At 43.1% G+C, this 57,671-nt stretch carries 40 protein-coding genes, 1 other RNA gene and 2 pseudogenes (2 of these 43 cut by a window edge); 17 read left to right on the plus strand and 26 right to left on the minus strand.

What is annotated here, in order from left to right:
- Positions 1 to 327, minus strand: partial view of an Rrf2 family transcriptional regulator gene (locus U1P77_RS02725; RefSeq protein ID WP_201554033.1) — the 5' portion only. Its footprint begins 174 nt before the window's first position; 327 of the gene's 501 nt are visible here — the first part of the coding sequence; its start codon is at positions 325 to 327; the stop codon falls past the left edge of the window.
- A 632-nt stretch (positions 328 to 959) separates the two neighbouring features.
- Positions 960 to 1,604: a hypothetical protein gene (locus U1P77_RS02730; RefSeq protein WP_321155880.1), complete on the minus strand. Its 645-nt coding sequence runs from the start codon at positions 1,602 to 1,604 to the stop codon at positions 960 to 962.
- Between the two features lie 499 nt (positions 1,605 to 2,103).
- On the opposite strand from U1P77_RS02730, the gene U1P77_RS02735 reads away from it, so the two are divergent.
- Together U1P77_RS02735 and U1P77_RS02740 are read left to right on the plus strand one after the other, a co-directional pair.
- Positions 2,104 to 2,376 (plus strand): HU family DNA-binding protein, encoded by a 273-nt coding sequence (locus tag U1P77_RS02735; protein WP_321155881.1) that lies wholly within the window; start codon positions 2,104 to 2,106, stop codon positions 2,374 to 2,376.
- 330 nt (positions 2,377 to 2,706) lie between these two features.
- Positions 2,707 to 4,581: a SurA N-terminal domain-containing protein gene (locus U1P77_RS02740; RefSeq protein ID WP_321155882.1), complete on the plus strand. Its 1,875-nt coding sequence runs from the start codon at positions 2,707 to 2,709 to the stop codon at positions 4,579 to 4,581.
- Positions 4,582 to 4,880: 299 nt separating this feature from the next.
- On the opposite strand, the gene purH is transcribed toward U1P77_RS02740, so the two are convergent.
- From purH to mrcB, 6 genes are all read right to left on the minus strand, one after another.
- Complete coding sequence (purH, locus tag U1P77_RS02745; protein WP_321155883.1) at positions 4,881 to 6,461, minus strand: bifunctional phosphoribosylaminoimidazolecarboxamide formyltransferase/IMP cyclohydrolase; 1,581 nt, start codon at positions 6,459 to 6,461, stop codon at positions 4,881 to 4,883.
- A 279-nt stretch (positions 6,462 to 6,740) separates the two neighbouring features.
- Positions 6,741 to 7,175, minus strand: a complete 435-nt coding sequence (fis, locus tag U1P77_RS02750) for a DNA-binding transcriptional regulator Fis (protein WP_321155884.1) — start codon at positions 7,173 to 7,175, stop codon at positions 6,741 to 6,743.
- Between the two features lie 156 nt (positions 7,176 to 7,331).
- Positions 7,332 to 8,561 carry a zinc-ribbon and DUF3426 domain-containing protein gene (locus tag U1P77_RS02755; protein WP_321155885.1) on the minus strand — a complete coding sequence of 410 codons (1,230 nt, stop codon included), beginning with the start codon at positions 8,559 to 8,561 and terminating at the stop codon, positions 7,332 to 7,334.
- Positions 8,562 to 8,744: 183 nt separating this feature from the next.
- Complete coding sequence (prmA, locus tag U1P77_RS02760) at positions 8,745 to 9,671, minus strand: 50S ribosomal protein L11 methyltransferase (protein WP_321155886.1); 927 nt, start codon at positions 9,669 to 9,671, stop codon at positions 8,745 to 8,747.
- A 119-nt stretch (positions 9,672 to 9,790) separates the two neighbouring features.
- A complete protein-coding gene (locus tag U1P77_RS02765) occupies positions 9,791 to 10,621 on the minus strand; it encodes a tetratricopeptide repeat protein (RefSeq protein ID WP_321155887.1) in 831 nt (276 codons plus the stop codon).
- Positions 10,622 to 10,655: 34 nt separating this feature from the next.
- On the minus strand, positions 10,656 to 13,148 hold the full coding sequence (gene mrcB, locus U1P77_RS02770; RefSeq protein WP_321155888.1) for a penicillin-binding protein 1B: 2,493 nt from the start codon (positions 13,146 to 13,148) through the stop codon (positions 10,656 to 10,658).
- A 495-nt stretch (positions 13,149 to 13,643) separates the two neighbouring features.
- Here mrcB and U1P77_RS02775 point away from each other — a divergent pair, with 495 nt between their 5' ends.
- On the plus strand, positions 13,644 to 16,478 hold the full coding sequence (locus U1P77_RS02775; protein WP_321155889.1) for a heavy metal translocating P-type ATPase: 2,835 nt from the start codon (positions 13,644 to 13,646) through the stop codon (positions 16,476 to 16,478).
- A 152-nt stretch (positions 16,479 to 16,630) separates the two neighbouring features.
- Here U1P77_RS02775 and U1P77_RS02780 read toward each other — a convergent pair whose 3' ends face one another.
- Positions 16,631 to 17,353, minus strand: coding sequence for a Bax inhibitor-1/YccA family protein (locus U1P77_RS02780; RefSeq protein ID WP_201554013.1), 723 nt, complete (start codon positions 17,351 to 17,353; stop codon positions 16,631 to 16,633).
- A gap of 334 nt (positions 17,354 to 17,687) precedes the next feature.
- Here U1P77_RS02780 and U1P77_RS02785 point away from each other — a divergent pair, with 334 nt between their 5' ends.
- Together U1P77_RS02785 and U1P77_RS02790 are read left to right on the plus strand one after the other, a co-directional pair.
- Positions 17,688 to 18,692, plus strand: coding sequence for an NAD(+) kinase (locus U1P77_RS02785; protein WP_321155890.1), 1,005 nt, complete (start codon positions 17,688 to 17,690; stop codon positions 18,690 to 18,692).
- Positions 18,693 to 18,733: 41 nt separating this feature from the next.
- Positions 18,734 to 19,045, plus strand: a complete 312-nt coding sequence (locus U1P77_RS02790; protein ID WP_201554009.1) for a YeaC family protein — start codon at positions 18,734 to 18,736, stop codon at positions 19,043 to 19,045.
- 158 nt (positions 19,046 to 19,203) lie between these two features.
- Here U1P77_RS02790 and U1P77_RS02795 read toward each other — a convergent pair whose 3' ends face one another.
- From U1P77_RS02795 to U1P77_RS02815, 5 genes and pseudogenes are all read right to left on the minus strand, one after another.
- Complete coding sequence (locus U1P77_RS02795) at positions 19,204 to 19,578, minus strand: HopJ type III effector protein (RefSeq protein ID WP_321155891.1); 375 nt, start codon at positions 19,576 to 19,578, stop codon at positions 19,204 to 19,206.
- A gap of 164 nt (positions 19,579 to 19,742) precedes the next feature.
- Positions 19,743 to 19,910 (minus strand): annotated as a pseudogene (csrA, locus tag U1P77_RS02800) (carbon storage regulator CsrA); the annotation flags it as partial.
- A gap of 369 nt (positions 19,911 to 20,279) precedes the next feature.
- Positions 20,280 to 21,566 carry an aspartate kinase gene (locus U1P77_RS02805; RefSeq protein WP_321155892.1) on the minus strand — a complete coding sequence of 429 codons (1,287 nt, stop codon included), beginning with the start codon at positions 21,564 to 21,566 and terminating at the stop codon, positions 20,280 to 20,282.
- A gap of 296 nt (positions 21,567 to 21,862) precedes the next feature.
- Entirely contained in the window at positions 21,863 to 24,535 is a 2,673-nt protein-coding gene (gene alaS / locus U1P77_RS02810) for an alanine--tRNA ligase (protein ID WP_321155893.1), read from the minus strand.
- Between the two features lie 240 nt (positions 24,536 to 24,775).
- Positions 24,776 to 26,455, minus strand: coding sequence for a TIGR00341 family protein (locus U1P77_RS02815; protein ID WP_321155894.1), 1,680 nt, complete (start codon positions 26,453 to 26,455; stop codon positions 24,776 to 24,778).
- A 392-nt stretch (positions 26,456 to 26,847) separates the two neighbouring features.
- On the opposite strand from U1P77_RS02815, the gene U1P77_RS02820 reads away from it, so the two are divergent.
- The gene (locus tag U1P77_RS02820; protein ID WP_201554000.1) at positions 26,848 to 27,066 is read left to right on the plus strand and encodes a hypothetical protein; all 219 of its coding nucleotides are present in this window, start codon (positions 26,848 to 26,850) and stop codon (positions 27,064 to 27,066) included.
- A gap of 168 nt (positions 27,067 to 27,234) precedes the next feature.
- Here U1P77_RS02820 and U1P77_RS02825 read toward each other — a convergent pair whose 3' ends face one another.
- Positions 27,235 to 28,683 carry a L,D-transpeptidase family protein gene (locus U1P77_RS02825; protein ID WP_321155895.1) on the minus strand — a complete coding sequence of 483 codons (1,449 nt, stop codon included), beginning with the start codon at positions 28,681 to 28,683 and terminating at the stop codon, positions 27,235 to 27,237.
- A 520-nt stretch (positions 28,684 to 29,203) separates the two neighbouring features.
- Here U1P77_RS02825 and prmB point away from each other — a divergent pair.
- Both prmB and aroC read left to right on the plus strand, forming a co-directional pair.
- Complete coding sequence (prmB, locus tag U1P77_RS02830) at positions 29,204 to 30,394, plus strand: 50S ribosomal protein L3 N(5)-glutamine methyltransferase (protein ID WP_321155896.1); 1,191 nt, start codon at positions 29,204 to 29,206, stop codon at positions 30,392 to 30,394.
- Positions 30,395 to 30,520: 126 nt separating this feature from the next.
- Positions 30,521 to 31,624, plus strand: a complete 1,104-nt coding sequence (aroC, locus tag U1P77_RS02835; protein WP_321155897.1) for a chorismate synthase — start codon at positions 30,521 to 30,523, stop codon at positions 31,622 to 31,624.
- A 129-nt stretch (positions 31,625 to 31,753) separates the two neighbouring features.
- On the opposite strand, the gene U1P77_RS02840 is transcribed toward aroC, so the two are convergent.
- The 3 genes from U1P77_RS02840 to U1P77_RS02850 all read right to left on the minus strand — a co-directional run bounded on the left by U1P77_RS02840 (position 31,754) and on the right by U1P77_RS02850 (position 34,761).
- Positions 31,754 to 31,939 (minus strand): hypothetical protein, encoded by a 186-nt coding sequence (locus U1P77_RS02840; protein WP_321155898.1) that lies wholly within the window; start codon positions 31,937 to 31,939, stop codon positions 31,754 to 31,756.
- 180 nt (positions 31,940 to 32,119) lie between these two features.
- Positions 32,120 to 33,874: a two-component system sensor histidine kinase CreC gene (gene creC / locus U1P77_RS02845; RefSeq protein WP_321155899.1), complete on the minus strand. Its 1,755-nt coding sequence runs from the start codon at positions 33,872 to 33,874 to the stop codon at positions 32,120 to 32,122.
- Between the two features lie 53 nt (positions 33,875 to 33,927).
- Positions 33,928 to 34,761, minus strand: a complete 834-nt coding sequence (locus tag U1P77_RS02850; protein WP_321155900.1) for a response regulator — start codon at positions 34,759 to 34,761, stop codon at positions 33,928 to 33,930.
- Positions 34,762 to 35,139: 378 nt separating this feature from the next.
- Here U1P77_RS02850 and U1P77_RS02855 point away from each other — a divergent pair, with 378 nt between their 5' ends.
- Both U1P77_RS02855 and ssrA read left to right on the plus strand, forming a co-directional pair.
- Complete coding sequence (locus tag U1P77_RS02855) at positions 35,140 to 35,811, plus strand: alpha/beta hydrolase (RefSeq protein WP_321155901.1); 672 nt, start codon at positions 35,140 to 35,142, stop codon at positions 35,809 to 35,811.
- A gap of 126 nt (positions 35,812 to 35,937) precedes the next feature.
- Positions 35,938 to 36,296, plus strand: a transfer-messenger RNA (tmRNA) gene (ssrA, locus tag U1P77_RS02860).
- A gap of 186 nt (positions 36,297 to 36,482) precedes the next feature.
- Here the strand turns inward: ssrA and U1P77_RS02865 are convergent.
- From U1P77_RS02865 to ppsA, 6 genes are all read right to left on the minus strand, one after another.
- Positions 36,483 to 37,823, minus strand: coding sequence for a questin oxidase family protein (locus U1P77_RS02865; RefSeq protein WP_321155902.1), 1,341 nt, complete (start codon positions 37,821 to 37,823; stop codon positions 36,483 to 36,485).
- A gap of 352 nt (positions 37,824 to 38,175) precedes the next feature.
- The gene (rplI, locus tag U1P77_RS02870) at positions 38,176 to 38,685 is read right to left on the minus strand and encodes a 50S ribosomal protein L9 (RefSeq protein WP_321155903.1); all 510 of its coding nucleotides are present in this window, start codon (positions 38,683 to 38,685) and stop codon (positions 38,176 to 38,178) included.
- A 25-nt stretch (positions 38,686 to 38,710) separates the two neighbouring features.
- Entirely contained in the window at positions 38,711 to 38,938 is a 228-nt protein-coding gene (gene rpsR / locus U1P77_RS02875) for a 30S ribosomal protein S18 (RefSeq protein ID WP_201553980.1), read from the minus strand.
- 16 nt (positions 38,939 to 38,954) lie between these two features.
- The gene (gene rpsF, locus U1P77_RS02880; protein ID WP_201553979.1) at positions 38,955 to 39,374 is read right to left on the minus strand and encodes a 30S ribosomal protein S6; all 420 of its coding nucleotides are present in this window, start codon (positions 39,372 to 39,374) and stop codon (positions 38,955 to 38,957) included.
- A 306-nt stretch (positions 39,375 to 39,680) separates the two neighbouring features.
- Entirely contained in the window at positions 39,681 to 40,682 is a 1,002-nt protein-coding gene (locus U1P77_RS02885) for an RDD family protein (protein WP_321155904.1), read from the minus strand.
- Positions 40,683 to 40,843: 161 nt separating this feature from the next.
- On the minus strand, positions 40,844 to 43,228 hold the full coding sequence (ppsA, locus tag U1P77_RS02890) for a phosphoenolpyruvate synthase (protein WP_321155905.1): 2,385 nt from the start codon (positions 43,226 to 43,228) through the stop codon (positions 40,844 to 40,846).
- Positions 43,229 to 44,026: 798 nt separating this feature from the next.
- On the opposite strand from ppsA, the gene U1P77_RS02895 reads away from it, so the two are divergent.
- The 5 genes from U1P77_RS02895 (at position 44,027) to U1P77_RS02915 (ending at position 51,379) form a co-directional block, all read left to right on the plus strand.
- Entirely contained in the window at positions 44,027 to 44,923 is an 897-nt protein-coding gene (locus tag U1P77_RS02895) for a posphoenolpyruvate synthetase regulatory kinase/phosphorylase PpsR (protein WP_321155906.1), read from the plus strand.
- Positions 44,924 to 45,277: 354 nt separating this feature from the next.
- Positions 45,278 to 46,756 carry a Si-specific NAD(P)(+) transhydrogenase gene (gene sthA / locus U1P77_RS02900; protein WP_414479063.1) on the plus strand — a complete coding sequence of 493 codons (1,479 nt, stop codon included), beginning with the start codon at positions 45,278 to 45,280 and terminating at the stop codon, positions 46,754 to 46,756.
- A gap of 377 nt (positions 46,757 to 47,133) precedes the next feature.
- The gene (gene glpK, locus U1P77_RS02905; RefSeq protein ID WP_321155908.1) at positions 47,134 to 48,738 is read left to right on the plus strand and encodes a glycerol kinase GlpK; all 1,605 of its coding nucleotides are present in this window, start codon (positions 47,134 to 47,136) and stop codon (positions 48,736 to 48,738) included.
- A gap of 454 nt (positions 48,739 to 49,192) precedes the next feature.
- Complete coding sequence (locus tag U1P77_RS02910) at positions 49,193 to 49,705, plus strand: hypothetical protein (RefSeq protein ID WP_321156592.1); 513 nt, start codon at positions 49,193 to 49,195, stop codon at positions 49,703 to 49,705.
- 981 nt (positions 49,706 to 50,686) lie between these two features.
- Positions 50,687 to 51,379 (plus strand): TetR/AcrR family transcriptional regulator, encoded by a 693-nt coding sequence (locus U1P77_RS02915; RefSeq protein ID WP_321155909.1) that lies wholly within the window; start codon positions 50,687 to 50,689, stop codon positions 51,377 to 51,379.
- A 234-nt stretch (positions 51,380 to 51,613) separates the two neighbouring features.
- On the opposite strand, the gene U1P77_RS02920 is transcribed toward U1P77_RS02915, so the two are convergent.
- Positions 51,614 to 52,447 carry a hypothetical protein gene (locus U1P77_RS02920; protein ID WP_321155910.1) on the minus strand — a complete coding sequence of 278 codons (834 nt, stop codon included), beginning with the start codon at positions 52,445 to 52,447 and terminating at the stop codon, positions 51,614 to 51,616.
- A gap of 111 nt (positions 52,448 to 52,558) precedes the next feature.
- Complete coding sequence (locus tag U1P77_RS02925) at positions 52,559 to 56,356, minus strand: outer membrane protein (RefSeq protein ID WP_321156714.1); 3,798 nt, start codon at positions 56,354 to 56,356, stop codon at positions 52,559 to 52,561.
- On the opposite strand from U1P77_RS02925, the pseudogene U1P77_RS02930 reads away from it, so the two are divergent.
- A pseudogene (locus U1P77_RS02930) lies at positions 56,318 to 56,695 on the plus strand (IS607 family transposase); the annotation flags it as partial. The gene U1P77_RS02925 and the pseudogene U1P77_RS02930 sit on opposite strands and share 39 nt — an antisense overlap.
- On the plus strand, positions 56,692 to 57,671 hold the 5' portion of the coding sequence (locus U1P77_RS02935) for an RNA-guided endonuclease InsQ/TnpB family protein (protein ID WP_321155911.1). 175 nt of this gene lie beyond the right edge of the window; only the first 980 of its 1,155 coding nucleotides appear in the window; the start codon lies at positions 56,692 to 56,694; its stop codon lies off the right edge, out of view. The pseudogene U1P77_RS02930 and the gene U1P77_RS02935, both read left to right, overlap by 4 nt.

The following is a 57,671-nucleotide window of genomic DNA, read 5'->3' on the forward strand; positions in this document are numbered from 1 at the left end:
GTGGGTCAAACACATTGTACCACCTTGGCAATCGCCGCGTCCTTCACATTGCATCGCGTCAACCGACTCATCAACCGCCGATATAATGCTCATGACATCAATCTCATCTAATGGCTTGGCTAAGTGGTAGCCACCTGCGGCGCCGCGGATACTGGTTACTAAACCACGTTTACGCAGCTTAGAAAACAACTGTTCAAGATAAGAGATTGAGATAGATTGTCGGTTAGCGATATCAGATAAAGACACGGCACCTTCTTGTTGGCTGGTTTGTATTGCCAAATCTAACAATGCGGTGACTGCATATCTGCCTCGGGTCGTTAAACGCATAAAATATCTCCAAACTGATAGGTAATGAGCTAAGGTTAATAACGAGCTTAGATTTGATATCACATAGGCATTATTAATAAAAATTAATAGGAAACTCATAAAATGATACGCCACTAAGACAAACGTCGTCGCTATTAAACAACAGATGGTTAACCCGATGTGTGCTGCGATAAAGTTATTATACTCAATCCTGACTGATTTAGTCAAGATTGAAATGTGGTTAAATGGTTAATCTAATCTAACACCACTATTAGTAAAAACAATCAGTGTTTCAAGGTGAGATGAGAGAGGGGATAAGCCGATGAATGCTTGTAAAAACAGACACAGAGGATAGATACTGTCAAACCAAATATCGCTCAATAATAATGTTAAGTGACTGCATAAGTAACTATATAAGTGACTAAGTATTAATTGCTTATTCGTTAAGTACGCATGTCCTAAGGATATCTGTCTTAAGTGCCGTTATGGCTATGGATGTTAAGTACCGATAAGATTGCGGCTCATACAAGTAGGGTAGGTATTTGTGCTTAACGTTGTGATCGAGCATTTTGATGGATTGCTAAATGGTCTAAAAAATAACATGAAGTACTTACCCTAGTTAATCTATAAACAGCCGCTTAATTGATAAAAGCTTAATTCACAAATAGTGCAATAAGTGATCCAATTGCAATGATGGCTGCGACCACAGCCGTAATCATTAGTGCTTTTTGCTTGCTATGCAATTCTTTTACCGTGGTTTCAAGCTCACGGTTCTTTATAGATAGGGTGCTAATTTGGGTTTGTTGTTCTTTGATACGCAGTTTATAGTCGCTCTTTTTCTCTTCCATCTCAGCATCAGTAGGCTTAGGCTTACTTTTATTGCCTTTAACCTTTTTGATGACGCTTTGAATAAAGCTACCTAGCCCCAGTTGCATAATGAACTGTTTGACCAGCTGTACTTGAGTTATCTCGCCACGCATTTGTAGCTTATCGGTGGTTTCACTATCATGGGTAGTAATAGCGTTTAGAACTTGAATACTATAAGCGTTAATAATGACATCTGGCTCACTACGCTCAGCGGGCAAGTTGGCATCTAATAACACGCCTTTATAAGTAAAAGTAGCAAAGACTTGCACGTGCGGTAGATATAATCGGAGACCAACTACAGTGCCTTGTTTGGCTAGCGGGTAAGCTGCTTTACGTAGCTCAGGATCTAAACGTAGCAACAGTGTCAAAGCTGACTCGATGAACACCAGAGTGATATTAAGAAAAGAGTGAGACAATGTAGAACGCTTCATGTAGGTAATCCATTTTTATTTGGCAAGTTAAAAGGAGGAATAAGAGTCAAAGTTAATGCAAGACGTGCAGTTGTAGTGTGCTTATAATAACTGCTTTATAATAAAAAGTAACGCTAGTCTCTGTCAGTTAGCAAATTGTTGCGCTGTAAGTAAATACAGTATCATTAATAAACGTCAACCTTTAGTACTTAAAGTTTTTAGCATAAACAACAAATATGATGTTCAACGAATTCAGCCTATATCAACTGGATTAACAGATTTAGGGGATTTAAGAGAAATTAAAGGTATTTTGCGTAACGTTAAGTGTCAAATACGTAGTATAGAGGCCGAAAATATGTAAAATCGCTTGCGCTCCTTATGCTGCCTTGCTATAAAGACGTTAACAATGTGTGACCTGCTAATACGTAAGTAAAATGGTTCTTATTGCTTAAATAGCACGAGAGCGATACAATGCCTGACGTTAGCTTTTATTATACCCCTTAAACTTGAAGGAAATTTTATGAATAAGTCAGAATTAATTGATAGCATTGCAGATAAAAGTGGCCTAAATAAGACCCAAGCTGGTGATGCCCTAAATGCGGTTATGGAAAGTATCGGCCAAGCTTTAGAAGCTGGTGAAAGCATCTCATTAGTTGGTTTTGGTACGTTTAGCGTAAAAGACCGTAAAGCCCGTATTGGTCGTAATCCTAAAACAGGTGAAGAGCTTAATATCCCAGCAAGCAAAGTACCTAGCTTTAAAGCCGGTAAAAACCTAAAAGAGCGCTTGAACTAAGCCTATACTAAAATAATAAATTGCTGCTGTGCAGCTTATAACTATAGTTGCACACCAATTGATAAAAAAGCACCTTATATGAGGTGCTTTTTTTATAGATATAATTATGACTCATATAGCGTGAATATTTTGAGTCTACACTAAAAATCACGTATCATAGGCCGCGCGGTAACTCTGTTATTTAAAATAGGTTGCTTAAACGAGCTTTACTTTGCGTTTATAAAATACAGATGTCCTTCACTTTGCCATTGCCTGCTCAGATAGCATAAATATTATTAATAGTATTACAATGGTTTTTCATCAATATAGGTTAATAAAGCAGAGATAATTATGGATAAATTGCGCGATTTTTTAAAAAGCTGGCCTGGTCGCATTTTATTGATTTTATGCCTATCGCCGCTTGCTCTATTGGGTATTGAAAGCTACTTCCAAAGCGGCGTTGATCCCAATCAAATCGCTCAAGTAGGTGAGGCAAGTGTGGGGTCATCAGAGTATCAAAGTGCAGTGAACAGCAGGCGTACTGAAATTTTGGATCAGCTTGATGACGCCAGTTTGCTAAATGAAGATGTGCTCCATAAACAAGTGTTAAAAGGTCTGATTGATCGCACTTTATTAGAACAGCAGGCTGGCAAGCTTGGCATGACTGTATCTGATGACACTATTAATCGTTTGTTACGCCAAGAAGATATTTTTAAAGATGCCAATGGTGACTTTTCTAATGAGCAGTTTTCAAACTTTTTGCGTCAGCGCGGTATGAATAAGGATCAGCTGTTTACAGAATTTCGCAATCAATTGAGTCTTGACCAGCTCAATGCCAGCATCGTTGGTACAGCTATTTATCCGATGAAAGCAGTCAGTCAATTGATTGATTTGCAACTAGAGGCGCGCAATATTTGGTTGCATCGCTTCAATTGGCAGGACTATCAGCAGCAGGTTAAATTGACCAAAGCTGACGTGCAATCGTATTATAATGCCAATAAAGACACGCTTAAAAGTGTAGCTATGGTAGATTTGGCTTATATTCAGCTCAGCCCTGCGACCATGCAAATTGATAACGTCAAGACAGAAGAGTTGCAGCAGCAGTATGAAGGCTACAAGCAAGGGCTGGCAGTGGTCGATGAGCGTAAAATCAGTCAAATCTTATTGACTGGTGATGATGCCAAAGCGCGTGCACAAAAAATTAAAGCACGCCTTGATAAAGGTGAGTCATTCACAGTGCTTGCCAAACAAGAGTCTGATGACCCATCAGGGGCTGATGGCGGTGCCATTGGTCGCTTTAACCCATCAGTATTTGGTAATGACGCCACGGCCGTTGAAACCGCCCTGCAAGGCTTAAGTGTCGGTGACGTTACTGCGCCGATTAAGACCAGCTTTGGCTATCAGGTATTTACGGTAACCGAAGACAATGGCAGTAAAGTACCAAGCCTAGACAGTATGCGTGAGGAACTGACAGCTAAAGCTAAAGAATATAAACGTCAGGCCGTTTATGGAGATAAAGTTACCGCCATTAATGACTTGGCAGCGGATGGTTTTAGTATCGAAGATATCTCTCAGCAAGAAAACGTGGCGCTAAAACGTGTTAAAGATTATCGCAAAGAGAACAATACTTCAGTATTGGCGCAACCGGCGGTCATCAAGCAAGCTTTTGATGAATTTATAATTCAAGATCAGGCAGTGACGACAGGTATCGAAGTAGGCGCGGGCACGGCATGGGTACAGCCCAGCAACTATCGTCCGACAAAAACACTTACATTGGCAGCGGCAACGCCAATCATCACCCAGACATTGCGTCAGCAAAAAGCCAGTTCCTTGGCTCTAAAAGAGGCTAAAAAATTAGCGGCTGGTATCAAAACTGCTACTGATATTAGTAAGCAAGCGGTAAGCTTCCAAGCATTGGGTGAGGTGAATCGTCAGACAACGCGATTGACAGAGAAAGAGCGTGGTTTGGCATTTAGTCAGCAAGCTCCTGCTAATGGCGTAGTGGCGCTAGCGAGTGAGACTGAAATAGGCGCGACGGTAATAATTGGCGATCGTATCAAAACCGAACAACAATCACCGCTATCTGATATCGAAAGAGCCCAAACAGCCGCGATTGTTCGTGATAATTTAGGACAAGATCAGCTGCAAGACTATTTAGACTATTTGCGCTTGTTATATAAAGTTGAAGTGAATGAAGCCAATATGGCGACTGCACAGGGACGTTAATAACTTTATTAACAATCATAAGTAGCTAAACAAGAAATAGTAAACATAAAGAAGCCCCGGTATATATACCGGGGCTTTTTTAATGAACGATGGTTATAGTCAGTTCACAATAAAAAAGAGTCGTGTATAGCAAGCAACGTGTTACTGGTATAAATTTTTCTTGCGTGCGGTTCGCAAGCGGGACAGAGGCTGCAAAACGTTTGTTACAGTAGCATCCCAGTAGCACTGTATGGTTTTTAAATTGAATCGACTATATCTCTTAAAAAATATCGTTATCTTAACGGCTTGTTAATAGCAGATTAGTGACGGAAATGGCGCATACCTGTGAAGACCATAGCGATACCATGTTCGTTAGCCGCCGCGATAGTTTCGTCATCACGCATAGAGCCGCCAGGCTGAATGATAGCGGAGATGCCTACTTCTGCGGCATTATCAATACCATCACGGAACGGGAAGAAAGCATCTGAGGCCATAACGGCACCTTCAGTGATTAATCCAGCATGCTCGGCTTTAATTGCAGCAATACGTGCTGAGTTTACGCGACTCATCTGACCGGCACCAACGCCAATAGTACGCTGATTTTTACCATAGACAATAGCGTTGGATTTGACATATTTAGCCACTATCCAAGTAAATAAAAGGTCAGCGATTTGTGCTTCTGTTGGCTGAATATCGGTCACAATTTTCAACTCACTGGCACTAATAATACCTGAGTCTTGCTCTTGTACCAATAGACCGCCATTAACACGCTTATAATCAAGCTGGGCGACGTGCTCTTCAGAGGTGGTTAGTTCACCGCAAACCAGCACACGTACATTTTTCTTACTGGCAGTGGCTTGAAGGACACCGTCCTCTAAACTTGGTGCGATGATAACTTCTACAAACTGATTGTCAATAATCGTTTTTGCTGCTGCAACCGTTAATTGACGGTTAAAAGCGATAATGCCACCAAAAGAAGATTCAGGGTCGGTGCTAAAAGCAGTACGATAAGCGGCGACTTGATCGTTATCAATGGCAACACCGCAAGGATTAGCATGCTTTACAATGACACAAGCAGGAGCGGTAAAGGCTTTCACGCATTCAAGCGCCGCATCAGTATCGGCAATATTATTATACGATAGCGCTTTACCTTGTAGTTGCTGGGCAGTAGCAATAGATACTTGCTTGCTTTGTAGCGGCTGATTTTCTATATAAAACGCTGCTTTTTGATGCGGATTTTCACCGTAGCGCAGGTCTTGTACTTTCTCAAACTGTAAGTTAAAAGTACGAGAAAAAGCTTCTGGCTGTTGGGTTTCATTAACGCGGCTGCCTAAGAAATTAGCAATCATACCGTCGTATTGGGCCGTATGCTCAAATGCTTTAACGGCCAAGTCATAACGCAAAGCAGCGGTCAGCTCAGTATTGTCACCCAAAGCTTCGATGACCCGCTCATAATCACTCGGATTAGTAACAATACCAACGTGGGCATGGTTTTTAGCAGCAGAACGTACCATAGTAGGGCCGCCAATATCGATATTTTCGATAGCATCATTCATGGTTACATCGGCACGAGCGATAGTTTCGGCAAAGGGATACAGATTAACCACCACCAGATCAATACGATCAATGCCATGGGCGCTCATGATGGCGTCATCGGTACCGCGGCGTCCTAAAATGCCGCCATGAATCTTAGGATGTAGGGTTTTGACCCGGCCATCCATCATCTCTGGAAAGCCCGTGTAATCTGATACCTCGGTCACCGCTACATTGTGCTCTGTGAGCAATCGATAGGTACCACCGGTAGACAGTAGGCCAAAACCTGCTTTAATAAGACCTTGGGCGAACTCAACGATATTAGACTTATCGGAGACCGACAGTAGTGCAAGTGGGGTTGTACTCATAAAAACAGTTCCATAAAAAAAGCCTGACGCAAACGTCTGGCAGGATAGTAATGACCATTATTGCATAGATTATCACGATTTATGACGTCTAGATTATGAATTACCATGCATAAAGAGGGTTGGTTTTGATAGGTAAGCGTTAATTATATCAACATTTTCAGTGAATGATTACGCGATAAATCGTAAGTCGTTAACATTAGCAGCGAAAGTATCGTGGCTATAAAGAAACGCTAGTCAAATTGATGTGAAATGTAGATCGCTCTATAGCTTGAAAGCTTGCTACATTAAATCGTAGGTTTTAAGTTTTTTGCGTAGGGTACCGCGATTGAGACCCAATATTTGCGCGCATTTGGTTTGATTGCCTCGCGTTTGTTCAAGGACGACGGACAATAGTGGTTGTTCTATTTCCTTTAGAATAAGCTCATATAAGTCGGTTGGTATCTCATCACCTAACGTTGCAAAATACTGACGTACTACACGTTCAACATGCACGCGTAAAGGTTCATGCGTGTTGTTCTCATTACTATTTAAGTGACTATCTAAGTGGTCGTGTAATTGATTAGTCGAGTAGTTATTTGATCCGCTGCTCATTGGTTGTTCTAAATCACTGGCTGAATGATGACAATCGTCTCGATGACTATGATCAGTAGAGTCACTAGAGTGTTCAGAGCTTTGGGCAAAACGGTTGGCAGGGTATTGCGCGTGAGGTGCCATAAGGTGATGTCCTTGAAAGTAAAGGGAGTAAAATAAAAAATAAAATTATTGTATATCCAATCAATGATATATCAAAAATAGGGCGCTAAATCGATAGTATAGGGATTAATGAACTAGTGTTAAAAGCTATTAAAATACGCCTTGTTAACACTTATATTAATAAATAGGATCAATAGTAACGTGATCAATTTGGTTGTCTGCAATGGCTATGGTAAACATTAATTGCTTGCTACTTTCGGCTGCTAGCTGATATTGCGGGCTTAGCAGATAGTCATCGGGCATCGCAATAAATTCTCTAATGAGAGCATTAGAACTGTGAACACTGATTTTGAGATTGGGTAGTAGCTGTGCCTGCGAGCTTTGATTGCTTAGTGTCGCTCGTACATCGCTGAACGCGCTTGTAGTACTGACCTGGCTGGCTCTATGATTAAGGTCGGTAATCCTCAGTGTTGTCAGATCTGCACTGGGCAAGCTACAGGCAGCGATGGAGCATAAGGTTTGTAGCCGCTCAGCGTAAGCGGGGTTCTTAATCAAGGTATCTAAGTTAAAAATAACATACTGGGCAAAAAGTAATAGTACGAGTACCACGCATCCCGTAGTCCATAATAATGCTGTAATTGAGATTTGGATTTGGGTTTGCGTAGATTGCATGCGTGCTTGGATTTTGCTGGTACGCTCTTGATTGACTTTATCTTCGTCGTTGACGGGCACCCCCATCTTAATCAGTAGTTGCGGCAGATCAGTATCCGCTTGAGGAACGTCTTCATGGTCATTTTGCTCTTTGATGAGCTGCTCTAACCATGTATTGTCAGAAGTATCTTTAATACTGGCATGGATATCATTCACCTCTGCTGAGCTTAGAGCTGGTTTTTCTGACATTTTAGGACTGGTTTTTTGTGGTTTATTTGACGTTGGAAGGGAGTCTGTTACGGTGCTAGTTTGAGCCAGCCATAGGTCCATACCATCTGATGAGTCATCGACTAAAGTATCGCCTGCAGTTTCATCGATATCCATATCATCATGAATAAGAATATCATCATCTAAATCAGTCTCTGCTTTTTTAGCAGGTTTTGAAATGTAAATGTTGCTATCGTCACTGTTGTGACTGTTATTAGTTGTACTAACTTTATCAGCTTGAGTGTCAGGATTTGATGTTGTGCTGGCAGGCTGTCGTTCATTATTTTTTGGATTTTGTTTAGTAACACTTATTTTTCTATTCTTATCCGTTTGCTGATGATTAGCCGAGACCACCAGATAATTGTTGATCAGAAAAACCTGTTGGCAATGACCACAGCGCCCTTTAGCATTCGTTCGGTTTAAGTGGGCACGCGGTACATCGAAAAAATTATGGCAATGCGGGCACTGAGTTCTTATTGGTGAGGTCATATGGTCGAATCCGAAAAGCGATAGTCATCAATACCGCGTAGCCACTCACCAAAAGCTGCCTATTGTTTTTAATACAACTGTTTAGATCTGTTATACATTGTAAACCTATAGGCAACTACAGAGCAGCGTTAAATGTGCAAACCTTAACTACTGCTCTATCGTAACAGATGTAATTAAATGTTGCTAGCCTGTAAATGTGCCTGATAAGCGCTGCCAATGTTGGTCTTCTTGTGCCGTATAAGCATGCTTAGCATCCAAAGCGAAGTAAGGGCTATAAGCGTCGCTGACCTGTTCAGTTTGTGATTCAATCAATCCTGCCAGCACAATACGACCTTTTGCAGCGATTAACGTTGCAAAATAAGGAGCGAGACCAATAAGCGGCTTGGCTAAAATATTGGCTACAATAACATCGACGGGCACCACCTCATTTTGGGCACAGTAGCTGCCAAATGCTTCCGGTAAGAAAGCTTGCAAACGATCCTCGACATGATTACGCGCGGCATTTTGATTGGTAGCCAATACTGCTTGCGGGTCAATATCTACCGCATAGACATGGCGAGCCCCTAATAACAGGGCGCCAATACCTAAGATACCTGAGCCACAACCGTAGTCAATCACTACCTTATTACTTAAGTCTTGTTCGGTCAGCCAGTCAAGACATAGACGGGTAGTGGCATGGTAACCTGTACCAAACGCTAGCCCTGGATCCATAATAATATTGGTAGCATCAGTATTTGGTGGTTTGAGCCAGTTTGGCACAATCCAGAGATTATTGGCGCACTCAATAGGACGATAGTGCGTCATCCACTCGCGCTCCCAATCCTTGTCATCAACGGCAGTCAGCCAGATGCGACTGGCTTGCACTTGGGCGGCTATTTCGTGGCCTAACTGCTCAACCACTTGCGGGCTACCTACCTCAGTGGTGGCATCAAAAAGCCCAGTCAGAATGACCTCATCCCACAGTGGTGACTCTCCTGGCAAGGGCTCAAATAAAGGTTGATCGCCCGCATCGTCTAACGCAATGGACAGTGCGCCTGCCTCCAATAATAATGCCTCTGCCAAATCAACGTTTGCCTTTTCACATTGTAAATGCAGTTGTTGCCATGCCATAACGATAACCTTAGATTAAAATAAAAAGTAAATAGGTGGGAATGATAAAAATAATAAAAAGGTGTTGTGCTGAAACTCTAAACCTTATTGCTTAGGTTGAATATCTAATACCTGAATATCTAGCGTAATGCCTGCTGAGCTTCATGAATGACCCGCGAACTGTTTTGTAGTTGTCCTGAGCGCAGGATAAGCTGCCACAATGCACGGCGACGACTGGCATTTTTTGAGACCGTTAAACCCCTTCGAGCCATTGCTTCTGCCTTGCGAGGTTGGTTCTTTTTGAGTGCCACTTGTGTCAAGTAAAAATAGACAGCTGATGATCTGGGAGCAAGGCGTTGAGCATGGGTAAAGCTACTCTCAGCAGCGGTCAAGTTCCCCACTTTTAGCTGGCCAATACCAGATTGCATCAAATTTTGAAATGCCGGTAAATTACTGTTATTAGAAGGGGCTTGTCGACTTTGCTGTTTTGAATTTTGCCGTGCGCGCTCTAATAGCTCATTATGTGACGGCGATTCTGGCTGCACTGCTGGAGGGAATGTTGGCTGTGCTATTGGCGGTGGCGTGATTATATAGTCATCATTAGAGGGCGTTATGAGGACCGTACTGGGTATTGTAATAGGTGGCGCTGATACTGGTGTTTGTTCAGTTGATGGATTTGGCACAGCGGACGGTTCGGGCCGAACATAAGGCTCAATAGGGTAGCCGTCTTCGTAATCGTTACCATCGATCGCAGGCGCTTGGGTCACCGCTGTGGTAGTGGCTGTTGGCGAGGTTTGAGTAGACGTCGCTGTGGTCGTAGTTGGCACAGTCTGACAGGCGCTTAAGCTTAGCATACCGATAATAACGCTGGTGACAAGCACCATTTTAGAGAGCTTGATCTGCTTAGCAGACCGTACGCTCGTAATTCTCTTGTGCTTAGATGAGACAGTTTTTTGCATAGATGACAGCATGTTAAAGCCCTTTCTTAAATTTCAAAAAATAACCTTAGAACCATTCGAGCGCACGGTCATACCAAGTGTCGGCACGTTTTTGCGCATTGCTATTGTCTTGTATCTCGTTACTATTTTGAGCATCAGTATTAATAGCTTGGCCATTTGGAATATCTAGCCCCTCGCGGCGGCGCTGTTGTTGTTGAGATCCTTGATCATTTTGCCACTGTTGTTGCTCGCGTGCGCGTTCCTGCTGGTATAAGCCAAGAGCACAACTGCTGGCCTCTTCTGGCAAGTATGCTGACATGACAGGCAGATAGCGTGCATCAGAACAACGCTCATTGGATAGTTTTCCGGAATTATTTTCAAGCCATAACCACTCAATACCTTCTGGTTCTGGCATGGATACTGGCGTCAGTTTTAGGCGCTTCATATAGTCGACCCATACTGGCAGTGCCCCTGTACCGCCGCTAAGTCCAATTGGCTTATTGTCATCACGGCCAACCCAAACCACACTGACATAGTTGCCACTATAGCCGGCAAACCAGGCGTCACGGTAATCGTTGGTCGTGCCGGTTTTGCCAGCGAGATTTAAATTACTGCCAAGCGATTTAGCCTGTTTGCCAGTACCGTTTTTGACTACTTCCTGCAATGCATAGTTGGTCAAATAGTTGGCCTCAGGTGGAATACTGCGCTGGGTATTTAATCCAGTCCGCTGCAAAATGCGCCCGCGATCATCAATCACCGTACGGATACTATGAATCGGGGTGCGAAAACCGCCAGTAGCAAACACTTGATAGACACCGAGCATATCCATTGGGCTAAGATTAACTGCGCCTAGTAATGCTGAAGGATACGGAGGAATTTTTTCTTTTATTCCCATACGCTGTAGTTGCTTGGCAAAAGTATCGATACCGAACTCCATTCCTAAGCGCACAGTAGCTTGGTTATAAGAGTGGGCCAGCGCCGTGGTCAAAGGTACATAACCATGATCGCGGCCAGCGTAGTTTGTGGGGTTCCATTTAGTACCGTCGCTTAAATTGACCGTAATGGGTGAATCATCGACCGGGCTTGCCAAGTTATAGCGACCACTTTCAAGCGCGGTCATATAGATAATTGGTTTTAACAATGAGCCCACTTGCCGCTTGGCATCGACTGCGCGGTTAAAGCCGGTAAATTCGCTACCACTACCTACCACGGCGACCAGCTCACCAGTTTCAGGATTGGCACTGACCAATGCTCCTTGTAAATCTTTGGTTTTACTACTACCACGGCGTAACTCACCAAGTTTTTTATCAACAGCTTTATCCGCGGCTAGTTGGGCAATAGGATTGAGCGTACTGATAATGATTAAACCTTCGTTCTTAAGATCATCTGAATAATAGACGTCATTCAGCTCACGCTTGACGATATCCAAAAAGTCAGGGAACTGACTTTTTCCTTCAACGGGTTTATCAACCACACCAAGCGGCTTCTCTATCGCAGCATCATAGTCTTCCTGAGACAGCGTACCCACTGATAACATATTACTGAGCACGACATTACGGCGCGCTTTGGAATCGTTGGGGTTGCGACGTGGATTATAGAAGCTAGGGCCTTTTGCCATACCAGCTAGCATAGCTTGTTGATCTAAGCGCAGCTCATTGAGCGGCTGATTAAAATAAAATTGTGATGCCAAGCCAAAACCATTAATAGAACGGTTGCCATTCTGACCTAAGTAAATCTCGTTCAAATAGGTTTGTAGTATTTCATCTTTGCTATAGTGCAGCTCTAGTAGCACTGCCATCATTGCTTCATTGGCTTTGCGTTTTAGCGTGCGATCAGAGTTTAAGTAGAAATTTTTAATCAGCTGTTGCGTGATGGTCGAGCCACCTTGCCTAGCACCACCGGTGAAGTTATTGATCACGGCCCGCGCAATACCACGTATTGAAACCCCTTTATGCTCATAAAAACCGCGATCTTCAGTCGCTATTAGCGCATCAATCAGCGGCTGTGGCACCTCATCTAGAGAAACGACCATTCGATCTTCATTACTATCGGGGTAAATACCACCGATATTAACGGGTTCAAGCCGAATGATACCGGTCTTGGCAGGTAAGGTGCTTTGGATCGATTCAATCTTATTACCGGCAATGGTCATCTTAATGACTTGTTCTTTATCAACATCATTGGCGCTATAAGTAAAGCCCCGTGTATGAATAAAATAGGTGTTACCTGATTTACGATAAGTGCCAGTGCTATCATAGGCCTTATTACTACGGTAATTGAGAAGCTCAAGCCAAGTCTTCATTGTATCTTTATCGACACTGGCACCTTGATATAGCTCAAGTGGCTGTGAATACACCTTAGCAGGGATATCCCAGCGTTTGCCTTCAAACTTGTGGGTAATAGTACGGTCAAGCTTGACCAAATACAGCGCCAATAACACCATACCTGCGATGATGATGATTAGTAAGATACTACTAAACACCAAGCCCCGCTGCTGTGAGGGCAGAGTGTTTACGGCAGACTTAGACGACTGTGATAGATTGGAATGGGATTTTTGCACTGATAACACACCGTTTTGAGATAAAAAACTGCCTCATAATGACGCAAATTGATAAGTTTTTCAATCTATCATCATCAACGCCCTCATTCATTCGCTATTTCCATTCGCTATTTCTTAGTATAGTTCTATGGAGGTGTATACTGGTTAGTGATATATGGTCAGGCGGTTTATCATCACATGGCTTGAGTGTTAAACCGTCGTTAAACAACCGCTAGGCTAAGTAATCACTAAACGAATGAGAGCTGAAGTCACTAGACTTTTAATTTAAAGCTATTAGGCTTTTAATGGAAAGCTCTTAACGTAAAGTTGTTAGGCTTTTAATGTGATGGATGAATGCCATATAAGACAGCAATCTATGCTAACTGTTTATGCGGATTGCCATAATGTTTTTTCTATGGATTGTCGGCTACTATCAAATTCATATCAGCTTGATTCAAGCTAAATTCAGTATCATCAAGGTCAAAGTAAGCCCGCTTAAAGGAACTCATATCTACCATGTCCAGCGCCTCGTCACCTACTGCCTCTCATTACGACGATCACTCCATAACCCAAGGACTGGTGCTGCCGACAGCAGGCCACTGCTTTCATTGCGGTGATCCCGTGCCGCGCCCACCATTTCATGCTGATATACTCGGCTCATCACGTGAGATGTGCTGTATGGGTTGTCAGCTAGCGTCGCAAAGTATCGTTGAAGCGGGACTTGAGCAGTATTATCTTGATCGCTCAGAGATCAACCGTACCGCAAGTTTGCCCACGCAAATGACTCGCCTTGAAGCTTATGATCATGATGAAATAAAATCACAATTTGTCTACGCGCAAGATGGGTTATCGGTTGCTGAGCTATCAGTGAATAACCTACGCTGTGCGGCTTGTACGTGGCTGATAGAGTCGCGGCTGTACGAGATTGATGGTATTGATAAATGTCAGGTCAATTTGACCAACCAGCGTATGCGTGTGATCTGGGATGAAACCAAGTTGCCAATTAGCCGTATCTTAGCGGTGATTAATGCGATTGGTTATGAAGCCAAGCCCTATCGCCAAGACACTCATGAAGCCATGCTGGCAAAGCACACTAACAAGATGCTATTGCGGTTAGGTATAGCCGCTCTAGGTGCGATGCAAGCGATGATGTATGCCGTAGCCCTGTATTTTGGTGAATACAGCGGCATGCTGATATTACAGCGTGATTTTCTGCGCTGGGTGTCTTTATTCGTCAGTATCCCAGTGTTCTTTTATGCAGGCGTACCATTTTTTACCTCCGCATGGTCGGCGATTCGCGCGCGACAAGTCAATATGGATGTGCCCGTCAGTGTCGCCCTGATTGTGACCTTTTTCGCCAGTCTTTACGCCACCATTACCGGACACGGGCAAACTTATTATGATTCGGTCAGTATGTTCATTTTCTTCTTGCTGGCAGGACGTTATATTGAGCATAATGCACGGCTAAAAGCGGCGACTATGGCCAATGACCTGGTGGTAGTAGAACCAATATTAGTACAAAAAATCGCTGAAGATAAAGCCGCTGCCGAGCTGATTCTTGAGCAGTTGGCGCAAATTAATAGCAATGTTGTGCCTGATGAGTCTGTTGATAGGCTTGATGGCATAGATAGCATGAATAATTCACCTCTTACTAATTTAAGTCTGCAAACTGATACGTCAGCTATCGCTCAGTCACGTACGTTGCCAGACTTTATGAAAAGTATAGATGCCAATGTGCATAAGGTCACGTTACGTATTGCTCAAGACTGGCAACAGTCGAGCCGTCAGGATCCAATTTCTACCACAAAAAAGAAAATGGTCACCACACAAAGCTTGCAAGTCGGTGACATCATCATGATTGATGCAGGTGCTGAAATCATCAGTGACGGTATTTTACTTAGTAAAACTGCCACCGTCTCCCAAAGCTTATTGACTGGCGAGGGAGATTTGATTGCAAAGCGTCAAGGCGACTATATCGTCGGCGGCGCACAGAATGACAGCCAACCATTTGAGATGCTGGTTACCGCATTACAAGCCGACAGCCAGATTGGCTTGATTGATCGGCTGATGAACCGAGCTATGAGTGAAAAGCCAAAATTAGCGCAGCAAGCAGATAAGCTGGCGCGCTGGTTCGTAGCGCGAATTCTGGTATTGTCAGCGTTGGTATTTATTGGCTGGTATATCGTTGATCCCAGCCAAGCGATTTGGGCAACAGTAGCCGTCTTAGTAGCTACTTGCCCCTGCGCCTTGTCTTTAGCAACACCAATTGCTCTAACGGTTTCTACCAATCGTCTGGCCAGCTATGGCTTTTTGACCACTCGTGGTCATACTTTACAAACCTTGGCCGAAATTACTCATGTCGCCTTTGATAAGACCGGTACGCTCACTTATGGTAAGCCCAATCTATTAAATATTGAGCTGCTAGCATCTACTAGTGCTGCAACGGAATCAACTGGCCAAAAAGACCCGCTATTATCAATAGCAGCCGCCCTTGAAGTAGGCAGTCGTCATCCGGTTGCTCATGCGCTGCTGACAGCGGCCTATCAGTTACATCTACCATCAACCCAAGCTTTGCAACATTATCCAGCAGGCGGGGTAGAGGCTACTATTGATGGCGTATTGTACCGAATAGGTCATGTTGACTTTGCTTTAGATAGAAGGGCTGATAGCGTCAAGGCTAATAACGATTTGAATCCAGACTTAGCGGCTCATCGCGCCAGCTCGGCAGTGGTTTTATCTTGTCGCCAACTGCCTTCACAATCTGATGCTGATAATGGCGCGCAGTCATCTTCATGGCAAGCGCTGGCGTGCTTCTATTTCAATGATAAGGTGCGAGATACCGCGCAGCCGATGCTTGATAAACTCAAAGCACTGGGTATTGAGTCAGTAATGTTGACTGGCGATCCTAGCCCACAAGCGCTCGTCGTTGCCGACTCTTTAGGCATACAGTCGGCATACAACGGCCTCTCTCCAACGGCTAAAGTCAATCATATTCAACAACTGCAAGCGAAAGGTGCGGTGGTACTTATGGTCGGTGATGGAATCAATGATGCGCCGGTATTGGCCGCTGCTGACGTTTCGACCTCAATCGCTGGCGCGGCTGATTTAGCTCAAGTCTCAAGCGATAGTATTATTCTAAATGGTCAAATCGAAGCTATCGCTGCCGCTAAGCGTATCGCTGATAAAACCGAACGTATTATCAAACAAAATTTCCATTGGGCACTGGGTTATAACGGGGTTGTGTTATTGCCAGCCATATTTGGTTACGTCCCGCCTTGGCTTGCGGCCATTGGTATGTCGCTTAGCTCGTTACTGGTAGTTTTAAATGCGTTACGTTTAAAACGTGCTTAGTTTAATTTGAACCAATAATTACTTACTCAAAAAAGTAACTCAAATTTTTAACCATAAAAAACCGCCTGTGGCTAAATATTATAGCCGCAGACGGTTTTTTATTTTCAATTATAAATAGCGTTCTAAAATAAGTTTTTAGAAGTGCTTTTAAATTAGTCTTGCAAGTAGCTTAGCAAACGCATAAATTCAATGTACATCCATACTAGCGTCGTAATGATACCGATACTGAACAACCATTCATAGTCTTCAGAGACACCCGCCGCTACGCCGCGGTCAATGTTATCGAAGTCTAATAACAGAGTAAAAGAGGCGATAACAATCACAAACAAGCTAAAGCCAATAGCAATAGCGCCACCCTCAAATAAAAACGGTAAGCTTGAGCCAAATGCTAAAGAAAGCACCCATTGAGCGACATAAACCAACATAATGGCAATGATAGCTGAGGTTACGATTGAGCGAAATTTCTCAGTGACCTTAATGAGACCAGAACGATACAGTCCGAGCATCACTGCTGCGGTTACGAAGGTCGCACACATAGCAGTGACTGGCACGCTTGGATACATTCTCATAAAGAATAGTGAGATACCACCTAAGAAAATACCTTCTAACAGTGCAAAAGGTATTGCTAAGGTTTTGGCCTTTTGGGGCTTAAAAGTGATATATAGTGCTAAACCGAACGCGGCGAACATACTACCAAAGGCAGTAGCGGTGATAAAACCTTGCGACAGTCCTGCCATAAGGGCATAAAAGAAAAAGCCCACACCAGTAATGGCAGACAGCCCAAGTAATAGAGTGGTCTTTTGTATCACGCCCTTGACGGTCATCGGCTCGCCGCCGATCGCAAGCTCTGCGCGACTGACAATAGGATTGGCCATACATATGTCCTCAATAAAAGATGTAAATGAAGTAATTATAGATGTCAGCTACTTTAGCAAAACCGCTCATATTGTCAACGGTGTTTACGTGACAGTAATCAAGGCTTAGCGCCGTTATTTAGTAGGTTATGGGCTCAAGTAAGCAGTAATCTCAAAATAGCAGCATGAACGCGTTACCAATTGGTGTAAAAAGCGCGCATGATGTCTCATATATGGGGTCGATTACCACAGTTAACAACGATAATGACTAAAACATGCTAGTTTAAGCGCTCATTTATCGCTATCATTGTCGCGTAATCATTGTTATTTATTCTAAGTTATGCCGAGTCGTTATATGGAAAACTCAGCGCAGTCAGAAAGATTGCCGCATTTACATCAATCAGAGCTGTTTCACGCCATTAAAAATCCTGCTTTTCGACGTATTGGCCTCATGGGACGCGCAGGAAAACGTAGTGTGACCCAAAGTCTAGTCCAAATTTCTCAAACCATTAATGAGATGGGACTGACCTTGATCATGGATGTGCAAACCTCTAATCTGCCAACATTAGACCTCACTGAAATAGAAAAGGTCAAAATCGTCAAGCGCAGTCTCATTGGTGAAATTTGTGATTTGGTCATCGTGGTGGGCGGGGATGGTTCGATATTACACGCCGCTGAAGCATTGGCTCGTTATCGCGTGCCAGTATTGGGCGTTAACCGTGGTCGTCTTGGATTTTTAGCTGATGTAAAACCTAATGAAGCAGCCTTTAAACTGCGCCAAGTACTGATGGGTGACTATCAGCTGGATCATCGGTTTTTGTTGACCATGGAGATTCGGGAAGGGCGCCAAATTATTCATGAAGATATGGCACTAAATGACGTGGTGTTACATGCTGGTAAATCGGTACATATGATTGATTTTCAGATGAAAATTGACGGACATGATGTCTATCGTCAGCATAGTGATGGCTTGATCGTGGCCACGCCTACGGGCTCAACTGCGTATGCGCTATCGGGTGGCGGCCCTATTCTCCATCCTAGTATGGATGCTATCTGTCTGGTGCCCATGCATCCGCACACCTTGTCGAGCAGGCCTATTGTTGTTAGTGGCAATAGCGAAATTTGTATCCGCATCCACGAAGACAATCGTACCCAACCTATGGTTAGCGCTGATGGTAAGCAAAGCGTGCCTCTAGAGCAAGAGCAGCGCTTGTATATTCGCAAGCATCCTGACAAGCTAACCTTGCTGCATCCCCCAGGTTTCGACTTTTATGAAGCCTGCCGCACCAAATTGCACTGGAATGTACATGCCGAAGAGTTCAGCCTTGACGTTGATGATGATATTATGGATGAAGAATAAGTGTATATATAATATAAAAATGGTAGCGGAGAGTAGGAAAAATGGACAAACAAACGATATTAGCAAGCTTAACACCTGAAATAGCCGACAAATTCCGTATGGCTATAGAGCTAGGAAAGTGGCCTGATGGTCAGAAATTGACGACTGAGCAGCGCGAAACTTGTATGCAAGCAGTAATGGTATGGGAACATGAACACCTAGCGCCAGCTGAGCGCACCGGCTACATGCATAAGCCCATTAAAAATGACGGCTCTATTGTTGGCGCTGAGTGTGATGTCGAACACGAGCATCATTATCCTAATATGCCAAATCCCAAAGGCGCAATTCAACCGGTAAAGTTTCGTGATAAATAAAGCAATTTAGTCGCAACTGTTTATTAGAGACTATTTATTAGCGGTTGTTTATCAATGTTTATCCAACAACAATTATGCCCTTTATAAATAATAAAAAAGCCACGCTATCATTAATAGCGTGGCTTTTTTTAGTCTAAATCATTAAACCTAAAACAATATTAAAGCGCTGTGGTATCAACGCTTGGACGAACAGTCAACGGATTGTGCTGCATCAAAAATCCTTGCCAACCCCAATGTAAAAAATTACGAATATTGGCATGATCCGTACCATTGGGCGTCGCTTGCACTTGTGCATAATGCTCACCGAAGAGCTTTAGCGTGTCCAGTTGACTTAGGCCATGATGCTTAGCAAAACCGAACACCTTGGCGCTACCTTCGTTCTCGCCTGCGGCATTGATTACCATACCATTGGTAAAAGGTGCGGGCGCATAACGATAGAAATCATCAATAAAGCTGATGACATCATTAAATCCAATGGCTTTTTTATTCAAACCATTAAGTAGAGCCGATACATCTGATTGGCGGATACTCATAAATAAATGACCTCAAAGCAGATTAAAAAGCAAAAAATACTTGATGATTAATTTATGCTTAGTGATTAAATGTTAGGGGTGACAGCTTAACGATTAAAGTAGTCTTCGTCATCGAATGAAGGCGCAAAGTTGCCTTGTTCAAGATGCTGCATTTGCGACTGTACAGCACGCTCATGTTGAATGCGCTGATAAATCTCTTCACGGTGTACGGCAATATCTTTTGGTGCATTAACACCGATACGTACTTGATTGCCCTTGACGCCTAAGACAGTCACACTAACCTCATCGCCAACCATTAACGTTTCGCCCACTCGACGTGTCAAAATTAACATGCGTCACACTCCTTATGTCGCATTAACAAATTATTGCTCATTAAGTTATATCTCAATTGCAGGATATCACCGCGCAACAAAACTATCATGCTATTTATAATAAAAAATCTTATTTAAAATTTTACCGTTAAAAAACAAAACAGCTAGGAAAATTGCCCAAAAGGCTGCGGGTCGTGGTGATAATAGGTAAATTCATTTAGCCCAAATGAAGAGTCTATTATAGGTGGCATAATAGATACTGTCACGGCTTTTCATAAAACTGCTGTATAAATACTGAAAGTAGCAGCCATGAAGCCAAAAAAAAATAGGGTCATAGAGGACCCTATTAGATCAAAACTGATTAAATAGTGCTGATTGCTATTTTATCTATTATTGCCCAGCCACTTTACTATCGCCATCTTCATGGTCAAGACCAAAAGCGGTATGTAGCGATTTGACCGCTTTTTCCAAATATTGCTCTTGGATAAGTACAGAGACTTTAATTTCACTGGTTGATATCATTTGAATATTGATATTGTTTTCAGCCAGTGTTTGGAACATGAGGCTAGCAACGCCGGCGTGTGAGCGCATGCCAACACCCACCAAGGAGACTTTGACCACATCATTATTGCCCAACACTTCCTTAGCACTAATCTCGTCTTTGACTTCGTCATTAAGCACTTTCATGGTTTTGTCCAGGTCAGTGCGATTGACGGTAAAGCTAAAGTCAGTGGTGCCATTAGTCGATAGATTTTGGACAATCATGTCAATTTCGATATTCGCGCGGCCTATAGGGCTCAGAATAGCAGAGGCGATACCGGGGTGGTCGGGCACACCGCGTACCACAATTTTTGCCTCATCGCGGTTAAAGGCGATACCTGAGATGATTGCCTGTTCCATGTTGTCTCCTTCGTCTATCGTAATTAAGGTGCCGACGTTTTGCTTAAAGTCATCGTCGTAGCTGCCATCGTTGTTTTCATCAAAGCTAGATAACACACGTAACGGCACGCCGTATTTGCCGGCAAACTCTACTGAGCGAATCTGTAGAATTTTAGAGCCTAGGCTTGCCATCTCTAACATTTCTTCAAATGTAATTTTTTCAAGCTTTTTGGCTTTTGAGGTGACACGCGGGTCGGTGGTATAAACGCCATCAACATCGGTATAGATTTGGCACTCATCTGCGCCTAATGCGGCTGCAATTGCCACACCGGTAGTATCAGAACCGCCGCGACCTAAGGTGGTGGCATTACCTTGGTCGTCGATTCCTTGGAAGCCTGCAACGATAACCACATTGCCAGCATCTAGCTGCTCACGGATATTTTTATCATCAATGCTTTCGATACGGGCTTTATTATGAGCACCATCGGTTTTAATCGCTACTTGACGACCAGTGAAGGAGTGCGCACCAACGCCAAGCTCTTTAATCGCCATTGCAAGAAGTGAAATAGACACTTGCTCACCAGTGGAGACCATTTGATCATATTCACGGGGATCAGGTTCGCTGCTAATTTGACGTGCTAAGTCGATGAGACGATTGGTTTCTCCACTCATAGCGGATACTACGACCACAATCCGATGACCGTTATCATGCCAGCGCTTGACCCTTTTCGCGACGTTTTTGATGCGGTCGATACTTCCCATTGACGTGCCGCCGTATTTTTGTACTATTAACGCCATAAAAATATTACCTATTATTCATCAATGACTATCTGTGAGTTATTAGCGTTAATCTATAATGAGTCTGTTTATCAAGAACGCTCTAGATTAAGGCTAATAACAATGAAGCCGGATTATAAAAACTGAATCGCTCTTTATTGACTGCTTTATTGACTGAGCGCTGTACTTTATACCATATCTGCGCCCAAAATTTAAGTCACAGTAAGGGTTAGATGCATGGCGATTGGTTATAGAGGGTATAACCAATCGCGTGATTTGTGCCCAATACACCACCACTATACTCAGTTAAAAGGTTGTTAGCTAAGTTGAGCTTCAAGCCAAGTAGGTAGGGCGCTGATAACTGCTGCCGTATTTTCGGATTTTGGTGCACCGCCTTGTGCATAGTCGGGCTTACCGCCCCCTTTGCCGCCAAGCTCATCTGCCAAATGACGAATGATGTCACCGGCTTTGACGCGATTAGTAACAGACTTGGCCACACTCGCTGCTAATGCCAGCTGCTCGTCTTTATCGCCAATGAGTACAATCACACTATCAGGAAGTTTGGATTTAATATCGTCCATTAGCGTGCGTATCGATTTACTATCGACACCAGATAAAATGCTGATAAGTACTGGCGTTCCCGCAATGGTTTGCACGTCATCAAGTAAATTAGCAGCTTGAGCGCTGGCTATTTTTTGTTGCAAACGCTCAAGCTGTTTTTCTAGCTCGCGCTGCTTGTCTGCCATCGTGCGGACACGCTGTGCCACTTCAGGGCGTTTAACCTTGAGCTGTCCGGCCAGTTCGCTCAATTGCTGCTCGCTTTGTTGAACGTATTTGACTGCATTCATACCCGTAACGGCTTCAACACGGCGTACGCCTGCGGCAATGCCCGATTCACTGGTTATTTTTAATAGCCCGATATCACCGGTACGTTGCACGTGGAGACCACCGCATAGCTCAATAGAGAAGGGCTGACGTTGACCATCGACAACAATGTCTGTACCCATAGTCAATACGCGAACGTCGCTGCCATATTTTTCACCAAATAGCGCTATAGCACCTTTGTTCATGGCCTCATCGATGGACATATTCTCAATACAAGCTGGCGCATTGGCTTGAATTTGCTCATTAACTAAGCGCTCAACGCTGGTAATTTCTGCATTGGTAACGGGCTTATCGTAAGAGAAGTCAAAACGTAATACTTCACTGGAGACCAATGAGCCTTTTTGGGTGACATCGCTACCCAACACTTGACGTAGAGCAGCGTGCAATAAATGCGTTGCCGAGTGGTTTTTGGCACTAGCAGCACGGATACTGGAGAGCACTTGAGCATCGGCTGTTTGTTGAGCGTTAATCTCGCCCATAGTGACCACGCCATAATGGATGATGGCTTGTCCTGATTTTTTAGTATCTTGCACTTCAAAAACACCAGATGCGCTGCGAATTTCGCCCAGCTCACCGACTTGTCCACCGCCTTCGGCGTAGAAGGGCGTGCGGTCAAGAACAATAACCCCTTCCATACCTTCATCTAAGCTATCGACTGCTTGACCATCTTGATAGAGGGCAACAATATTGACATTATCTTCTACTAGTTGCTCATAGCCAATAAAGGTCGTTGGGGTATCTACTTGGATGACGCTGCTATAGTCAACATCAAATTTGCCGGCATCACGGGCGCGTTCACGCTGCACTTGCATATGCTCATCAAATTCAGATTCGTCGATACTAATACCGCGCTCACGAGTAATGTCAGCCGTCAAATCAAGCGGAAAGCCGTAAGTATCGTATAACTTAAAGGCCGCCTCACCAGACAGTACGTTACCGTCCTGCAAGTTTTCAAGTTCAGTAGCTAATAAACGTAATCCTTGTGCTAGAGTCTTGGCAAATTGGCTTTCTTCTTTCTGAATGGCGTTTTCGATCACGCTTTGCTGGTCTTTAAGCTCTGGATAAGCTTCGCCCATTTCAGCGACTAAAGGCGCAACCATTTTATAGAAAAACTCACTTTCTGCGCCAAGCTTATTACCATGACGAACTGCGCGACGGATAATCCGGCGTAGTACATAACCGCGCCCTTCGTTACTTGGCATCACACCATCAGCAATCAAAAATGACACCGCACGGATATGGTCCGCAATCACTTTTAGGGACGCTTGTTGTTCATTACTAATCTCTAAAATCTCGGCGGCAGCATCCATCAAATGGGTAAATAAGTCGATTTGATAGTTACCGTGGACGCCTTGCATGATGGCACTAATACGCTCAAGCCCCATGCCGGTATCAACACTAGGTGCGGGTAGCGGTAGCAAGGTGCCATCTTTCTGGCGATTGAACTGCATAAACACGCAGTTCCAAATCTCAATAAAGCGGTCGCCATCTTCTTCAGGGGTACCGGGCAGGCCACCTTCAATATCGGCACCATGATCATAAAACACTTCGGTACAAGGACCACAAGGGCCGGTGTCACCCATAGTCCAAAAGTTATCAGAAGCGTAGGGTGCGCCTTTATTATCGCCAATGCGAATAATACGTTCCGCTGGCAAGCCGATATCTTTGTGCCAAATATCGAACGCTTCATCGTCGGTCTCATAGATGGTGACGTATAAGCGGTCCTTATCGATCGCCAACCAATCAGCAGAAGTCAGAAACTCCCAAATATAGCCAATACCCGCTTGTTTAAAGTAGTCGCCAAAGGAGAAGTTGCCCAGCATCTCAAAGAAGGTATGATGACGCGCGGTATAGCCGACGTTATCCAAATCGTTATGTTTACCACCAGCGCGCACACATTTTTGCGAGGTTACTGCCCGCGTATAATCACGTGGCTCCATGCCCAAAAAGGTCTCTTTAAACTGATTCATACCGGCATTGGTAAATAGCAATGTCGGGTCATTGTGTGGAATCAGGCTCGATGATGAGACAGTGGTATGCTGCTTACTTATAAAAAAATTGATAAAGGCTTGGCGAATATCGGCTGAGCGAAATGGCTGGCTCACAGCGGCTCCTTACTGACGGATAGGATGAGTAACGGATTAAATAAGAACAATAATAAAAACGGATTAAATAATTTTGCAAGCGATTTTAGCACAATCGTCTAAGGCGTGTTTGATCATTCACAAATAGGCACTAAGTAAACGACAGTCCAATTGTTATGTTATTTGGACGTTTATCGCAAGATTTAGTGTCATACCTTAGTTAGACAAAATAATGGGTCAAAATAAAATAAGTGGCCAAAATCAATTGGTTAAAATCGCGGCATCAGTCTGATCAAGCTTATCTTGAATCATTGGATCGGACTCAATCACTTGTACGGGCAGATAGCGCAGCTGTAACTTTACGGGTAAATATTTGGGGAAATTGTCCGCCATATCTTGAGTGATGGTAGCTTCAATTTGGCGCACATCATATGAGCTTGGCGTGGTTTCGCCTCGAATAACAGCGCGCACAACTTCATTGCCGTTTGCCCTATTGAACTGGGTATTAGTCAGCACATTACCTTTACTCTTAAAGTAGCTATTAACGGTCTCTTTGACGTTATTCTCGAAGGTTTGTTGCCGAGCATTGGTGTTGAGATTAATAGTCAAATAAATTCCCAAACCGATCAATAGTAATAAAGTCACCGCATTGCGCCGCAAAAAAGTCAAATGAGTATTTGACTTATAATCATCATCGACCAAGCGCCGAAAGCCTAGGAACCATAGCACCATTGCGTTGGTAAATTGAATGGCAATAATATTAGTTAATGCCAGTAGTGCTGCGCCAAAACCAAGTGTCATCTCGCCATTGGCAAATAAGATGCCGCTTGAAGCTAGTGGAGGCACCAAAGCCGTCGCTACCGCCACCCCGACCACCGCTACAGATAAATGCGGCGACACCATGGCGTAGACACCAGCCGTGCCGCCGGCAAGCGCAATCATTAAGTCCATAGAGGTAGGCTGGGTTCGCGATAACACTTCAGCGGTCAGCGGTTGACCTTTATGTAACCACCCCACTACAAAGCCCACAAATATCACCAAAAACCCACCAGCGGCTACGGTAAATAGCGACTTGCGTAGTAACGGCATTCGGTAGTCAATGATTGCCAGCGCCACCCCAGTAATAGGCCCTAGCATCATGGCGACCAACATCGCGCCAATAACTACCGCCGCTGAATTAGCAATCAGCCCGTAACTGGCAATAATGGCTGACAGCACATTCATGACAAAATACATTTTACTTGGTAATGCGTTGGCCTCAATAGTGACCCGTATTTCAGGGTAGTCAATTTTTTGCTTGCTAAATTGCTCAGCGACGAACTGTTTATATGACTCAAGTTTCGATTCTTTTTCTTCTTTGACTTCTTCTTGCTCTTCGGCCTCTATTTTTTCTGCTTCTGACAGTTCATTGTCATTGTCATTGTTTAGATTTTCATCGTCAGTGGGTAATGCTGTATCAAGGTCTTTTTTGGTAGCTTCTTCATCGTGCGGCATGTTGTTATTACTGTCTGCAGAATTATCAACGTTATCAGAGTTTTCAGCAGAATTTATAGAGTCAGCAGACGTATTATCTGCTTGTTCAGGTATTGGGTTTTGTTCGGCATCAGCTTCCTGATCGATTGTTTGAGCACCGTTTTGGTTTTGTGTCTCTGATTTGAGTACTTCCATAGAAAGTTTAGTCTGAGGGTCAGGGGTTTCTACGGTTGCGATGACCACATCGGGACTGGGTGAGGTCATGGTTATTTCAGGCTCCGGAAGCTGTGCACCGGCTTCTTTGTCGCCCTCTATGTTTTCATCATCTCTCCTAGTCTCTGCCTGCTCATCAGTTGCTACAGGATGGCTTGTATTGCTGTTATCAGTTTTATCATTATCTAACGCAGAAGTTGACGACCGAGTGTCTGGCTCTTTTTTTGGCGGTGGGGCGTTCGTAGATGAGGTCATGATAACAAGGCTTTATGAGTAAAATAAAAGAGAGGAGCCATTGTAATGATAAATTATAAAAAATTGTAATAATAAATCACAAAAGATAGCTGAGCTTTTTACTACCAGATGCTGTTACGTTAATAAGCAGGTCGTGAGCGGTTTTGATAAGTCGCTCAAAGATAATAGAAATAGGAATTTGATAGAAGAGAAAAAAACGGGGAAAACGAGAGGAAAAAATTAATGTAGATAAAACATTTTTATAAGTCATCAACTAACTCCCTAATATTATCATGGTTTTTTATAAAAGTCCTGTGACATAAGTATCTTGGGCGTTTAGGCTAAATACTTACTATTAGTATGGATTTAGTGTATAAAGGTATTATACCCACAAAAAATATGAGGATTAAATCATGAACTGGCCACTATTCTCCGTAGTCTTTACCATAGCACTGACTGTAGTTATTGGGGTACTCATGATTACAGCACTAGTGACAGGGTTTAATCAGATATTACATATTCAAATAGTTATCGCGTTTGGCTTTATTATATGTATACCTATTAGTTTGTATTTTGCCAAAAGACTTGGCAACATTACTGGTAATGAAGAAGGTTATAAAGAAATACACTAATAACTATCATCTAAAATAAACGGTAATGACCTTAATGGCTCACAGAAATAGCTTATAAAAAATAGCTTATAAAAAGCTAGGCAGTAAAAGACCAGCCATAAAAAAAGACCTTATTTAAAGGTCTTTTTTCGTTGGTGTCCGTTAGATACTTCTACCAATCAAACAACTCTATTTTAGCTCAACCGTCGCGCCATTTTCGATATTGGCGTAGACTTCTAGCACATCCCAGTTAGTCAAGCGCACGCAGCCGGCTGATGCTTGACGGCTAATACCTTCAGGCTTAGGTGAGCCGTGTAGACCATAAGAGGGCTTAGACAGACCCATCCATACCACGCCGACAGGGTTATTTGGTCCGGGTGGCAGCATATGTATTTTTTTCTGATCACCGTCACCGACAGTCGCTTTATACCAAGGCATTTTTACCTTATTGATGATTTTATAGGTACCCCGTGGTGATGGGGTGGCGTCACTACCAACAGTAGTCGGATAAGTAGCGACTAGCTTGTCATCATTATAAGCATATAAGGTTTTATCTGCTGCGCTGGCGACCACACGGTTGATACGCTGTTTGAGCGGTTCACGAGTATTTAGTACAGTAATCGTTTCGCCTGCTTGGTAGGCTTTACTTTTATTCAACTTATCAAGATAGCGCACGTCCATATGGAAGCGTTCACCGAGCATCTCTTTAATATCTTGATAATATAGACCTTTCATTTTGGACTTGGCCTCTGAACCTGAAGGCGTGGAAGCAAAATTAGTCTTAATGTCAGAGTCGGTTAACGTGTAAGTGACCAATACTGGCTTGTTAGCAGGGATATTTTTAACCAGTGCATCCCATGTTTTTTGATTCATCTTACCTGTTGCTGGCAAACCTTTCATATTTTGAAAGTTGACTAAGGCTTTTTTACTGTTCATACCCCAACCGCCATCAATAGCACCAGGGGAGGCATGGTTCCAATCCAGCAAGGCTTGCATTTTAATAGTCATTGCCGAGTTGACTTTCATATTCGGTGACCATATGGCACCGTTAACTTGCTGAGCATAATTGGATAAGTTCAGCGTGGTATGTTTTTTACCATCGATATCTTCGATATTCTTAATGGTAGGATCATCACTGAAGTCTTGACGCTGCTCATGCTCAGGCAGCTCAAAAGCCAATGGATCAGACGAGTCAATAGATGAAGTATCGCTAGGCGCGGCAACGGCTTGACCCTCACTGATATCGTCAGTGCTATCAGATTGTACATCTTTACGCGCCAGCTCTGCTGCGCTCATGTTGTCAGCAGCGACTGCTTCTGATGATGATTTTGATTGATCCGCTTGCTTAGCATCAATAAGCTGCCCCATACGATCGGTAAGCTTGGTCTCAGTCTCAGTCTCAGCATTAGGAACAGATCTAACCGTAGGCGTAGCGACTGAAGCACTACCATCGATTGAGCTGCTACGGTTTTCTTGTACATTGAGGCTAGCTAACTTGGCAATATTAGGTAGCTTATCAGCCGTGCGTACCGGTAGGGTGCGTGTACTATCATTAGGCGCAGCAAGCGCACTAACACTGATACCGGCGCTAAGGACGGCAACAGACATAGCGGTAATAAGTGGCTTTATTTTCATCATATTTAGTCACAGTTAGTGGTTACAATGGGGCTATTATGCGCATAATTTGAACGCTTCGCAAACTTTTGACACCCCTTTCTTTGCGTATAGTGTGCCAAGCGTCAGCTGTTGACGTATTCACAACAATGTGGTGATAATTGAGCTAGGGTTTAACTGCTTTATTGCGCAGATTATGCGCCTAGCAAGTTTTTGGTAAGGTGGCGGCTACATAAAAATAGAGTTGACTACAGAACTGCTTCAATAGTACTTTTTTAATAAGAGCTGATTTGATAGAGTTGATTCAATACAGCTGGTTTAATAAAGCCACCTTGCACTAAATGAATGCTTTCTCTAAGCCATTTTTTGTCAAAGTAAAGACTACAGTAATTGGCGCTGTTTAACGTTTGCGTCTATAATGCATGAACCGCTTTATTTAACTGATAAGCTTTTAATTGAAAGCGGTGCAACCAGCCCGCATGTAGTTAATGAGCAAGTAATTCCATAATTAGTATTAACAATACCAATATTAACAAGGTGCGATATGCCAGAAAACCAAATCATGAGCGCAAAAGATTTTCAGAACCAATATTTCAGTGACAATGAGTCTCAAGACTTAGACTTGGAAAAAGGTTTGGATCACGATTTAGAGACGGATGAAGCCGGACTTCTCATTGAGGATAGTGAGTTTGCCACCCTGCATGTGGAGCTTGAAGAAGCTCGCCAGCAGCTGGTTAGCATTCGCGACTTTATTCGCTTTTCAGTGACTCAGCTGCGCAATTATGACGTGGTAGTGGCACAAGGAACGACGGATGAGTTTGCTGAAGCTTCCGCTATTGTTTTGCATTCTTTATCTTTAGACTGGTCAGCCAATGAGCAGATTCTTGATTGTCGTTTGACTACCTCAGAAAAGAACGCAGTGCTTAGCCTGTTAGAAGAGCGTATTGCTGAACGTAAGCCACTGAGCTATTTGATTAATCTGTCTTACTTTTGTGATTTGCCCTTTTATGTTGATGAGCGGGTTTTGATTCCACGCTCACCAATAGCAGAGCTGATTCGTCAGCAGTTTCATCCGTATTTTGATGCTAACGAGCTGGCTAAGCCCCTTGGTGCCAATGTTAACGATCACCCAACCGCGTTTTATGATCATGGCCTTGAGATGAAACAATTGTCGCAGCCAGAGCGTATTTTAGACTTATGTACCGGTTCAGGCTGTATCGCCATTGCGCTAGCAACACGTTTCGTTGATGCGCTGGTTGATGCTGTTGATATTGATAAAGGGGCATTAGAAGTAGCGATGGTCAACGTTGATCACCATGATCTCGGTCATCAAGTGAATGTGATTGAATCTGACTTATTTGCTAAGATACCAGCTGAGAATCAATATGAGTTGATCGTCACCAATCCACCGTATGTCGATGCTGCCATTATGGCAGATTTGCCGCCTGAGTTTTTATATGAGCCTGAAAATGCGCTAGCGGCTGGTCAAGACGGACTGGACTTGGTACATCGTATTTTATTCGAGGCAGCAGATTATCTAAGCCCTGAAGGCTTGCTGATCTGTGAAGTGGGTGATAGCGAGTGGGCATTAAGCCAAGCATATCCAGATATTCAGTTCGATTGGCTGAAATTTGCACACGGCGGTCATGGTGTGCTTGCTATTACTTTTGATGAATTAATGGAACACCGTGAGCTGTTTGCAAATTATGTACAGCTATTAGATGCTAGTCATTAAAATATCAGTCATTAAAGTACTAAACACTAAAATAATAGCCGTTAAGCTAGTATTGATTGAATAGTTATTTATTGATGAATAACAACTAAATACCCGCAAGTAGATTCAACACGTTTAAGGACAGATATGGCAGGCAACAGTATTGGAAAAATTTTTTGCGTGACCACTTGCGGTGAGTCACATGGCGCTGGTTTGTTATCCATTGTAGATGGGGTACCGCCAGGTTTAGCGCTATGCGAAGCGGACTTACAAGTTGATTTAGACCGCCGCAAGCCAGGCAGCTCTAAATATTCAACCCAGCGCCGTGAGTCTGATGAGGTCGAAATTATCTCTGGCGTATTTGAAGGTAAAACTACGGGCACGTCTATTGGACTGCTGATTCGTAATACCAATCAAAAATCAAAAGACTACACCGAGATTAAAGATACTTTTCGTCCCGGTCATGCTGACTATACTTATAGTATGAAGTATGGCTTTCGTGATTATCGCGGTGGTGGGCGCTCCTCAGCCCGCGAAACGGCGATGCGGGTGGCTGCTGGTGCTATCGCTAAAAAGTATTTGCAAGATCGTCTAGGGGTGCAAGTCCGTGGCCATGTCACTCAAATCGGTCCTGAACGTAGCGAAGTATTAGATACTAACGCGATTGATTGGGACTTTGTAAATAGCAACCCGTTCTTTTGTGCGGATAAAGAAGCCGTTGGTCGCTTTGAGACCTTAATAGATAGCTTGCGCCGTCAAGGTACCAGCTGTGGCGCACGCCTTGAAATTATTGCTAGCGGTGTTCCTGTAGGACTTGGCGAACCCGTATTTGATCGATTAGATGCGGAAATTGCTCATGCCATGATGAGTATCAATGCGGTAAAAGGCGTTGAGATTGGCGACGGTATGGCAGTTGCTGAGCAATTCGGCCACAGCGCTCGCGATGAGATGACTCCAGACGGCTTTACGGCCAATCATGCCGGCGGTATTTTGGGCGGCATTTCATCAGGTCAAGATATTCGCGTCAGCATTGCGCTTAAACCAACGTCTAGTATCACTACCGCTGGTAAAAGTATCAATACCCAAGGTGAAGCGGTCGATATGCTGACCAAAGGTCGTCATGATCCTTGCGTGGGTGTCCGTGCAACGCCCATTGCGGAGGCCATGCTAGCAATCGTCTTGCTCGATCATTATCTACGGCATCGTGGTCAAAATGCCGATGTTGAGCAACCAGTGACCTCAATTACTTAAGCTATTTATGGTCGAACGATTGGCCCTTTATATTTTTTCTAGCAAGCTTACATGAGTTTGAATAGAAGAGACATAAGGGGCTTTTTTATGGATATTCAAAGAGAAAGACGGTTTTAACTCTGTTAGGGCTTAAGCTGCACGTTGATAGCTATCAACAGCGACACAGTGTTGATGCCGAAAAATAAGTAACAGCTGCTGGCTTGGAATCGCTAACCAGTGTCTAAAGGTAATACTATCCATATCTTGAGCTAATAGTATTTGCGCACAATGCTGACGACTGTGGCCTAAACAATTTTTAGTAAATGTATTTTTCATACTAGGTTATCTCTCTGTTTTATTTATGAATTTGAGTAGCTCTATAGTAAAACAAAGAGATACAAAACCCGTGTGAATATGATGAAAAACTGATGGATTGTAGCGAATTCTTTGAATGATGATGGCTAGAACAACCTTCACCTTAGAGTAGCGTGAAAGTAGAGAATAGTCGCTATCTTTTTAAGGCTTAGCTAAGGGTAGTCTCATGCTTACTGTCACCCCAGAAATTTGATCAAGAGTAAGGTCGGCGGTGACATTGAGGATAGTAACAGTGCCACCGTGATGCTCAACGACTTGCTTTACTAAGGTTAAACCAAGTCCCGTCCCTTTTTTTGGGCTAGTGTTGAATGCATTATTAGCTGACTCTTCAGCAGAGATTTGATCTGACTGACTTTGATTGGAATTGCTTTGCTGTGATTGATTTTGATTGGCGATGCTTTGATGCGATAGACTAAAATAACGATCGAAAACCTTAGTGACAGCATAATCAGGCAGTAGCTTGCCATCGTTGAAGATATCAATCGTCACTGAATGTGAGGTGGAGGTATTGATACTGATAGAGACAATATTGTCAGCAAAATGAATCGCATTATCCAGTATGTTCTGTAAGGCTTGTACTAACCAAAAGCTATCTGCATAGACGGTTGTTTTTGATAAAAGGTCAGATGATATAGCAGTCGTTGCGGTGAAGGTCTGGTCATTGATGGTGATATTAATAGGCGCTAGATGTTGCTGTTGTAGCTTTGCGCTGCTTTCATTTGCTAAACGATGAAGTATTGGCAACACAGGTAACGCTTGATGGTTTAATTTAAACGTTGGCTGCTCAACCTTAGCCAATAGCAGTAGCCGATCAATGAGCTGTTGCATTTTTATGCTTTGTTCACCGATGGTCTGGATAAGCATGTGCCGGTCATCGCTATCGAGTCCGTCATCTTCTAATAGCTCGCTACTGGCACGAATAGCGGTCAAAGGACTTTTGAGTTCATGGGTTAAGGTATGCACGTAGTCAGTAACGTAAGCTCTGTTTTCTAACCGATGCTTCATGGTCTCAATGGTATCGGTTAAGCTATTGAGTTCCTGACCCAAATAAAAATAAGGCTTTTTGGACTCTTCTGCCAGTGCGCCGGTATATTGAGTGACGAGGGTAATACTTTGCTTAAGCCACCATGCCACTAGCCCCGCTAAAACCAGTGCAAAAATACTAATAAACAAGGCAGTGATGAGCATCCGCTGGCGAGTGTTATCTAAGTAGGGTAATACGCTCATGACAGGTTTACCCACGCTCACCACACCGATAATACTACCTGACTCGTCTTTTATTGGTTGCGCCACATACATGATTGAGCTGTTAAGTTGCTGACTATCACGCACTGTGCTTCTTGCACCATATTGTCCTTTTAACGTCAAATAGACATCATTCCAGCGGCTATAGTCTTCACCTTTAGCATTGTTAGGCGAGGGTAGCGAGTCATAAATGACGATGCCATTACTATCAGTGACATATACCCGAAAGCTACTGTATGTTTTTGGCTGATAGTCCGAATTTGTAACCTCTCCGAATACTGGTTTGCCAATAAATGCGACATCAAGTTGCGTCTGATAGGCCTCGTGGTACAGCTGACCTGAGCGTAGCGGTATCTGAAGACTGGCCGCCAGCAACTTACTGGTGTCTAATAAGGTATCTTCAATAACTTGCTGCGCTGTCGGCTTAACGTACCCAAACAGCTGAGTAAAAATCACCGCACCGCATAGGATGAGCACCAAAGCAACCGCCAGCCAAATCCTAAAAAATATACTTAAGTTAAGGAGGCGTTTAGGCACTCTCGTCTGCTGAGCCGCACCAATCGGATGCAGTTTGGCATACCAATTGGATTGATTGGGCTTAGCGCTACTATTGGTTTTATGATCGATTGAGTCAGGACGGCGTGATGTCATGTGTCAGGGGTCTATTTTAAATACGGCTATTCCAAATCGGACGGCTTTACTTACTAAGCAGGACATAGCGCATAGCCAAGCCCGCGATGGGTATGAATCACATCGATACTATCATCAACCATAGCCAGCTGCTTACGAATGGACTTAATATGGCTGTCTATGGTCCGCGCCAAGCGATGATCGGGATAGTCACTCACCGCACTCAATAACTGCTCACGGCTAAAGACCTGATTGGGCGCTTGTAGTAAGGTTAACAAAATCTTGCGTTCGGTATTACTAAGCTCAAGCTTCTCATCTTGCCACATGAGTGAGTAGTTAAGCGGTTGATAATGCCAAATGCCAGCGTCACATTGAAAGGTCAAGGCTTGTGCTGACATAGGATTGCTATTATTAGAGCTATGAGCGAGTCTATCAGGGTTTGTGTTATCTGCTGAGGCTGTTTGGGAAATAAGTGACTGATAAGCTTCTGAGCTGTTGGTCGTGGTCTGCTGAGAGAGCAGCTGTTCACGTCGCCAAATCGCTTTTAGACGCGCAACCAACTCACGGGGACTAAAAGGCTTGGTACAGTAGTCATCACCGCCCATCTCTAAACCCAAAATCCGATCGACCTCATCACTACGGGCGGTCAGAAATACGATAGGAATATCTTTTAAGCCTTCAATATCAGAGGTATGGCGAATTTGTTGACATAAACTCAGACCATCACCATCTGGCAGACCAACATCTAAAATAATAGCCGATAGCGTCTGCGCCTGCTCACTATGAAGGAACGGCAGCACACTGCTGGCATTATCCAGCCAAGTGATTTGCCAGCCCTCACGTTTGCAAGTGACTTTTAGAGACATGGCGATAGCAGGGTCATCTTCTACCAATAAAATATGAGTCATAAGCGCTATATACTTGTTTAATAGTAACTGTTAAAAAGTGGTCGTTGAAAAACGATTTCAAAGCATCATAAACTAGCTGTAGTTACTTTATGACGCTACATAAAGCATAAAGGCCAGAAGTGTTGAATACTAAAACTATCAAATTATCCTAGCATAAAAGTACGATTATATTGTGATGTCACTCACCAAAAGCTATGGAAAGTTGATGAATAATGGCAACGGTCAGGCTTAATAGTAACGGTGATGGCAGCTATAGTATACTGAGCGCCCAATAGGAAGGATAAAAACCTAAAAATGACAGCCATATTATAAAGGTAAGTATTGTTTGACCTGCATATTTCTTATGTACATAAATTTATTACGCAAAGAGGATATTATATGAGTAACTACTTAGATGCCGTCATCGTCGAGCATAACCCTGCCCAAAAAATGATAGATCGCGCTGTTATTTGGCTACATGGCTTAGGTGCCAGTGGTCATGATTTTGAACCCGTTGTACCGCAATTGGGTTTGTCTGATGATATGGCCGTGCGCTTTATCTTCCCGCATGCGCCCCAGCGTCCAGTGACGATTAACGGTGGCATGGTGATGCCCGCATGGTACGATATATTTGAGATGAGCCTTGAGCGCAAAGTTGATATTGCCCAGATTGAACAATCAACCCAACAAATTCATGATTTAATCACTCGCGAAATAGAACGTGGTGTTGCGCCTGAGCATATCGTCCTCGCTGGGTTTTCGCAAGGCGGGGCAGTCGCTTATCATGTGGCACTCGGCTATCCACAGCGCTTAGCAGGTTTAATGGCATTATCTACTTATCTGGCAACCAATGATAATATCGACTACAGCGTAGCGAATCAAGATTTGCCAGTTTTGATTGAACATGGCACTCAAGATCCGGTTGTCCCTGTCATTCTGGGTGAGCAAGCGAAGCAATTATTATCATCTAAGGGCTATAAAGTTGATTATCGTACTTATCCGATGGCTCATCAGGTATGCATGCCGCAGATTCAAGGTATTGGTAAATGGCTAAATGCCGTTCTTGCCTAGTATTATTAGCGAGCTTCCGTTAGTTATTGAAAAAGGCTTGAAGTCACAAGGTGTAACTTAATGTAATGCCGATATTTTATTAGTTGAAACAAAGCGCTTAATTGCTGTACAATATACTCTTCTATTGGGGATGTTCTGGCTTCGACGCTGGTGATGAAACTCAATGATGCATGTCGAGAGTATATGTCCTCTCGTTAATCCAACATATATTGTTATAGTCGCAAACGACGAAACTTACGCTCTAGCAGCTTAAACCCTGCTTACTTGGTTGCTGATCACCTATAGTTGGTCAACTAAGTTGAGGCGTCCGCATATAGGCTCGCCACAAGGGATTGTCTCAATCGCTTGGGTTCAAAAGTAGAGAATCGTCCAATCCATCCTGACTGTCGGATCGGTGCGGATTAAAACCATAGACAGAAACTAAACATGTAGATTCATGAGCGTAATGCTGGCGGACGCGGGTTCAACTCCCGCCATCTCCACCAAACACTAAAAATCCGATCACTTAATGTGGTCGGATTTTTTTATGTATAAATTAAACATAACTGCATTTTTAGACCGTGAATTTTTTAGCACCTATTACGGTTGCTGATGTGCTTAGCTACACGTAGCTAAAGGATAGAGAGCTTATTGGGTTTAAAGACAGTTATTGGTTTCAATGGTGCTATAGCTTAATCGTACCTCTTACGTTTGTTTTGTGAGGCTTTTGAGAATCCCTTACTAAACCATAAATTATCCTGTACTCCGCCATTTACATTGGCTGCTACAATATTACGAGCCGCCTTAACATATAAATCATTCGATGCACTAGAGAACGACTGCCATTCAGCCCACCGCTTCAAGACGTAAACCGCCTTCGGCACATGCTCATCCAGACTGTCGGTGGTAGATTTTAGAGTTTGCAGCCACCAAGCTTGTTGTTCTGCACTTAACTGATATCCAATAGATTTTTCATCACCTTTATAAGCGTCCCATTCTTCAAGCAATGCGAGGGTATCTTTCATTCCAGGGCTACCTTGGATTATGATAGTAGCCACCAGCGCTCTAAACCAATAGCCCAATGCATTTCTCTGTGCATTTTCATCAAGATGCGGCAGTACACATAGAACAGCGTGTAGGCTCGTTAACCCATGCAGTATAAAAAATTCGTTGTTGCTGCTGCGTAAGGCGCTCGCTGTAATAAGGCTTAACTCCTCGATTGCTGTGGTCAAGTCATGCCCAATATCAGGTAATCTAAGCGTCACCATCTCGTTGAGAAACAGCGACATCGGTTGTTGCGGATTATCAAAAGTGATCAATCGCTGCTGAAAATCACCTCTGTTCAGCTTTTTATAGTCTTGAGTTTTATTCAACCAATCGGCTGTTTCAGTCAGTTGCGCTATTCTATCATCGTTTAAGATCTGTTTAAGCGCTTGAATAGGGCTAGGCGCATCGGGCGACCAAAGCTGATGTTTGGTGTGGATTGAGCCAGTTGCCAGAGGTTGGAATGCGGTTGCCATGTATGCTAACCCTTCAGCCGCCATATCAGCAGATTCAACATCAACCGCCCAACCGAGGTGTATCGTAGCATGCAACGCTGCACCGGCCATGCCTTCTGACAGCGCAGGGTAATAGCGCTTAAGGCATGCACTTAAGCCTAGCTCTGCTATTCTTTTATCAAAAAAATCGCGATACAAAGGAAAAGCAATCCGAATAGACTGCAAATTATTCAACCAGTTGGCGTCTGTTATTTCTGTGTAGTCTATTGGATTATTGCGAGGAGCTTCTAGCTTATTTGCAGAGCCGATAGATATTTTGCCAGTAGCTTTAGTAGCTTTATTTGTAGCTTTCTTAGTATAAGTATCCTCCCACCACTGCATTTTTTTATGGTTAGCGCCCGCAGCATCTAACGCAATCCAATTGTGGGTGATGTGATTTGATAGATAGCCTTCATATTCAATGTGCCAATTTCTGCCGCGCTTGAGCCACTTATGTAGGTATTCAGAATAATTTGGCGTTGAGTAAAATGTCATATGAATTCTCTAGTTCGTGATAAGCCTATAAAAAAAAGACAGTTATCGTACTATTTGGCGTCGTGATAAGAACATGATAGTATTTTAAGAATATATTAATAACATTGATAGTAATGGACTGTTACTTCCATATCAAATAGTTTTAAGTGGAAGTACTTTAGTTGCTAGATGATATGGAGGAGATTTCGTCTGAGTAAAATGAGATTATGTGTTAGTGAAAAATAAAGCCAGTAGATGCTGGCTTTTAAATAAAGTAGGACTTTTATAAAAACTTTGCCAATATTGATAAGCACAAAAAAGCCAGCAACGCTAAGTTACTGGCTTTTTCAAACTGAATCAGACGTTCTAAAGATTACTCTTCAGAATAGTCGTCTTCATTTTGATCTTCTTCTACTGCTAGATCTTGGTCATCACCATCTTCAGATAGGATAGTCACTAAGATGCTAGCAATAACGTCATGATGTAGCTGGATATCAACGTTATATTCGCCAACTTGACGTAAAGCACCCTCTGGAAGTTTAACTTCAGAGCGGTCAACTTCTAGGCCTGAATTGGTCAACGCTTCAGCAATATCGCGAGTACCGATAGAACCGAATAGTTTGCCTTCGTCGCCTGATTTGGCGCGCATGATAACATTAACATCAGTTAATGCATCAGCACGTTCTTGAGCGGCGTTAAGCTCTACTGCCTCTTCGGCTTCAAGTTCAGCACGACGTGCTTCGAACTTTTCAATGTTAACTGCAGTTGCAGGTAACGCTTTGCCATGAGGGATAAGAAAGTTACGTCCGTAACCTGGTTTCACATCGACAGTTTCACCGAGTTTACCAAGGTTGACGATACGCTGTAACAAAATAACTTGCATGAGTCACTCCTAGTTAACCGTCGAATTACTGATGGTTGTCAGTATACGGAAGTAGCGCAAGAAAGCGAGCTTGCTTGATAGCAGTAGCTAATTGACGCTGATATTTAGTAGATGTACCTGTAATACGGCTAGGTACGATTTTGCCATTCTCACTGATATACTGTTTTAGCAACTCAACATCTTTATAATCGATGTGAGTGATGCCTTCAGCAGTGAAACGGCAGAATTTGCGACGGCGATAGAAACGTGCCATAAGTATTCTCCTTTAATTAGTCTTCACTGTTGTCGTTATTGTCGTCGTCATTCTCGTCATTACGACTGTCTGGACGACGGCTAGTAGTAGTAGTAGCTTTGCGTGCACGTTTTTCATCGGCATTCTTAGCTAACTGCGACTCTTCAGTGATTGCGTCGTCACGGCGCATGACTAGGCTACGAATGATCGCGTCATTATAACGGAATAATTCTTCAAGCTCAGCTAAAGTCTCACCGTTAGTTTCAATATTGAATAACAGGTAATGAGCTTTATGTATCTTGTCGATTGGGTAAGCCAGTTGACGACGACCCCAGTCTTCTAAACGGTGGATGATACCGTTATTGTCTTGAACTAGCTTAATGTAGCGTTCAACCATGCCAACCACTTGGTCGCTTTGGTCTGGGTGTACAATTAACACCACTTCGTAATGTCGCATAATGGACTCCTTACGGATTAGTAGCTATTGACCCTATGTCAATAGCAAGGAGAGTTATAAAGTAAGCCCCAGCTCGAATAAAACATTGAAATTAAGGAAGAATAAGAGCTAAGCTTATTTTATAAAGCGCCATATTATAACAGTAACTGCTCACTAACACAAAGGCTAATCAGCGCGTGACTGTTTATAAAAAGATAAGTATAAATAAATGCTTATCAATGGATGGTATAACTAAAAAAAGCAACGACTGAGCGCTGCTTTTTGACAACTATCATATAATTTATTTTTAATAACTGTACTTATAAGTTATTTTATTTTGGGCTGTTTAACCAATTGACTGCTGTCTGCTTTGACTACTAAAGTCTTAGCTAACTTATCATGCCAGCCGATATTTTCAGGGCTTTTAGACGCCATATAATAATGTATCCCAATGACCACAAAACCTAAAAAGCTGGTGAACGAAAACAGTAAGTTATAAATAACAAACAACAGCAAGGTGCGAATACCGATAAGTTTAATAAAAGACGGTAGACGATGAGTGGTTTGATCCACGACCCGAATGCCGGTAATTAGCTTCCCTAACGATTGACCACGTAATGTTATAAATATCAGCTGCAAAGCAAACAGACCAAACACTAGCACTTGTGACATCATCAGGGTGGTGCTTGGAACACTCTCCATTAGAGTCATTGAATACTGGTAAGCGGCGTCCATATTTTGGATGTCTTGAAACTTACTGTAGTCTACATCCATTTTAGTCAATGCCATCACCAGCGGAAAAATCGCTAATAAATACATCAAAGCATTGATTGCGGTGGCTAATATTCGCGACATGATAGGCGCCAGTATCATATTACCGACTACCTTATCCTTACCTGAAGTAGGTTTGGCAGCGCTAGACTTATTCAAGGTCACATTGTTATGTGGCGTTTGATGACGATTGCTTGTCATGTCAGCTTTGCTATTCTTAGCGTCAGGTTTTGGCCGTTCAGGCTTACCGTAAAGTTTATCAATAGACAGTTTTTTGCCATCCTGATTACTTTTTCCGTTTGGATTGGTATCAGAATCTTCAGGAAATACAGTCACATTATTAACGATAGAGTCGTTAGTAATGGAAGTATTAGGCACAACAGTAGGACGGTAAGTATGTTGATTACCGGTTAAGTTGCCAACACGCTGCCATTGATCTAAACCGTCATGCCATACTAAGTCATCAAGCGTTACTTCGCCAGACGCCAACATGATATTAAGTTGATCCAAATCATAGGGACCCGCTTGTACATTATTTCGAGCAAGGAAAATCTGCATAGTTGCCTGTATAGTTAGTCATATCTTAAGTCGCTACTTTAAAGGATGATATTAGGGTATGTTCGATATTAAACAAGCTCTATATTAAATAAGCTATATTTGTAAACATAGAACAAACCCTAATGACAATATAAATTACTGCGGTGACCTACTGCGGCAGCTTATTGTACTTCTTCACCTGCTAAGAAGAACCAAGTATCGAGCACTGAGTCAGGGTTAAGTGACACTGAGCTGATACCTTGCTCCATGAGCCAGTAAGCAAGGTCTGGATGGTCTGATGGACCTTGACCACAGATACCGATGTATTTGTCTGCTTTGCGGCACGCATCAATCGCCATAGACAACAGCTTTTTGACCGCAGGATCACGCTCATCAAACAGATGTGAAACGATACCTGAATCACGGTCAAGACCAAGGGTCAATTGCGTTAAGTCGTTAGAACCAATCGAGAAGCCATCGAAGTGTTCTAGGAACTCTTCTGCTAACAAGGCGTTGGTTGGTAGCTCGCACATCATGATAACACGTAGGCCATTTTCGCCACGTTTTAGACCGTTTTTCTCGAGCAGCTCAATCACTTGAGCGGCTTCATCAACCGTACGAACGAATGGAATCATAATCTCGACGTTGGTCAAGCCCATCTCATCACGAACACGCTTAAGCGCTTTACATTCAAGCTCAAAGCAGTCACGGAAGTTATCAGAGACATAGCGGCTCGCACCACGGAAGCCCAACATTGGGTTTTCTTCTGATGGCTCGTATAATTTACCACCAAGTAAGTTAGCGTATTCGTTTGATTTGAAATCTGACATACGAACGATAACGGGCTGATCCATAAAGGCAACGGCTAGAGTTGAGATACCTTCAACCAATTTATCAATATAGAAGTCTACTGGTGAAGCATAACCTGCAATACGTTCGGTAATCGCTTGCGCCACTTCACGTGGTAGGCTGTTCATATTCAATAGAGCTTTTGGATGCACACCAATCATACGGTTGATGATAAATTCAAGACGCGCAAGACCAATACCTTCGTTTGGCATTTGGGTAAATGAGAAGGCGCGGTCTGGGTTACCGACGTTCATCATGATTTTAAATGCCAGATCAGGCATAGACTCAATAGAGTTAGTTTTTACTTCAAAATCAATCTGGCTTTCATAAATGAAGCCCGTATCCCCTTCAGCACAAGAAGCGGTGACGTCTTGACCGTCAACCAATAGCTCAGTAGCATTACCACAACCAACGATAGCGGGAACGCCAAGCTCACGAGCGATAATCGCCGCGTGACAAGTACGCCCACCACGGTTAGTGATAATGGCTGAGGCACGCTTCATAACGGGTTCCCAATCAGGATCGGTCATGTCTGAAACAAGTACGTCTCCGTCTTGTACTTTGTCCATTTCGTTCAAGTTATCAACGATACGTACTTTACCAGAACCAATACGTTGACCGATTGAACGACCTTCGCATAATACTTTAGCACCAGTGGTATTAATGACGTAGCGTTCCATGACATTGCTGTCTTGGCGGCTCTTAACCGTTTCTGGACGAGCTTGAACGATAAAGATTTCATTGGTATCGCCGTCTTTTGCCCATTCGATATCCATCGCTTGACCATAATGCTTTTCGATAGTCATCGCTTGCTTGGCAAGTGAAGTCAGCTCTTCAGTTGATAAAGAGAACTGCATACGCTCTTGTTTTTCAACGTCAACAACTTTGACCGATTTAGCAGTATTGCCTTCATCGCCATAAATCATTTTCTTCTGCTTGCTGCCTAGATTGCGACGAATAATCGCAGGCTTACCCTTGGTTAATAGCTGTTTTGATATATAGAATTCATCTGGGTTAACCGCACCTTGGACAACCATTTCGCCCAAGCCGTAGCTTGAAGTAATAAACACCACTTGGTCAAAGCCACTTTCAGTATCTAGCGTAAACATGACGCCAGCCGCGCCAGTCTCTGAACGTACCATACGCTGTACAGCAGCAGATAGGGCAACGCCTTCATGCTCAAAGCCTTTATGGACACGGTAAGAGATGGCACGGTCATTATATAATGAGGCAAATACTTCTTTAATAGCAATAAGAACGTTATCAATGCCACGAATGTTCAAAAAAGTTTCTTGCTGACCGGCAAATGAGGCATCTGGTAAATCTTCAGCAGTTGCAGAAGAGCGCACTGCGACAGCAATATCTTTGCCATCACTCATTTCTTCGAATGATTTACGCACTTCTTGCTCTAAATCTTTTGGTAATTCTTGTTCAACAATCCAGTTACGAATTTTTTTACCAGTAACAGCCAGTTTATTAACATCATTAACGTCTAATTCTTTAAGCTCGCTATTAATTTTGTCAAGTAAACCGGTTTCAGTCAAAAAGCGATTGAATGCATCTGAGGTAGTGGCGAAGCCGCCTGGAACACTAACGCCTAAATCAGATAGATGGCTGATCATCTCGCCAAGCGAGGCGTTCTTACCACCAACCGTCTCAATGTCGTTTTTTCCTAGCTGATCAAGATTGATTACAAGTGCTGTAGAGTGCGCTGCCATGATAACTCCAGAAAATAAGGTTATTTAGTAAGGATTATAAAGGTCGATTATACCGCTATATTTGGATAATTTCGAGAGGTTGAGCTAAAAAAATTATGAAAAGATACAAACGATAGCGTTCGGTAATAATCGGTCCCTAATTTATCAATTAATTGGTTCAATAGTAAGCTATATCAATAGCAAACGATACACAGTAACAAAACTGATTTACATAGGACCAGTAGCGATTTACCTATTTACCTATTTATATCTTAACTTCTAGTACAGTAAGCAACGTTAATATTGGCGTAGAGTTGTATGGGTTTGCCTGTAGGCAGTTATGCTAACATTGATTTCTATTAAGCGTCTATTATGCGTATAATGTAAGGCATAAATGTTAATCGTGCGATGACGCATATGTTCATCGAATTGATAAATGCTAACTCCGCATAATAAGATATTCGAAGACTGCTATTAGCATTCCGTCAGGTAGTATATATGTAGGATATTATATATAAGGTGTTATTTATAGTGGTAGGCTTCTCATTAGGAAAGTAATGGCTAGCAAAGCAATAATAAGCAAAACAATGTCTGTCCCCGCAACTGTCTATTCCTATCATTTACCACAGTCTAAGATAACCAGCTTGAATTATAGGGTTATGACCAAGATATCTGTAAGAAGAAGATACCTGACCAACAAAAAGCCACCACTGTCCTTCAGCATGGTCTGTGACAATACCGTTTATAACAGTACTATTTATCACATACCATTCATCTTAAAATCATACATCATAGCGCTACTATCGAGGTCTTTAAATTATGTACGCTAACAATCCGTCCGAACAGGATAAGCCCACTATTCAAAACCGCCATGCATTAAGCTTAGACAACTCGCAAACCATAAGAAGTGCATTTTTTATCTCTGATGGTACCGCCATTACTGCTGAGACTTTGGGCCGTTCTATATTAAGTCAGTTTGCCTCGGTGCCTTTTGAGACGCGGGTGTTGCCGTATGTGGATAGCCTAGAGCGGGCTGAAGATGCGGTCGAGCAAATCAACATGGCCTATCAACGTGATGGTCTGCTGCCGTTGGTGTTCGATACTATTGTTAATCCTGATATCCGCGAAAAGATTAACTCGGCGCATGGCTGTAATTTGGATATGTATGAGGGTTTAATCGGGCGTATCGCTGAAGAAACGGGCGTTGAGCCTGATGGCCACTCAGGTCATGCGCATGATAATGTCGACTCTGAGACCTACAAAGAACGTATCGATGCGGTACATTTTGCTTTAGATAATGATGATGGCGCACGCACTCGCCATTATAGTATGGCTGATATTATTCTGATTGGGGTCTCACGCTCGGGCAAAACACCGACGTCATTATATTTGGCCTTACAATTTGGTATTCGCGCGGCTAACTATCCGCTGACCGAAGATGATTTATATGACAATCAGCTACCAAAGGCGCTACGTGAGCATAAAGACAAACTGTTCGGTCTTATTATTGATACCGATCGCTTGGTTAAAATTCGGCAAGAGCGCCGCGCGGGCAGTCGCTATTCGAGCTATCAGCAGTGTCAGCAAGAGCAGCGTGCCATACAAGGTATTTATACCTCGCAAGGTATTCCGAGTCTCGATGTCTCAGAGATGTCAGTTGAAGAGATTGCCACCCGTATCCTACAGATGACGGGTCTTAAGCGCCGTATTGGTTAAGGATATATCTGCTCGATTGGACACTGGATATTGCAAAATATCTTATCGCAACGTATGGTGGGCACATACTAGTAGCATAAAAATTAATACCATATTAGCCGCATAGAAAAGTGCTTTAACAAACCCTAAATGTGCTAATAGACAAACAAACTAATAAATAAACGAACAAATAAAGAGAGCATCATGGTAAGAAAAAGTAAAGACGACGCCACCAATGATACTGGTGAAGCTATTAATACTGAAGTTTCCAATAAAGACAGTGGCAGCGCGCCAATAACAACATCTGAGCGCACCAAAGATGAGGATAAGAAAGAAAAAATTGAGCAAACACATGAGCAAGTGACTAAAGATGTCATGTACCACCCTGATTTGGTCAATCCGCTCGATGATACCCGAATCGATGTCAAATCTAGCTTTAATAAAGACGCAAAATTCCTAAAAGATGACAAGCATAAGTTTGAGTATGATGCCGTCGTATTAGGTGCCGGTCCTGCTGGTGAAGCGGCTGCGATGAAGTTGGTCAAATCTGGCAAAAAAGTAGCGGTCATTGATCCGCGTGAGCAAGTCGGCGGTAACTCTACCCACGTCGGTACGATTCCGAGTAAAGCGCTGCGCCAATCAGTATTTAACTTGATTAACTTTCGCCGTGACCCGATGTTCACCAAAGCGATGGATTATCATCAAGTACCACTCAACAAAGTACTGGCCAATGCGCGTCAAGTGATTCGCCAGCAAGTTAGCACGCACGCGCGATTTTATGAGCGTAACCAGATTGAAGTCATTCACGGCTGGGCAAGTTTCGTTGACGCCCATACCTTACGAATTGAAACTGACGAAAATACCTTTGAAACCATCACTTTTAATAAAGCCATAATTACCGTAGGTAGCCGCCCTTATCGACCTGAGATTCTAGACTTCAATCATCCGCGCGTTTTTGACTCTGACAAAATCCTGCAAATGGATTATGTGGTCAAAAAAATTATTATTTACGGCGCGGGCGTGATCGGTTGTGAGTACGCTTCTATCTTCACAGGGCTGGGCTATAAAGTTGACTTGATTAATAACCAAGGCCAGTTGCTCAGTTATCTTGATAGCGAGATCAGTGACGCTATTGCCCATGACTTTAGACAATTTGGCGTGCTCATTCGTAGCAATGAAGAGATTGACTATCTTGAGACTCATGATGACTATGTCATTTTGCATCTAAAAAGTGGTAAAAAAATCAAATCCGATGCGATCTTGTGGTCAAATGGACGCTCAGGTAACACTGAAGGCTTAAATGTAGAAGCGGTTGGGCTCAAAGCCAATAGCCGTGGTCAGTTAAAAGTGGACGACACTTATCGTACTGAAGTGGAAAATGTCTATGCAGCTGGTGACGTTATTGGTTGGCCATCACTGGCATCCGCCGCCTATGATCAAGGTCGCTGTGCCGCCGCCTTTATGGTTGGTGACAGTGATGCCGAACCCGTCTCTAGCGTACCAACAGGCATTTATACCATTCCTGAAATCTCATGTATTGGTAAAACTGAGCAAGAGCTAACTGATGAGAAAGTCCCTTATGAAGTCGGGCGAGCGTTCTTTAAACACTTGGCACGCGCTCAAATCATTGGTGAACGTACGGGCGTATTAAAAATATTATTCCATCGTGAGACACTTGAGGTTTTAGGTATTCATTGCTACGGCAACCATGCTTCAGAGATTATTCATATTGGACAAGCCGTTATGAAATGTAATGCCACTCTTGAGTATTTTGTGAATACTACCTTTAACTACCCAACCATGGCAGAAGCATATCGGGTAGCGGCATTGAATGGTCTCAACCGCGTATTTTAAGTAGGGCTAAATAAAGAAATATTCCGTTAACAAAAGCGTCTACGATTCTAGTAGGCGCTTTTTTATTGGCTAATTTTTGTTTCAGTGAAAGCCGTGTAAGCTGTATGGTGGCAAACTATGTCTAGTTAAATCACAGCACTATTTAGAAAATGATAAGAGATTTGTTAGGCGTCAAGCCCCTGTTCATAATAGATTGAGGATTGAAAACATCAAATTCTCTACTACAGTAGGTTTTACAACCGTCATATAGTGATGGTATATGCTATATTTTTTGCTAGCTATAAATGCGCGCACTAATAATCAATATGCTTATTATAAAAATACAGTTTATAAAACACACTTATAAAAATAAGCGATAGTATAAAAAGGAGTCGGTGATGGCAGGGTATATTTTGGCGTTAGACCAAGGGACAACATCGAGTCGAGCGATTTTATATGATGACCATGCGCGTCCGATTAAAATGGCGCAAAAGCCAACGACGCTACAAACTCCAAAAGCTGGCTATGTGGAACAAGATGCGCAACAGATTTGGCAGACTCAAATCAGCTGCGCTCATGATGTGATTAATCAAGCAGGGCTACTAGCAACCGATGTCACCAGCATTGCGATTACCAATCAGCGTGAGTCGATTGTCATTTGGGATAAGCAAACGGGCAAAGCTTTGGCACCCGCAATTATTTGGCAAGATCGACGTACGGCAAGCTATTGTAAAAATCTGGCCGATGAGAGTGTCGGTGATAGTACTGATAATAGCAATGAGAAAATGGCGCAAGAAGTACAACGTATCACTGGCTTGCGGCTAGACCCTTATTTTAGTGCCAGTAAAATTGCGTGGCTACTTGAGCATAATCCTAATATTAAAGCTCGTGCAAGCAGTGGCCAGATAGCGGTTGGTACGATTGACAGCTGGCTGATGTATCAACTGACCGGTGGCGAGCATGTCATTGATATCACCAATGCCTCACGGACCTTATTATATGATATTCATAAATTGTCATGGTCGGATGAGCTGTGCGCACGTTTTGAGATACCGATGACGATATTACCCAAAGTACTGCCTTCTGATGGTGACTTTGGCAAAACTAAAAAAGGGCTGTTCGCTAAGCAAATTCCTATTCACGCGGTATTAGGCGATCAGCAAGCTGCGCTCTTTGGGCAAGGTTGTCTTGATGCTGGTATGGCCAAAAATACTTATGGTACCGGCTGCTTCATGCTCATGAATATCGGTCAAACACCTAAGCTGAGTGAACATCAATTGCTAACTACCATAGCTTGGCAACGAAAAGCCATGCCTAGCCGTGCGGATAATTTGTCCATTAATCAACTTATGCAGTCCGGCAAGCGTATGCTACAAGCGCCTAATTCTAGGTCTGGACGTGAAGTTACCTATGCGTTGGAAGGTGGTGTATTTATGGCCGGCGCAATCGTACAATGGCTGCGTGATAATCTGGGTATGATTAAACAAAGCTGCGATGTCGAATCTTTAGCGTTGCAAGTAGACAGTAGTGAGGAGGTAGTAGTTTTACCTGCATTCACAGGGCTTGGTGCCCCTTATTGGCGCTCTGATATCAGTGCCAGTATTAGTGGCATGAGCCGCGGTACCACCAAAGCGCATATTGCACGAGCGGCCTTAGAAGCGGTTGCTTATCAGACTTATGATGTATTAGTTGCGATGCAAAAGGACAGTCCTCATCCTCTCACCGAGCTAAGAGTTGATGGCGGCGCGGCTAATAATGATTTACTAATGCAGTTTCAAGCAGACTTACTTGGTGTGCCCGTACTGCGACCCAAAGATACCGAAATTACCGCTAAAGGTGCGGCTTTATTGGCGGGTCTAAAAAGTGGCTTATATGATGAGGCAACGATGAAAGCATCATGGCAAGTCGATCGTATATTTGAGCCGAGTATGTCAGCTGATAACCGCGAGCAGCATCTTAATAAATGGCAACAGGCCATCAAAAGAGCATTAATAGATATATAAAAAATCACCTAATCAATGAATAAGGTAAAGGAATCTGTATTTGATAGGATTAATATGGAACATATTATGAGTTACCTAAAACGCTAGGCTAGCGTACAAAACCGCTGTAAAGCTACATGCTGTAACGTAAGGTCATCGCAATCTGGACATAATTTACATATTCGGCCTATCTGGTTTCGTGTTTATTTCCTATACTTTAGATAAGTTAAATAAGACTGCTGACCTGTTTTAGATTGGTTTAAATTGGCAATCAGTAAAAGCAAAATACAACAAATAATTTAAGGACAATACTATGAATAACGACGGCCGTATTACAGATTCTAATAATCGCGTAATGGATCCAAACGATCGTGTAATTACTGATGACAACCTTGAAGTAGGTGACAGAGAACGCATAATCGACGATAATAAGCGTAGATTGGCCGATGACGATCGCGTGACAAACGGCAGAGTAATGAACGACCGCGATAATATAGATCGCCACGAAGTAAAAGATATGTCAGATGAATCCAAAGATGAATTAAATGCTGACGCTATTACTGGCGAACCTGGTTCGCATCCAGTAGGCACTACGGTTGGTGGTGTTGGCGGTGCAGTAGCAGGGGTAGCTATTGGTTCAATGGCAGGTCCATTGGGGACGCTAATCGGCGGAGCCGTTGGTGCCATTGCAGGTGGCGGTGCAGGCCATGCATCAGCAGAAGCAATCGATCCAACTCGTGAAGAGGCGTACTGGCGCGCAGAACATACCAATGCCGACTATCATAAAGAGGGCTATGACTTTGATCGAGACATGCATCCCGCTTATGCGGTAGGTTATGCTAACCGTGGCCACTATCCCGCCGATGCCCGTTTTGAAGATCACGAAGCTGATTTAGAACGTTCATGGAACGAGGTAAAAGGCGAATCACGCATGGAATGGAAGGATGCGCGCAGAGCCTCACACGATGCCTGGACCCGTGTATCATAAATAAACAGCGTGCTATAGAGAGTAAAATATTATAGATAAGCGTAATGAGTTAGAATCTTAGTAGGTAAGGATTGAAGCAGAATAAGTAAACGAACAATACAAAAGCTTACTACCTCGTTGTTAAATTGTTATTAGGGTTATATCAAGTGTAGGCAATTACTGACCACTGGTTTTAACCAACATAATTTATGTTATCTTAAAGCTTCCAGGGACTACTCTGGAAGCTTTTTTATTAGGTATAAAAAAGTACGAAAAAAGTAAACATCATCAGATTGAAGCTCATTGCTCTTAACTGATAAACCTAAATTTTTTATAGAGCAAGTACTAAAAAACGTATAATAATTAATAGCATTAAATAATTGTTTTTAAATAAAATGATAACTCTTGATAATCCCTAGATTAAAGATGTCGAAATAAATAAATTGCGAAACAAATAATTCGAAAGTATCGTTAAAAGCTAAAAATAAAAACAATAGGTAACCTATAATTCGCCATACTGAAACCAACAGTCATAAGCAGTTAGAGACTACCTTATTAGAAGAAATTGCTCCTAAAGCGGTTATTGATATCCCTGATATTGGGCTTTATCAACGTTTCAATCGTCCGCCTTTAGTACTACGTGTGAATGCTTTTGGCCAACCAATAACCATTATTACTGCCCATCTAAAAAGCAAACGCGCCTTTTTCTTACGTGATAAAGACGGTAGTTCATAGAGTCACAGATCATGGTATTATGAGAGCGAAAATAAAACTTCACGATTAACCCTATTATATTGTTAATATATACATTATATTTCAATTCATTCACGTTCCTTACTTGATAATGTACAAGTATTTATGATGGCTCTTCACCGAGCTTGGTAGCGGTAATATTTACCATGACACTACCGACTGATAGCAAATAATTCTTCAATCTAGGACGAATGCTATTCATTGAAGATTATAGTCATAAAAATAGGGCGTAACACCAAGAGATTTACAATGAGTGAGTACAAAGACGACAAAATAGAAGATGTGTTGGTAGATTCAGAGCTAGCAAAAAAACTGGTACCCAATAAGTTTAAGTTTACCAGTCAGCAGGGTCGCGTACGCCGTCAAAAACTATTAATGGGTGCCAAAAAACTGAGTAAAACTCATTCTATTAACGATATTACCTTGGCTGCTGTGTGCGAAGAAGCGGGTATTCCAAGAGCTTCTGCCTATCATTTCTTTCCTAATATCGAAGCAATATTCTTAGCGTTGCGTTTTTTGAACGCTATTGAAATCCTAGAAATATTAACGACCGTTGAAACTGTTGATTTTGATAGATGGCAAGGGTATTTGAACGCTCTAATTAGCCGCTGCGTAGATATCTATCATAATGATACCACCAAAGCCAAACTGATCTACGATACCAATACACCAGATTTTGAAGGCGATAGCTTCGGTGAAGATATGGACCATCAAATTGTTGATTTAGTATATAAGCGTCTATCAGAGCGCTATCAAATGCCAAAGTTTGAAGATATTCAGGACACTTTACTGATTGCGTATAGCATTGTGAACAGTATCTTTACTTTGTCTTATCGTCGTCACGGTAGTATCACAGATAATTATCTACAAGAAGCCAATACAGCGTCTATCGCTTATCTACGCTGCTATCTGCCAGAAAAGTTACCCCGTAAAAATCGTTAAAATGTTTGACAAAAACACAATAAAAAAGCTGGCAAGATGCCAGCTTTTTTTTGTTCAATTTTCTTTAAAGTAAATATTTAACAAACCTCGCGCAGAAATCCCCTACCTCTAAGGTAGTGGGTAGTTCATAAGTAAAGCTTAATAAACCAATCGGTAGGTATGTTCGGTACAACTTAAAGCAGCCACACGCATTTATCTATGCATCGCTTTTATATTTAAGGTTCGATTGTTCAACTACAAGACCTGACCACGACAATTATCATCACTCGGATCTAATGGCGCGTACTGTTTGTAATAGTCATTTATTAAATTTTCGAGTGCTACATTGTTAGCTGAATCGTGTGCATTGATATAAGCTTCGCGTGCTTGTTCTAACCAGCGATCGGCCATACGGAACTGGCTAGCAGATTGACGCCAACCATGATCACAGTGATTGGCTGCCGCCCAAATTAAAGCAACTTCACTAAACGCCAGCTCACGTGGCGCATTCGTTAGGCCGCCACTGTCTTTTAGAGCAATCAAATTAGCCCACAGATCAGGGCGCATCAATGCAGACGTCGAGGGAATATCGATCGTTAAGTTGAGGCTAGTCTCTTCAGAATTTTGCAGCGCTTTCAAGATAGCAGTAGCGCTCTGTAAAGCCTGTACGCCTGCAGATGAGCGACTCTTGATACTGTCTTCATGCGAGGCATAATTGAGCCAAGCTTGAGCTTTATAGGCGAAGTACTGTTGACGTGAGGAGTGGTCAGCTGGTTGTTGATACACACGTAACTGGGTAAGCATACAATCTATATTCTGACGCTGTGAACTTTGGTGATTGAGATGTTTTGAATTCGAAGTTTGTGCTTCAATGCCGTTATGACAAGCAGTTGCTCGTTCTTTAAAAACATCAGAAAAAGTAGTAGTTGAAACATTTTTATCGTTATTGGCAGTATTGTTACCCGCTGCTTGCACAGATGGCATAAAAGTTAGTAATAATGCCGCTGATAACACAGTGCGTATCAATAATTGAAACAGCTGAGGTCTGCTAGCGGCTGATTCAGTCGCTAGAGTTGTAGAGTTAAACATAACGCCAACCTTGTATTACGATGATTAGTTAACTGGCCACTAGCTAGCTATAGAGTCATTCTATAAGAATAGCGGTAAGTTATAGGCAGATTATAAGCCAGTTATAACTATTTACAAGCTAGGCTCATCATTTAAACGTTGGTTTTTACGCGGGTCATCACTTTGAAACAAATCTTCGTCAAACTTAAAGCGCAATCTAAAATAAGCACCTTCTTGAGTGCTGTCATCATAGGCAATATCTTCATCTTCAAAGCCCATAAAGTTATAGCCTAGTGACAGCCATAAATTAGTCATTGGGCTATAGCCAATTTCAGCACCCAGCATATAGGATAAATCATCAGCTTGCTTATTCCAGTAAGTACCGGCTTGTAAACCTACATCCCAGCGCGCATTGATATCATAGAGACCACGGCCATAGACCGCATGAGCAGTATTGTCACTGGTAATATCGTCAGCATCATATTCGGTATATTTGCCAGCATAGTGACCAGATAAGGTTAAGGGGCGCGTTGGATGATAGCTGCCACTCCATGACCAGATTACCGCGTCTTTTTGGTAGGGATCACTGCCTGTATTATTGTCATCGAGACGATACTCAAGTTTGGCGAGCATATCCAGCTGATTGCTATCATAGTCGCGGTAAGCGCCGCCAATCTGAAGACGGTTAATAGTACGATGACCCTCGTCATAATCAACTTGCGAATAAATTTCTTTGGCCAGTAAGGTAACATCATCCGTATAGCGGTAGGCAATACCCGCGTTACCGAGCAGCGTATCACTGGTATCGCCCCAGCGTTTCTCAAAACGCCCTGATGCTTTATAGTTTTGTTGAGCCAAGTACTCAACCCCAAAGCCGGCAGCGGTCGACGTGCTGTCTTCTTCCCCTTCTAAAGATTCAACGCGCTCAAATAAAGTATTTACCGTTAAGCCTTTCTGTACATACCATTTATTTTTTAGGCCGATTGCCGCTTCTGCTTCGCGCGCACTAATCGCATCACGCAGGCGGTATTCGCTATAGACTTTACCATCTTTCATATAAGTGGCATCAAAGCCAATCACTGTACGCTGACGCTCATCCGTATCATCCAGACCATAATTGCCGGACAAGCTATTGATTAAGTCGTGACGCGCGTAGAGACGGCCGAGATTACCCAACGGGGTTTCACCACCGATTGAAGTGGCATTGCGACTGCTATAGTCAATATCTTGCTCATATTCTGCAAACACTACAGACTTGTTAAGCTTGGGCAGTTGGGCCGTAATACGGGCGCGGGCAGTGGTGCCTTCAATATCTTCATCTGCATTACTGACGCCATTGAGTGCGGATTGATTAGTGACGTCTACCACGTCGGTGGCTGCTTGGATGTTCCGCGAGGCGGCGGTGGCTTGTTGTTTATAGTAACGCACACCAACTTCACCAACGATATTTTTGCTTAGGCGTTGCTCAACGCTGGCTTGTACGCCTTCGCGACTGGCTTCAGTAGTATGGTCTGTGGTGCGTACGCCTTCAAACTTAAGCGCGGTTGTTTTATTATTGAGTGCGTGAGTCACCTCTACACCAGACTCCGTACGTCCAGCAGTCAACGGAGAAGCCCCAGTGACAAAACCTATATCAGCATCATTGTAATAAGCTTTAGCACGGGTACTCTTTTTATTATCGTAGTCCAGCTCAATACGAAGGGCATCGCCTTCGGCATTCTTGCCTTTTAGTAGTTCAGCATTGATCTGATTGCTGGGCTGATAATTTGGATTCTGCGCCTTATTTTTGGCATATTCTGCCACCAGTTTTAATTCGTTATTAAATTTGATAACGCTATTGATGCTGGCAAGCTGTTCTTTATTCAGCGGGTCATCGCTATTGATATAGCTGCCACCGATAGACACTTTTTCAGTCAATTGTTGCTTGGCGGCCACACCGCCTACCCAATATTTCTCGCCGCCTTCGTCTACTTCTACGGTGACCCGTAGATAAATAGGATTGCCTTCTAAATCTTGACTGGCAATCGGTGCTTTGAGGTATAAGCTACGGCTAATAGGATCAATTTCATAGTCTGCAAAGCGGGTTAAGGTCACGCGGCTAATAATAAGGCCAGAATTATTAGCATCACGAGTAATGACTTCAATCGTTTCAGAGTTCTCCAGTACCGCATCGAAGTTTTCGGCAAGTGGATACGGCCCTGAAATACCCAAACCGCGAGTTTCATTAACCCGTTGTGTTGAGCTGGTTTCGGCAGCAAAGGCGGTGATACGGGTATTAATATCTTCATATTGAGCTTTGACGCCGGTTAAAGTACGGCTGTACTGGCCTAATTTGATACCGTCGTCATTATCAATTCTGGTTTTTAGATCGCCATACATGGCAAATGAACGGCCTTTATCAACGCGTATGTATAACTTACTGGTAGATTGGGCATCAAAACCTTTAGCGGAGGAGTCCCCATACACTGGATAGTATTCGCCTGGCTCGATATCGCGAAACAAGCGCTCGTTTTTTTTATCGCTGTCATAGGCTAAGGTTAATAAATAATCACCGCGTACTTTGCCTTTTAGGAACATCGCCGTACGGCCCGTCGCTGAGTAGTCATCATTACCGGCAAACTCTTGCAGCTCTTGCTCAAAGGCGCCTTGGGCGTCGGTAATATTGCTGCCATCAAAGTCCTTGAGCGATATTGCGCCCTCAACGATACCGACCGCGATAAGAGGGCGCAGTTTGGCAGTGAACTGTAATGGGATACTTTGCTTGCTGCTGCCAGTATTAATTACCAGCTCGCCTTTACCGGGGACCTTGGGTGCAATCACGGAGATTAATAGCTCGCCACCATTGACGATAGTTTGGGTGCCTACTTGGTCTTTACTGCTATCTGGTAGATTAATACGACCAATGTTAGTATCAATAGTAATAGGCGTTGAGGCAATATAGGCGCGATTATCACGGTCTTTTAAACTTATAACTATCTGATATTCGCTGACGCCATCCGCTTCGACCAAGCGCTCTTGGGTACGATAGCTGATAGCTTGTAAGCTATCAGGGGTAATGACTTCAATAGACTTTTCAGAAATAATGTCACCATTGATATCAGTAGCGACCCCGCGTAAGGTATTGCGGCCGCGTTTGAGATCAACTGCATAATAGTCAAAGGCGGTGACACTTTGTTTTTGCTGTTTGGCAGTTTTACCAATTTGTTGTTCTGACACCGCTTTATCATTGGCATAAAGAGTAAAGTTTGATCCGAGCGGGGCTTGTACTTGGACCAGCTGTTTATAGGAGGTCAGCTGTTGACCGTTACTTAAATTAATAAAAGCGACGTTATTATCTGCAACCTTTTCAAGGTATTCTTCCAGCTCTTTTGCCGCTGGCGGGGTAATAGTGGTAACGGTCATATCCACCCGTGTGGCATTGGGATTGACCCTCTCAGCGACAATCGCTGAATCACATTGGATGCCGCGCTCTAAAATATCGTTGGACTTACAGCCACTGGCATCGATATTATCACTGTTATTACGATCATAGTCAGGTTCTAAGATCAGCTCACTTTTGACTGCTTGCTCCATGGTGTCATTCTTGCCGCTAACACTTTTGCTACGAGCGCTCAGCTCCTCATTTAGGCGCTCAATACTGTCTGCTATACCGCTGACTATGGCAAAGTCGGCCCGATGGAGCTCACCATATTTTAAATCCACAAAGCGGCTGCCCGCATCGCCAGCGTTACGATTGCTTTGGATAATCAGCTCTGTGCCTATAGGAAGGGTAGTGCGGTCGACTTTTAGGACGTGAGTTTTGGCACTAATCCCATAAAAGTTATATTTACCTTCAGGGTCGGTAACCACAAAGCTGCCATTTTCCATGTAGATACGCACGCCAGCGACGCCCGCCAAGCGCAGGTTTTGGAACTTTATTGTGCCAAACAAGGTTGGCGTTTCGAGACAATCACCGATTTTGGTAGTGGTATGAACTATAAGAAGAAAGGCTTAAAAACCCTGCTTGACGACATTCTTGACAACAAAGTCGAGCGACTGGTAATCACCCACAAAGACAGACTTTTACGCTTTGGTGCTGAATTGGTGTTTATGCTATGTGAGGCGCGTGATGTTAAGGTGGTCATTATCAATCAAGGTGAGGAACTTAGTTTTGAGCAAGAATTAGCCCAAGATGTATTAGAGATTATCACTGTATTTTCAGCGAGGCTCTACGGTTCTCGCAGCAAGAAAAATCAAAAACTAATAGAGGCGGTTAAACAAGTATTATGATCCGTGGTCATATCATCGAACTCAAACCAAACAACGTACAGGCGAACCATTTTGCCCGTGCTTGCGGTGTGGCGCGGAAAGCTTACAACTGGGCCTTGCATGAGTGGCAACGTCAATATAGAGAGGACAAGGCCTACCGTGACGCCTGTTTATTGGGTGGTATTGAGATTGATTCCAAAAATCTAAACAGACCCTCACAAGCCAAGCTCAGACGCGAATTGAACGCCATTAAACGTGAGCTATTCCCGTGGATGACGGAAGTGACAAAATGTGCCCCGCAAGCCGCAATCATGCAACTGGGCGATGCTTATAACAACTTCTTTAAAGGGCTGGCTGAATACCCCGTCACGCGCAAGCGTGGTAAAGACGATAGATTCAGTCTCTCTAACGACCAATTTGCCATTAAAGGTAAATCCATTCGCATCCCTAATTTAGGCTGGGTGCGCATGAAAGAGGCTTTACGGTTTGACGGTAAAATAATGGCGGCCACCATCTCTAAGCGCGGCGGGAAATGGTTTGTCAGCGTTGCAGTTGATTTAGACCACAGGGTTAAAAAGATTATCAAGACAGGTAAAAGCGTTGGTATCGACCTTGGTATTACCGATTTATTAGTTTTATCAGACGGCACCAAAATTAAAGCACCTAAGCCCTTAGCTAAATATTTAAGCAAATTAAGAACACTCAATAAAAACCTGAGTCGCACTAAAAAAGGCAGTAAAAACAGAGAAAAGGCGAAAACCAAGCTCTCTCGTTTGCATTATAAGATCAGAGGTATCAGGCAGGATTCGTTGCACAAAATAACCTCTAGCTTGGTCAGAGAGTTTGATGTGATTGCGATTGAAAGTCTTAATGTCAAAGGCATGGTTAAAAATAGAAAGCTGTCACGCGCCATTAGTGATTTGGGTTTCTTTGAATTTAAGCGTCAGCTTATCTATAAAGCCAATGAGCAAGGCAAGGTTGTGAAGTCAGTCGGTCG

Source organism: Psychrobacter sp. LV10R520-6 (assembly GCF_900182925.1).
In the GTDB taxonomy this organism is placed as follows: Bacteria; Pseudomonadota; Gammaproteobacteria; order Pseudomonadales; family Moraxellaceae; genus Psychrobacter.

Bases quoted from the DNA above. Each gene is read 5' to 3' on its own strand.
- U1P77_RS02730 (WP_321155880.1), bottom strand. From the start codon at position 1,604: ATGAAGCGTTCTACATTGTCTCACTCTTTTCTTAATATCACTCTGGTG.
- U1P77_RS02735 (WP_321155881.1), top strand. From the start codon at position 2,104: ATGAATAAGTCAGAATTAATTGATAGCATTGCAGATAAAAGTGGCCTA.
- U1P77_RS02740 (WP_321155882.1), top strand. From the start codon at position 2,707: ATGGATAAATTGCGCGATTTTTTAAAAAGCTGGCCTGGTCGCATTTTA.
- purH (WP_321155883.1), bottom strand. From the start codon at position 6,461: ATGAGTACAACCCCACTTGCACTACTGTCGGTCTCCGATAAGTCTAAT.
- fis (WP_321155884.1), bottom strand. From the start codon at position 7,175: ATGGCACCTCACGCGCAATACCCTGCCAACCGTTTTGCCCAAAGCTCT.
- U1P77_RS02755 (WP_321155885.1), bottom strand. From the start codon at position 8,561: ATGACCTCACCAATAAGAACTCAGTGCCCGCATTGCCATAATTTTTTC.
- prmA (WP_321155886.1), bottom strand. From the start codon at position 9,671: ATGGCATGGCAACAACTGCATTTACAATGTGAAAAGGCAAACGTTGAT.
- U1P77_RS02765 (WP_321155887.1), bottom strand. From the start codon at position 10,621: ATGCTGTCATCTATGCAAAAAACTGTCTCATCTAAGCACAAGAGAATT.
- U1P77_RS02775 (WP_321155889.1), top strand. From the start codon at position 13,644: ATGTCCAGCGCCTCGTCACCTACTGCCTCTCATTACGACGATCACTCC.
- U1P77_RS02780 (WP_201554013.1), bottom strand. From the start codon at position 17,353: ATGGCCAATCCTATTGTCAGTCGCGCAGAGCTTGCGATCGGCGGCGAG.
- U1P77_RS02785 (WP_321155890.1), top strand. From the start codon at position 17,688: ATGGAAAACTCAGCGCAGTCAGAAAGATTGCCGCATTTACATCAATCA.
- U1P77_RS02790 (WP_201554009.1), top strand. From the start codon at position 18,734: ATGGACAAACAAACGATATTAGCAAGCTTAACACCTGAAATAGCCGAC.
- U1P77_RS02795 (WP_321155891.1), bottom strand. From the start codon at position 19,578: ATGAGTATCCGCCAATCAGATGTATCGGCTCTACTTAATGGTTTGAAT.
- U1P77_RS02805 (WP_321155892.1), bottom strand. From the start codon at position 21,566: ATGGCGTTAATAGTACAAAAATACGGCGGCACGTCAATGGGAAGTATC.
- U1P77_RS02815 (WP_321155894.1), bottom strand. From the start codon at position 26,455: ATGACCTCATCTACGAACGCCCCACCGCCAAAAAAAGAGCCAGACACT.
- U1P77_RS02820 (WP_201554000.1), top strand. From the start codon at position 26,848: ATGAACTGGCCACTATTCTCCGTAGTCTTTACCATAGCACTGACTGTA.
- U1P77_RS02825 (WP_321155895.1), bottom strand. From the start codon at position 28,683: ATGATGAAAATAAAGCCACTTATTACCGCTATGTCTGTTGCCGTCCTT.
- prmB (WP_321155896.1), top strand. From the start codon at position 29,204: ATGCCAGAAAACCAAATCATGAGCGCAAAAGATTTTCAGAACCAATAT.
- aroC (WP_321155897.1), top strand. From the start codon at position 30,521: ATGGCAGGCAACAGTATTGGAAAAATTTTTTGCGTGACCACTTGCGGT.
- U1P77_RS02840 (WP_321155898.1), bottom strand. From the start codon at position 31,939: ATGAAAAATACATTTACTAAAAATTGTTTAGGCCACAGTCGTCAGCAT.
- creC (WP_321155899.1), bottom strand. From the start codon at position 33,874: ATGACATCACGCCGTCCTGACTCAATCGATCATAAAACCAATAGTAGC.
- U1P77_RS02850 (WP_321155900.1), bottom strand. From the start codon at position 34,761: ATGACTCATATTTTATTGGTAGAAGATGACCCTGCTATCGCCATGTCT.
- U1P77_RS02855 (WP_321155901.1), top strand. From the start codon at position 35,140: ATGAGTAACTACTTAGATGCCGTCATCGTCGAGCATAACCCTGCCCAA.
- U1P77_RS02865 (WP_321155902.1), bottom strand. From the start codon at position 37,823: ATGACATTTTACTCAACGCCAAATTATTCTGAATACCTACATAAGTGG.
- rplI (WP_321155903.1), bottom strand. From the start codon at position 38,685: ATGCAAGTTATTTTGTTACAGCGTATCGTCAACCTTGGTAAACTCGGT.
- rpsR (WP_201553980.1), bottom strand. From the start codon at position 38,938: ATGGCACGTTTCTATCGCCGTCGCAAATTCTGCCGTTTCACTGCTGAA.
- rpsF (WP_201553979.1), bottom strand. From the start codon at position 39,374: ATGCGACATTACGAAGTGGTGTTAATTGTACACCCAGACCAAAGCGAC.
- U1P77_RS02885 (WP_321155904.1), bottom strand. From the start codon at position 40,682: ATGCAGATTTTCCTTGCTCGAAATAATGTACAAGCGGGTCCCTATGAT.
- ppsA (WP_321155905.1), bottom strand. From the start codon at position 43,228: ATGGCAGCGCACTCTACAGCACTTGTAATCAATCTTGATCAGCTAGGA.
- U1P77_RS02895 (WP_321155906.1), top strand. From the start codon at position 44,027: ATGTACGCTAACAATCCGTCCGAACAGGATAAGCCCACTATTCAAAAC.
- sthA (WP_414479063.1), top strand. From the start codon at position 45,278: ATGTACCACCCTGATTTGGTCAATCCGCTCGATGATACCCGAATCGAT.
- glpK (WP_321155908.1), top strand. From the start codon at position 47,134: ATGGCAGGGTATATTTTGGCGTTAGACCAAGGGACAACATCGAGTCGA.
- U1P77_RS02910 (WP_321156592.1), top strand. From the start codon at position 49,193: ATGAACGACCGCGATAATATAGATCGCCACGAAGTAAAAGATATGTCA.
- U1P77_RS02915 (WP_321155909.1), top strand. From the start codon at position 50,687: ATGAGTGAGTACAAAGACGACAAAATAGAAGATGTGTTGGTAGATTCA.
- U1P77_RS02920 (WP_321155910.1), bottom strand. From the start codon at position 52,447: ATGTTTAACTCTACAACTCTAGCGACTGAATCAGCCGCTAGCAGACCT.